Annotated in this window: 47 protein-coding genes and 2 pseudogenes (1 of these 49 running past the window's edge); 19 read left to right on the top strand and 30 right to left on the bottom strand. The window is 55.1% G+C overall.

The annotated features are described in order from the left end of the window. A protein-coding gene (locus AB1N67_RS00245) for a LysR family transcriptional regulator (RefSeq protein WP_070575617.1) crosses the window boundary here: on the top strand, window positions 1–409 show its end. It extends 479 nt beyond the left edge of the window; 409 of the gene's 888 nt are visible here — the last part of the coding sequence; the start codon falls outside the window, past its left edge; it ends in the stop codon at window positions 407–409. Here AB1N67_RS00245 and AB1N67_RS00240 read toward each other — a convergent pair. Genes AB1N67_RS00240 through AB1N67_RS00230 form a run of 3 tightly spaced genes read right to left on the bottom strand, consistent with a single transcriptional unit; the run spans window position 398 to window position 3,410 of the window. Beyond that, window positions 398–1,216 carry a sulfite exporter TauE/SafE family protein gene (locus AB1N67_RS00240; RefSeq protein WP_102082094.1) on the bottom strand — a complete coding sequence of 273 codons (819 nt, stop codon included), beginning with the start codon at window positions 1,214–1,216 and terminating at the stop codon, window positions 398–400. The two genes, AB1N67_RS00245 and AB1N67_RS00240, sit on opposite strands and share 12 nt — an antisense overlap. Next, window positions 1,213–2,493 carry an FAD/NAD(P)-binding oxidoreductase gene (locus tag AB1N67_RS00235; protein WP_102082093.1) on the bottom strand — a complete coding sequence of 427 codons (1,281 nt, stop codon included), beginning with the start codon at window positions 2,491–2,493 and terminating at the stop codon, window positions 1,213–1,215. The genes AB1N67_RS00240 and AB1N67_RS00235 overlap by 4 nt, the downstream gene beginning before the upstream one ends. A gap of 32 nt (window positions 2,494–2,525) precedes the next feature. After that, window positions 2,526–3,410 (bottom strand): MBL fold metallo-hydrolase, encoded by an 885-nt coding sequence (locus AB1N67_RS00230; RefSeq protein ID WP_043207565.1) that lies wholly within the window; start codon window positions 3,408–3,410, stop codon window positions 2,526–2,528. A gap of 332 nt (window positions 3,411–3,742) precedes the next feature. Here AB1N67_RS00230 and AB1N67_RS00225 point away from each other — a divergent pair, with 332 nt between their 5' ends. Continuing rightward, a complete protein-coding gene (locus AB1N67_RS00225; protein ID WP_367863885.1) occupies window positions 3,743–5,032 on the top strand; it encodes a sigma-54 interaction domain-containing protein in 1,290 nt (429 codons plus the stop codon). A gap of 663 nt (window positions 5,033–5,695) precedes the next feature. Here AB1N67_RS00225 and AB1N67_RS00220 read toward each other — a convergent pair. The 4 genes from AB1N67_RS00220 to AB1N67_RS00205 are packed head-to-tail and all read right to left on the bottom strand — an operon-like array spanning window position 5,696 to window position 10,074. Further along, a complete protein-coding gene (locus AB1N67_RS00220) occupies window positions 5,696–6,169 on the bottom strand; it encodes a Mov34/MPN/PAD-1 family protein (protein ID WP_104833677.1) in 474 nt (157 codons plus the stop codon). Further along, on the bottom strand, window positions 6,154–7,872 hold the full coding sequence (locus AB1N67_RS00215) for a ThiF family adenylyltransferase (RefSeq protein WP_104833678.1): 1,719 nt from the start codon (window positions 7,870–7,872) through the stop codon (window positions 6,154–6,156). Before AB1N67_RS00215 ends, AB1N67_RS00220 begins: the two co-directional genes overlap by 16 nt. Window position 7,873: 1 nt before the next feature. Continuing rightward, complete coding sequence (locus tag AB1N67_RS00210) at window positions 7,874–9,070, bottom strand: cyclic GMP-AMP synthase DncV-like nucleotidyltransferase (RefSeq protein ID WP_189121466.1); 1,197 nt, start codon at window positions 9,068–9,070, stop codon at window positions 7,874–7,876. Then, on the bottom strand, window positions 9,064–10,074 hold the full coding sequence (locus AB1N67_RS00205) for a CBASS cGAMP-activated phospholipase (RefSeq protein ID WP_104833680.1): 1,011 nt from the start codon (window positions 10,072–10,074) through the stop codon (window positions 9,064–9,066). Before AB1N67_RS00205 ends, AB1N67_RS00210 begins: the two co-directional genes overlap by 7 nt. A 249-nt stretch (window positions 10,075–10,323) precedes the next feature. Between AB1N67_RS00205 and AB1N67_RS00200 the strand changes: the two genes are divergently transcribed. From AB1N67_RS00200 to AB1N67_RS00190, 3 genes are all read left to right on the top strand, one after another. Further along, a complete protein-coding gene (locus tag AB1N67_RS00200; RefSeq protein ID WP_189121465.1) occupies window positions 10,324–11,025 on the top strand; it encodes a response regulator transcription factor in 702 nt (233 codons plus the stop codon). Further along, complete coding sequence (locus AB1N67_RS00195; protein WP_189121464.1) at window positions 11,013–13,127, top strand: HAMP domain-containing sensor histidine kinase; 2,115 nt, start codon at window positions 11,013–11,015, stop codon at window positions 13,125–13,127. Before AB1N67_RS00200 ends, AB1N67_RS00195 begins: the two co-directional genes overlap by 13 nt. 785 nt (window positions 13,128–13,912) lie before the next feature. Next, window positions 13,913–14,455 (top strand): hypothetical protein, encoded by a 543-nt coding sequence (locus AB1N67_RS00190; protein ID WP_104833685.1) that lies wholly within the window; start codon window positions 13,913–13,915, stop codon window positions 14,453–14,455. A 91-nt stretch (window positions 14,456–14,546) separates the two neighbouring features. Here AB1N67_RS00190 and AB1N67_RS00185 read toward each other — a convergent pair whose 3' ends face one another. The 3 genes from AB1N67_RS00185 to AB1N67_RS00175 all read right to left on the bottom strand — a co-directional run bounded on the left by AB1N67_RS00185 (window position 14,547) and on the right by AB1N67_RS00175 (window position 17,495). Continuing rightward, on the bottom strand, window positions 14,547–14,870 hold the full coding sequence (locus tag AB1N67_RS00185) for a hypothetical protein (protein WP_104833686.1): 324 nt from the start codon (window positions 14,868–14,870) through the stop codon (window positions 14,547–14,549). A 117-nt stretch (window positions 14,871–14,987) separates the two neighbouring features. Beyond that, window positions 14,988–15,662 (bottom strand): heavy metal response regulator transcription factor, encoded by a 675-nt coding sequence (locus AB1N67_RS00180; protein ID WP_003253420.1) that lies wholly within the window; start codon window positions 15,660–15,662, stop codon window positions 14,988–14,990. A 489-nt stretch (window positions 15,663–16,151) separates the two neighbouring features. Further along, window positions 16,152–17,495, bottom strand: a complete 1,344-nt coding sequence (locus AB1N67_RS00175) for an OprD family porin (RefSeq protein ID WP_003253422.1) — start codon at window positions 17,493–17,495, stop codon at window positions 16,152–16,154. Window positions 17,496–17,899: 404 nt separating this feature from the next. Between AB1N67_RS00175 and AB1N67_RS00170 the strand changes: the two genes are divergently transcribed. From AB1N67_RS00170 to AB1N67_RS00155, 4 genes are all read left to right on the top strand, one after another. Then, a complete protein-coding gene (locus AB1N67_RS00170) occupies window positions 17,900–19,171 on the top strand; it encodes a TolC family protein (RefSeq protein ID WP_133164861.1) in 1,272 nt (423 codons plus the stop codon). 68 nt (window positions 19,172–19,239) lie between these two features. Further along, complete coding sequence (locus tag AB1N67_RS00165; RefSeq protein WP_104833687.1) at window positions 19,240–20,490, top strand: efflux RND transporter periplasmic adaptor subunit; 1,251 nt, start codon at window positions 19,240–19,242, stop codon at window positions 20,488–20,490. 24 nt (window positions 20,491–20,514) lie between these two features. Then, window positions 20,515–23,676 carry a CusA/CzcA family heavy metal efflux RND transporter gene (locus AB1N67_RS00160; RefSeq protein WP_104833688.1) on the top strand — a complete coding sequence of 1,054 codons (3,162 nt, stop codon included), beginning with the start codon at window positions 20,515–20,517 and terminating at the stop codon, window positions 23,674–23,676. A 162-nt stretch (window positions 23,677–23,838) separates the two neighbouring features. Then, window positions 23,839–24,162, top strand: coding sequence for a DUF2790 domain-containing protein (locus AB1N67_RS00155; RefSeq protein WP_104833689.1), 324 nt, complete (start codon window positions 23,839–23,841; stop codon window positions 24,160–24,162). Between the two features lie 169 nt (window positions 24,163–24,331). Here AB1N67_RS00155 and AB1N67_RS00150 read toward each other — a convergent pair. Beyond that, window positions 24,332–25,480: pseudogene (locus AB1N67_RS00150) on the bottom strand (IS3 family transposase). Window positions 25,481–25,597: 117 nt separating this feature from the next. Here AB1N67_RS00150 and AB1N67_RS00145 point away from each other — a divergent pair. After that, on the top strand, window positions 25,598–27,595 hold the full coding sequence (locus AB1N67_RS00145) for a heavy metal translocating P-type ATPase (protein ID WP_104833690.1): 1,998 nt from the start codon (window positions 25,598–25,600) through the stop codon (window positions 27,593–27,595). 75 nt (window positions 27,596–27,670) lie between these two features. Here AB1N67_RS00145 and AB1N67_RS00140 read toward each other — a convergent pair whose 3' ends face one another. Together AB1N67_RS00140 and AB1N67_RS00135 are read right to left on the bottom strand one after the other, a co-directional pair. After that, on the bottom strand, window positions 27,671–28,978 hold the full coding sequence (locus AB1N67_RS00140; RefSeq protein ID WP_104833691.1) for an OprO/OprP family phosphate-selective porin: 1,308 nt from the start codon (window positions 28,976–28,978) through the stop codon (window positions 27,671–27,673). 210 nt (window positions 28,979–29,188) lie between these two features. Further along, complete coding sequence (locus AB1N67_RS00135; protein WP_104835401.1) at window positions 29,189–30,157, bottom strand: LysR family transcriptional regulator; 969 nt, start codon at window positions 30,155–30,157, stop codon at window positions 29,189–29,191. 257 nt (window positions 30,158–30,414) lie between these two features. Here AB1N67_RS00135 and AB1N67_RS00130 point away from each other — a divergent pair, with 257 nt between their 5' ends. The 3 genes from AB1N67_RS00130 to AB1N67_RS00120 are packed head-to-tail and all read left to right on the top strand — an operon-like array spanning window position 30,415 to window position 33,231. After that, entirely contained in the window at window positions 30,415–30,834 is a 420-nt protein-coding gene (locus AB1N67_RS00130) for a GtrA family protein (RefSeq protein ID WP_104833692.1), read from the top strand. Next, window positions 30,800–31,783 (top strand): glycosyltransferase family 2 protein, encoded by a 984-nt coding sequence (locus tag AB1N67_RS00125; RefSeq protein WP_104833693.1) that lies wholly within the window; start codon window positions 30,800–30,802, stop codon window positions 31,781–31,783. The genes AB1N67_RS00130 and AB1N67_RS00125 overlap by 35 nt, the downstream gene beginning before the upstream one ends. Further along, entirely contained in the window at window positions 31,777–33,231 is a 1,455-nt protein-coding gene (locus AB1N67_RS00120; protein WP_104833694.1) for a glycosyltransferase family 39 protein, read from the top strand. The genes AB1N67_RS00125 and AB1N67_RS00120 overlap by 7 nt, the downstream gene beginning before the upstream one ends. 82 nt (window positions 33,232–33,313) lie before the next feature. Here AB1N67_RS00120 and AB1N67_RS00115 read toward each other — a convergent pair whose 3' ends face one another. Continuing rightward, on the bottom strand, window positions 33,314–33,535 hold the full coding sequence (locus AB1N67_RS00115) for a hypothetical protein (protein ID WP_003253450.1): 222 nt from the start codon (window positions 33,533–33,535) through the stop codon (window positions 33,314–33,316). A 266-nt stretch (window positions 33,536–33,801) separates the two neighbouring features. Here AB1N67_RS00115 and AB1N67_RS00110 point away from each other — a divergent pair, with 266 nt between their 5' ends. Beyond that, on the top strand, window positions 33,802–34,389 hold the full coding sequence (locus AB1N67_RS00110; RefSeq protein ID WP_104833695.1) for a hypothetical protein: 588 nt from the start codon (window positions 33,802–33,804) through the stop codon (window positions 34,387–34,389). Window positions 34,390–34,446: 57 nt separating this feature from the next. Here AB1N67_RS00110 and AB1N67_RS00105 read toward each other — a convergent pair whose 3' ends face one another. Both AB1N67_RS00105 and AB1N67_RS00100 read right to left on the bottom strand, forming a co-directional pair. Next, window positions 34,447–35,865, bottom strand: a complete 1,419-nt coding sequence (locus tag AB1N67_RS00105) for a heavy metal sensor histidine kinase (protein ID WP_104833696.1) — start codon at window positions 35,863–35,865, stop codon at window positions 34,447–34,449. Further along, a complete protein-coding gene (locus AB1N67_RS00100) occupies window positions 35,862–36,536 on the bottom strand; it encodes a heavy metal response regulator transcription factor (protein WP_003253457.1) in 675 nt (224 codons plus the stop codon). Before AB1N67_RS00100 ends, AB1N67_RS00105 begins: the two co-directional genes overlap by 4 nt. Window positions 36,537–37,223: 687 nt before the next feature. Here AB1N67_RS00100 and AB1N67_RS00095 point away from each other — a divergent pair. Further along, entirely contained in the window at window positions 37,224–37,550 is a 327-nt protein-coding gene (locus tag AB1N67_RS00095; RefSeq protein WP_004577661.1) for a DUF2790 domain-containing protein, read from the top strand. Between the two features lie 32 nt (window positions 37,551–37,582). Here AB1N67_RS00095 and AB1N67_RS00090 read toward each other — a convergent pair whose 3' ends face one another. The 3 genes from AB1N67_RS00090 to AB1N67_RS00080 all read right to left on the bottom strand — a co-directional run bounded on the left by AB1N67_RS00090 (window position 37,583) and on the right by AB1N67_RS00080 (window position 39,390). Beyond that, entirely contained in the window at window positions 37,583–37,933 is a 351-nt protein-coding gene (locus tag AB1N67_RS00090) for a DUF3147 family protein (RefSeq protein WP_104833699.1), read from the bottom strand. Between the two features lie 158 nt (window positions 37,934–38,091). Next, entirely contained in the window at window positions 38,092–38,997 is a 906-nt protein-coding gene (locus tag AB1N67_RS00085; protein ID WP_104833700.1) for a cation diffusion facilitator family transporter, read from the bottom strand. Window positions 38,998–39,051: 54 nt separating this feature from the next. Beyond that, window positions 39,052–39,390 carry a zinc ribbon domain-containing protein gene (locus tag AB1N67_RS00080; RefSeq protein WP_104833701.1) on the bottom strand — a complete coding sequence of 113 codons (339 nt, stop codon included), beginning with the start codon at window positions 39,388–39,390 and terminating at the stop codon, window positions 39,052–39,054. A 490-nt stretch (window positions 39,391–39,880) separates the two neighbouring features. On the opposite strand from AB1N67_RS00080, the gene AB1N67_RS00075 reads away from it, so the two are divergent. From AB1N67_RS00075 to AB1N67_RS00065, 3 genes are all read left to right on the top strand, one after another. Further along, complete coding sequence (locus tag AB1N67_RS00075) at window positions 39,881–41,578, top strand: phosphoethanolamine transferase (RefSeq protein ID WP_104833702.1); 1,698 nt, start codon at window positions 39,881–39,883, stop codon at window positions 41,576–41,578. A gap of 122 nt (window positions 41,579–41,700) precedes the next feature. Further along, window positions 41,701–41,829, top strand: a complete 129-nt coding sequence (locus tag AB1N67_RS00070) for a hypothetical protein (protein ID WP_003253468.1) — start codon at window positions 41,701–41,703, stop codon at window positions 41,827–41,829. Between the two features lie 246 nt (window positions 41,830–42,075). Then, window positions 42,076–42,339, top strand: coding sequence for a hypothetical protein (locus tag AB1N67_RS00065; RefSeq protein ID WP_104833703.1), 264 nt, complete (start codon window positions 42,076–42,078; stop codon window positions 42,337–42,339). Window positions 42,340–42,405: 66 nt separating this feature from the next. Here AB1N67_RS00065 and AB1N67_RS00060 read toward each other — a convergent pair whose 3' ends face one another. Next, window positions 42,406–43,329, bottom strand: a complete 924-nt coding sequence (locus tag AB1N67_RS00060; protein ID WP_104833704.1) for a hypothetical protein — start codon at window positions 43,327–43,329, stop codon at window positions 42,406–42,408. Between the two features lie 324 nt (window positions 43,330–43,653). Between AB1N67_RS00060 and AB1N67_RS00055 the strand changes: the two genes are divergently transcribed. Continuing rightward, the gene (locus AB1N67_RS00055) at window positions 43,654–43,965 is read left to right on the top strand and encodes a hypothetical protein (RefSeq protein WP_104833705.1); all 312 of its coding nucleotides are present in this window, start codon (window positions 43,654–43,656) and stop codon (window positions 43,963–43,965) included. Window positions 43,966–44,390: 425 nt separating this feature from the next. Here the strand turns inward: AB1N67_RS00055 and AB1N67_RS00050 are convergent, their stop codons facing one another. From AB1N67_RS00050 to dnaA, 10 genes and pseudogenes are all read right to left on the bottom strand, one after another. Continuing rightward, window positions 44,391–44,750: a histone-like nucleoid-structuring protein, MvaT/MvaU family gene (locus AB1N67_RS00050; protein WP_104833706.1), complete on the bottom strand. Its 360-nt coding sequence runs from the start codon at window positions 44,748–44,750 to the stop codon at window positions 44,391–44,393. Between the two features lie 56 nt (window positions 44,751–44,806). Beyond that, window positions 44,807–46,039, bottom strand: coding sequence for a hypothetical protein (locus tag AB1N67_RS00045; RefSeq protein ID WP_230387554.1), 1,233 nt, complete (start codon window positions 46,037–46,039; stop codon window positions 44,807–44,809). Between the two features lie 354 nt (window positions 46,040–46,393). Next, window positions 46,394–46,723 (bottom strand): annotated as a pseudogene (locus tag AB1N67_RS00040) (TniQ family protein); the annotation flags it as partial. Between the two features lie 75 nt (window positions 46,724–46,798). Further along, entirely contained in the window at window positions 46,799–47,758 is a 960-nt protein-coding gene (locus tag AB1N67_RS00035) for a TniB family NTP-binding protein (RefSeq protein ID WP_189121461.1), read from the bottom strand. Further along, window positions 47,755–49,713 carry an integrase gene (locus AB1N67_RS00030; RefSeq protein WP_367863462.1) on the bottom strand — a complete coding sequence of 653 codons (1,959 nt, stop codon included), beginning with the start codon at window positions 49,711–49,713 and terminating at the stop codon, window positions 47,755–47,757. The genes AB1N67_RS00035 and AB1N67_RS00030 overlap by 4 nt, the downstream gene beginning before the upstream one ends. After that, window positions 49,694–50,332 carry a TnsA endonuclease N-terminal domain-containing protein gene (locus AB1N67_RS00025; protein WP_104833711.1) on the bottom strand — a complete coding sequence of 213 codons (639 nt, stop codon included), beginning with the start codon at window positions 50,330–50,332 and terminating at the stop codon, window positions 49,694–49,696. The genes AB1N67_RS00030 and AB1N67_RS00025 overlap by 20 nt, the downstream gene beginning before the upstream one ends. 823 nt (window positions 50,333–51,155) lie before the next feature. Beyond that, window positions 51,156–53,576, bottom strand: coding sequence for a DNA topoisomerase (ATP-hydrolyzing) subunit B (gyrB, locus tag AB1N67_RS00020; RefSeq protein ID WP_043214213.1), 2,421 nt, complete (start codon window positions 53,574–53,576; stop codon window positions 51,156–51,158). Window positions 53,577–53,580: 4 nt separating this feature from the next. Continuing rightward, complete coding sequence (gene recF / locus AB1N67_RS00015; RefSeq protein WP_043214211.1) at window positions 53,581–54,684, bottom strand: DNA replication/repair protein RecF; 1,104 nt, start codon at window positions 54,682–54,684, stop codon at window positions 53,581–53,583. Window positions 54,685–54,699: 15 nt separating this feature from the next. After that, the gene (gene dnaN, locus AB1N67_RS00010; RefSeq protein ID WP_043214209.1) at window positions 54,700–55,803 is read right to left on the bottom strand and encodes a DNA polymerase III subunit beta; all 1,104 of its coding nucleotides are present in this window, start codon (window positions 55,801–55,803) and stop codon (window positions 54,700–54,702) included. Window positions 55,804–55,843: 40 nt separating this feature from the next. Continuing rightward, window positions 55,844–57,379 carry a chromosomal replication initiator protein DnaA gene (gene dnaA, locus AB1N67_RS00005; RefSeq protein ID WP_043214207.1) on the bottom strand — a complete coding sequence of 512 codons (1,536 nt, stop codon included), beginning with the start codon at window positions 57,377–57,379 and terminating at the stop codon, window positions 55,844–55,846. Window positions 57,380–57,671: the final 292 nt, after the last annotated feature.

The following is a 57,671-nucleotide window of genomic DNA, read 5'->3' as shown; positions in this document are numbered from 1 at the left end:
CCGCCTGGCGCTGTACGCCAGCCAGGCGTACCTGGATCGGGCGCCGCCGCTGCGCAACCGTGAGGACCTGGCCCGGCATAGCTGGATCGGCTATGTCGACGATCTGCTGTTCAGCCAAGAGCTGCTGTTTCTCAACAGTTTCTGCCGGGCGCCCAACGTGGTGTTCCGAAGCACCAGCGTGATCGCCCAGCAGCATGCCGCACGCGCCGGGCTGGGCATTGCCGTGCTGCCCAATTACATGGCCCGCCATGACCCCTCGCTGGTGCGGGTGCTGCCCAGTGAAACCATCCAGCGCAGCTACTGGATCTGCACCCGACGGGAGCTACACAAGTCGGTGCGCCTGCGGGTGGTCTGGGACTACCTGCTGGCCTTGTGCAACGCGGAGCAGGACGAACTGCTAGCCGAGTAGCGCCTTGCCCGCCAACAGCAATGCAGCGCCGATCCCCGTCACGGCAAATAACTGCTGCAGGCGTGGCCCGGCCAGCTTACTCGCCAGGGGCCGGGCCAGCAGCAGACCCAACACAGCCCCGACAGCAAACGGCGCGCCCACTGCCCAGTGCATGACACCGGCCAGGCTGGCGCTGACCACGCTGCCTGTGGATACCAGGGCGATCACCGCCAGGGAAGTGGCTACGATGCTCTTCATGTCCAGGTTGGTGTAGCGGTTCAGGGCCGGAATGATGACGAAGCCGCCACCGACGCCCAGCAGGCCGGACAGCAGCCCAGACAGCACACCGGTAAACGCCAGCGCGCGAGCACAGGGCAGGGTCCAGCGTAAGCGCCCCTGCAACGGGTTGAGCACGCAGGGCATGATCTGGCGCTCACCGCAGGCCGGTTCGCCGCGCAGTTCACGGCCGGCTTTGCGCCAAATGCGCTGGCAGGCATAGACCAACACGCCAGCGAACACCAACGCCAATGGCGTATTGGGCAGACGGTGCGCCAGCATCAGGCCGAGCGGTGCCGCGATGACCCCGAGGGCCGCGATGAACAACGCCGCACGGTAGCGCACCACCCCCTTGCGCAAACCCAGCACGGCGCCGACCCCGGCTGCCAACCCCACGGCGAGCAAGCCGATGGGCGCCGCTTCGACCATCGACAAACCGAGACCGAACACCAACAGGGGTACGGCAAGGATGCCCCCACCGGCACCAGTGAGTGCCAGCACGGCCCCAATGATCGCGCCGAGCCCAGCTCCGATCAGTTGATGTTCGATCACTGCCCGACCTCGGCCACCAGCGGTTGAGGTCGCGCCAACCATTCACGACCTTTGAGCATGCCTTTCCAGTACAACGGCGGAAGTATCTGCGCCTTGAGCAGCCAGGCCAGGCGAGTGGGCTGGCGACCATCGAGCAACCAACGCGGAAAGCTCGGCGCCACCTTGCCGCCGTAGGTGAACTCGGCAAGCACGATCTTCCCGCGCTCGACGGTAAGCGGGCAAGAACCATACCCATCGTATTGGGCGAGGGTGGGCAGGCGCCCCAGCGCAACTAGCACATTGTTAGCCACCACCGGCGCTTGCTTGCGCGCCGCAGCGGCGGTCTTGGCATTGCTGGTGTTGGTGACATCTCCCAGCGCATGGATGTTGGCGAACTGGCGGTGACGCAGCGTGGCAGGGTCCACATCGACCCAGCCGGCAGCATCGACCAGCGGGCTCTGGCGAATGAAGTCCGGCGCAACTTGTGGAGGCACTACATGCAGCATCTCGAAGCCCTCGACGCGGGTCTCGCTGCTGCCATCGGGCAATGTGCGCACGAAAGTCGCACGCTTGTTCGGGCCATCCACCGCCACCAGGCGATGGCTGTAGTTGAGGTCCACAGCGTACTTTTCGATGTAAGCCATCAGGGCCGGAACATAGTCAGGCACGCCGAACAGCACCGCGCCGGCATTGAAGAAACGGGCCTTGATCGCGCCCAGGTGGCCTTGGCGCAACCAATGGTCACAGGACAGGTACAACGCTTTCTGGGGCGCACCGGCGCACTTGATTGGCATTGGCGGCTGGGTGAAGAGGGCACTGCCTTTTTTCAGGTTCTGCACCAACTGCCAGGTGTAGGGTGCCAGGTCATAGCGGTAGTTGGAGGTGACGCCGTTGCGGCCCAAGGTGTCGCTTAGACCTTCGATGGCGTTCCAGTCGAGCTTGAGGCCCGGGCAAACCACCAATTGCTCGTAGCTGACGGCGCGACCGTCCTCGAGCATGACCAGTTGCGCCTGGGGATCGAAGCGCTCGACCCGCGCCTTGATCCAGCGTACGCCACGCGGAATGGTCGAGGCCATGGTCCGGGCTGTGCTCGGGGCATCGAACACGCCCGCGCCGACCATGGTCCAGCCAGGCTGGTAGTAATGCACATCGGCCGGATCGATCACGGCGATGTCCAGGGATGGGTCGCGGCTGATCAGGCTGGAGGCGGTAGCGATACCGGCGGCGCCGGCTCCGACAATGACCACCTTGTGATGGTCAGCGCATGAAGAGTCGGCAGGGGACTGCAAGGCAGGCATGGCGGTGTTTCCTTGGAATAGTCGTTATGTGTTCAGAGTACGTTCAGCGGAATCTTCAGATAGCTCACGCCATTGCCCTCAGGCTCGGGGAACTGGCCGCTGCGCATGTTGACCTGCACCGAGGGCAGGATCAGCACGGGCATCTCGAGGGTGGCGTCACGGGCTTCGCGCATGGCCACGAAGTCGTCCTCGCTGATACCTTGGTGGATGTGGATGTTGCTGGCGCGCTGTTCGGCAACGGTCGTGACGAAGCGCATCTCCCGACCACCTGGCAGGTAGTCGTGGCACATGAACAGCTGAGTCGTGTCAGGGAAGGCCAGCAGGCGGCGGATCGAGCGATACAGCGTGCGCGCATCGGCGCCGGGGAAATCACAGCGCGCGGTGCCGTAGTCCGGCATGAACAGCGTGTCCCCTACAAACACCGCCATCTCGCCACTGTCCTCCACCACGTAGCTCATGCACGCCGGTGTATGCCCTGGCGTATGCAGGGCACGGGCACGCAGGTTGCCGATCAGGAAGATCTCCTCGTCTTCGAGCAGTACATCGAACTGGCTGCCATCCCGGGCAAAGCCTGGCGCTTCATTGAACAGTTCGCCGAAGGTCTTTTGCACTTGGGTGATGAGGGCGCCGATCGCTACATGTCCGCCCAGCTTTTCCTTCAGATAGGCCGCTGCGGAGAGGTGGTCGGCGTGGACATGGGTTTCCAAGATCCATTGGACCTGGGCACCCAACGCCTGTACCCGGGCGATCAAGGCATCGGCCGATTCGGTGCTGGTACGGCCCGATTTGGGATCGTAATCCAATACGCTGTCGATCAGCGCGCACTGGCCGGAGCTTCGGTCCAGAACGAGGTAACTGATGGTAGAGGTCACCTTGTCGTACAAGGCTTCCACATGAAGGTTGCTACCGATGATCATTGCACGTCTCCAGATTTATCTACCGCGCCTTCTAGAGGCGTAGGCAGTATTTGGAGGTTTATCAAGATGCATGCCAGTCAGGCGCAGTGGGCAGCGCTGGCTGTTACGCAGACGCGGTGGTGTCGGGAAGGCCAGTAAAAACAGGGAATTCACGGTGAACCCATTGCATCCGGAGCACGGATGACGCGAGCCAGGGTTCCCTCTGAACCACCAGGATCTGCCATGCCTGTCAGCCCCCTTGGCAGTCGACTGTCAGCCAATGGCAGTGTTTGGCAGTCCCTGTTAACCTCGCCGGGTACTTGCCACCGGTCACCGTCATGTCCGCGTTTAGTGTGTCAGCCCAGCATCCCGCCATCCTCGCCCTGGTGTCTTACCTGGAACACGATGTGCTGCCCAGCATCATTCTGGACACCGACTACAACATCCTCGCGGCCAATGCGGCCTATCGCCGTCAGTTCGGCAAGGATGATCACGCCCCCGTGGGAGAGAAATGCCACCGGGTTTCCCACCACTATGCGGTGCCATGTGACCAGGCGGGCGAGCATTGCCCCTTGCGCAAGGCGTGGGACAGCAAGGTGCCAGAGCGGGTTTTGCACATCCATCACACGCCTCGCGGGCCTGAGCATGTGGACGTAGAACTTCGACCGATCCTGGATGAACAGGGCGGGGTGATGGCCTTCGTCGAACGGCTCACCAGCGTGACGCTTGCCTCGGCGCAACCTCAGGAGCAAGGGCTGGTAGGTCGATCAGCAGCATTCAAGACAGCCCTGGCGAGCCTGCAGCGGGCAGCGCCAGCGCAGATCCCGGTGTTGCTGCAAGGCGAGTCCGGTACTGGCAAGGAGCTGTTCGCCCGTGCCTTGCATCTGGGCAGCCCTCGGGCCAATGGCCCCTTGGTAGTGGTCGATTGTACGGGCCTCACCGAATCGCTGTTCGAAAGCGAGTTGTTCGGGTACGAGAAGGGCGCCTTCACCGGTGCCACCCAACGCAAGATCGGCCTGGCCGAAGCAGCCCATGGTGGCACCCTGTTTCTCGATGAGATTGGCGAAGTCCCCCTGGCAATGCAGGTGAAGCTGCTGCGCCTGATCGAGTCCGGCAGCTTCCGGCCCGTGGGCAGCACCCGTACGGTCCACTCCGATTTTCGCCTGGTCTCGGCGACCCACAAGCCTCTAAAGGAAATGGCCGCCGCCGGTACCTTCCGCGAAGACCTTTACTATCGCATCAGCGGCTTCCCCATCCGTTTGCCCGCCCTGAGAGAGCGCGTGGAAGACCTGCCATTACTGGCCGAGAGCCTGCTGCAGCGCATGGGTAAGCAATCACCGAAGTTGCTACCCGAAGCCCTCCAACGGCTGAGCATGCACCCATTCCCGGGGAACATCCGCGAATTACGCAACATCCTCGAGCGGGCACGCCTGTTTGCCGATGAAGGCCTGATTCGACCTGAGCACCTACCGGAGGACATCGGCCCGACGGCAGCTCAGGGTTTACGTCGTCGCAGTCGCAATGAGCTGGGCGACTTGGCCCAGGCCTTGGAAAACTTTCGCGGGTCACGCAGTGAACTGGCCCGTCATTTGGGCATGAGTGAGCGGACGTTGTATCGACGCCTGCGTGAATTGGGGCTGTAGGTTCTACGAGCCCATAAACAAAAAGCCCCGGCAATGCCGGGGCTTTTTGTTTATGCGGTGGACCTGATGTAGGCTCACAAAAAAGCTGACATTTGCGGTCCAGTGTTTTCAGCTAAAGCTGCATCTTTTCTGTGACTCATCAGTAGAAATTTCACAAAAAAAATGAGAATTGCCTACCGCATTCACAAAATAAGCTGATGCATCCAAAACGGCGGATCGTCATCTGCAACCTCAGCGTCGACTCTACCTAGCTTGGTACTAACAGCCCCGCCAACAACGAGCGCAAAAAAAGGCACCCACGGGTGCCTTTTCAATATGTCCGAGGAGTAGTCGCAGCGATCCTTTAGCTCCCAGTCTAATGACCTTGGGTTCAGAATCCGACAGGCTAGGCCTGTCGTCACTACTTCAGAGAAACCAGCTTTCTCTGCTGCCAAAAATGCCGGGGGGCCTTTGCTGGTACCCAGTCACGACGAATGCGCGGTTGCAGTCCTCCGCTACGACATTAACCGAGGAGGTAAGCTCGTTCAATCACATGCGATGAAAGGCTCGGATTCCTCACAACAGCCGGGGCTTTGGGGTCGAAAGCGGTCGGTCGTGAATGACCTCTTTCGACCCATTATAGCGGACGTTCGAGGTCATACACGCCGAGTACTTTAAGATCTTTCATTTGCCGCCAGTCAGCGGTATGGCTTTCTGATCAACGTGATAGGCCGCAAAAATTTTCGAGCGCTCTCCCACAATCATGAAGAGCAGAGGTTTATCCAGGGTTGAGGCGAGCTTTGCCCATTCCGTGTAGTCAATTCCAGAAGGCAATGGATTCATCTGTGGATGGGTATGCCAGTCACCGAGGTAATCAATGCGGCCTTGGCTTTCCTCCCAAGCCTTCGTTACGGCAAGCTGATGACCAGGATCTAGGCGTTCAAAACTGATTCGTGAGCGTCTGTCCCGAGGCATAGGCACTGTCGCGCGCAAGACATGGAGGTGTTGGCCCGATCTGTACCCCATCAACGTTCCTCCGGCTTCGTGCTTCTTTTGACTGTCCTGGCGGTATGCGCAGATGACGTCCAGCACATTGCACTCGACGAGAACGTATAACCCTTGCAGTTCCGGAGCCGTGAAAATCATTTCGTTCCGCATGCAGGGCAACCACTCAACGGTGTGATGTCTTGATTTTTTATCTTGAAGGTATCTGCGTTTTCCACCGCTCTGGTTCGAAACCTCGGACTTGGGCTGCCGTTCTTTTTCCAGTCAATCAACATGTCAGCGACGAGTGCGGCAGCGGACAGCGATGCGGACACAGCGTATGGCGTAAAATGCTGGCAGGCACGGAAGCCCTTTTCCACTTCGTTCTTGAGTACTTTGAATCGTTCCGCCATTTCGCTTCCAGGCTCGTACCGCCGCAAGCAGCGGAAGCAACCGTATTTCAGGGAGTCAGTCCATAAGGCTTGAACGCATTCGCCATTGCCCTTTATCCATGCATGCAAGACAGGGGGGAAAGTCCCTTCATTGCGAATGCGTAGCGCATTCAACATTTCTGAAAGGGGCTCCTCGCCTGTTGCATTGATGATGAGATCAAAGCTGGAGTAATCGAGCTTTGGTGTTATGGCGATGGGTCGCGACTCGATGTTGCTGTAGGGGAACTGCAGATCAAGTTCATCCTTAAGCGCGTTAGATTTACGCTTGAGCAACGCATTAAACCCAAGGGCGTGGCGACCTATGTTCTCAGGCTGCAGAAACTGATTGTCGATCAGGGTGAGCAGGCCACCGTCTGTGCCTGCGCCCAGTCGAGTCAACGCTTGAGCAATATAACCACCAACCGACCCGCACCCAAGTAGAGCGATTTTAAGGCCGGACAACCCGTTTTTCAGTGAGCCGGATAGGTTTCGCGTGTGTACAAAGTCTGCACTGAGATCTGTCGTGAGGAGGCGAAATATTTTGTCTGATCCGCCGAATCGATGGAGATATTGAAAGTAAGCTTTTCCCGCAAATTTACGACTGCCGGCAGCCCCTTGGCTGGTAGCTTTGGTGAGGTAGCGCTTGTTGACAGAAAAGCCAAAACCGATCCAGCCCGCAGGCGAGTCAATCAGGATATAAATTCGGCTTAAGTCCAAGATCGACGTGTCGGCTTTGATCCTTTTTTGCAGCGCAGCATAGAGTGATCTGTCCCAGGTTTTCAGCCAAGCCAACGTTTCCTTTACCGTCCATGGAAGCGCGGATGACATATCCGGCGCTGCGGTTGTTCGCAGCAACCAGCAGGATTGTGCTTCAAGCGGTTGAACGCTTGCACCCCATGAACGGGCCACCCGATCCAGTGCTTCTTTACTGGTGGTGATGATGTCGCCAAATGGCCCTTTGGGTGACAGCTTGTACACCTTGGCTTCGTCAAGCTCGGATGACAATTCGGAAAGCCCAATTGGGAGCAATGTTCCCAAACTCGATCCAGCCCAATAGGACTGAAACTCTGCTTGCATGTCAGCTTGGCTTTGAGTGGGGTTGCTGATGAGTTGGTCGATCAGGCTCGTAGCCTGCTGCAAGCAGAAGGCAATGGCACCTGTCGGGTTGTATCGATCAAGCACGACAGAACCTTCAGCCAGGTAGCAAAAGTCGCCACCGACCACTCCGTGCGCCATTCGGATCGGTAGAAAAGGAGGCTTCTCTGTAATCCGGATTGTCGGGTAGACAAGGAAATCCCAATCGGCAATCGCCAGTTCTATTGGGACGGGCCCGGCAGTGGACTTCAATGTTCCCAGAAATCTGCGAATGCCATTTTTGGTTGGACGGGCTTTGAAGCCCAGTCCATGCATATAGCGAAGCACATCGCCAAGGCCTTCAAAGTCCATATCAACCTGCAGACGTGTTCGGAACGCGAGGGGCAGGCACTACGGCAGGTGCGGTTGAACGCACAATTTCCGTGGCGCTTTCAACATCGATCAGGCTGGTGGTCGCAGGGACTCGGCTTCCAAGCTGACCCGAGGTAATCTGCAACGCCTGATGCTTTTGATCCTCCTGGCAGCCCCTGGCTCTTTTGAGCGCCAAAGCCAGGTTTTCGGCTTTACTCGAAGCGTGTTCACGCTCGTCCTGTTTCAAGCGATTGAAGTCCTCTGCGCCGTCATCAATGCCTGGCTCGCGAATCTCGGTATTGAGAGCGGTGGACAGCGCGGTGGCAGCATTCTCGAATGCGATATCGTCACGGCCTCGCTTACCTTCGAAGTTTTGGGCAATCGCGATCATCAAGGAAATGGACGTCGGCCCACCAGATTTCCAGTGAAAGTCCCGCCACGCCTTGGCATACCGGCATACGCGAAGGAATTGATTGCCCAGATCGCCGAAACGCGCGACTTGGTCTCTGATCCACTTTGCGACATCCTCTGGGTCGGAAGCCCTCCACAGGCCAGACCGGGAAGCCAGCATAATGGTGTCAAGGTCGTCCCAAGTTTGAGCTTTGGCTTTCGCCACTTCCAGGAAGGCTTCATTCGAGCTGACACCGTCGAGAACCATCGCACGCCGCTCGGTGCTCAGTGCCACCGTGCGCTCGATAACCTTGTTGAACTCATCAATCGGAGCGGCGTACAGGGGGATGTCAATGTGTGCCCACGAACAGGCGTCGATCCGGATGCAGGTGTCCTTAGCGGCGGTACCGGTTACCAACTTCCAACCTTCCTGAGCGCAAAGCACCTGAAGGAGCGTTTCAACCAAGTCGAAGTACTTTTTGGCCATTGCAGCGGGCGGGCCATTGTCCTGCCAAACATCGACTGGAAGGTAAACGCCATAGTCCAGGTCGATTTCCTGCAGTTCCGGCTGTGCAGGCTGAATGCAGGTTTTGTATGACCAAGACCCTTGCGTCCTGAACCGAGGCTCCACGCGCTTTTCCATACCCAAAACAACGACGGTTGCGTTGGCAATCGCAGGCTTCAAATACTCCCGGATTTTCGTCCGGCATTGAGTCAGAAAGTCACGCTGCTCCTCCGTGGGCGCGATGTTGTCGCTGAAAACGGCGTCGTCAGCGGAAGAAAAAAAGAGCTTGGTGAGGTTCAGCATGTTTCAGACTCCTGACGTGTCGCGTTGTTGCCGTAGTAAAATTTTACGGGGCGAGCTTTGTGCGCAACGAACTCCATGAAGTCCGCTTTTCCGAGACAGGTCTTCGCTTTCTCAAGGCCAGAGCCTATAAGCACTTCCTGCGCATGAATGTCTGCTTTGTCCAGGGCGACAGCCTTGGAGCGATCGTCCGTCAGGTCTTCGTCAACATGCATGTAGCGTGAGCCGAGCTTGTGCTGCAGCATGAAGTCGCAGAGCGACTCTTGAACGGAAATTGACAAGCCGAACAGTCGTTGCGCCGCTTTCAGAGGGTTACCTCCACCCCAGTCCATCGCGCCGCCTTCACGGTTGTTTTTTGGGTTCACGGTGAACTTGGATGACATCGTCCCAATAGACAGCAGGTGAATCTCCGAGCTGGCCACGTCGAAAAACGTCTCCGCTTCGTGGAGCGCGAGTAGACCCGGGGCGTTGGCGAACAATCCGCCATCGACGTATTGGTTGTGTTGAAACTGGTGGCGTGGAAAGTAGGTTGGGGCAGCACTCGTGGCGAGTGCAATGTCCACCATCGCGTGTTGATGGTCACGGCGAAAGCTTTCATGGTGTGGGGTTTTGAACAGCACAGGTTTACCAGTCGAGTAGTTGATCGACGGGATGACGACCGGGTGAAGGCAGTCCCCCAGAAGCTTTTCGCCCAGCATTTCAGGGGCTGATATTTGCTTTTTAAGCTCATCACTGCTGAACGTGGATTTGAAAATGGGCATGCTCGTGCGGGGATTGAAAATAGCCTCTCCATGCTTTTTAAAGAGGTCTACGATTGCTTGAGCAGGAATTTCCGATGCGATGGCGAGCGCCAGGATGCCGCCTATGGACGTCCCGGCAATGAGGTCGAAATGGCGGGCGATGGGGCCACCAATTTCACGTTCTACTTCTGCCAATATGGTGGCAGTGTACAGCCCCCTGTACCCCCCGCCTGATAGTGCTAAAACCTGAAAACGATTTGCTGACATGGAAACTAACCTCCGGCGCTTCAAGGTGAGCGCGATTGACCGATAAGTTAGCGGCAGAGCCGTTAGTAAAAAAGGGGCGCTTGGGGTAGCTTTGTTACGTTACGCCTCCACCAGCACGCATTCGTTTACTTGCAGTATGAAACGTGAATATTCCTTACGCTTCGTGAGCGTTTGCTCACGTGCGTGCTATTGACCTTTATGAGATTATCGCGTCAATCGTTTTGCTTGGTTTTTCCCGAGGTTCACTACATGTACAAAATAGCCATTGTTGAAGACTCAGAGGCTGTAAATAATGCGCTTGCCGCGTTTTGTCGAGAGCTCAATCACGGAGTGGAGGTCACTCAGTTCTTTGACAGGGCTTCTGCTGAGGTGGCGATCAAACAAAATAACTATTCACTTATTGTTTTGGATATCGAGCTGCCTCCTGAAAAGAATGCAGGTATAGGCCTTATAAGTGTAAATTCGCAATGCCACAAAAGTCCGGTTATTGTTGTTTCCGGATTGGATCCTTCAGTGTATCGGTCGATAATGTATCAGTTGGACGTTTGGGACTTTCTTGAGAAACCTATTGCTGCCGATGGGCAAATGTTCTTAGCAGCGGCAATGAGGGTGTTGAGAGACACACAGAACTCACAAAGTAAGCAGAGCTCGCAGCAACAGCAGGAACAGGCTGCGGAAGATCTAGTCGTTGACCCTGATACGGGTAAGGCTAGGTTTAAAGGTAAGCCTTTGAATATCCCGCACACAGCGAAAACCATATTACAACGAATATATAAGGCGAAAGGTAATCTCGTCCCGTATGAAGATTTTTTTGATCTCGTGAAAAGTGGAAAAAATAACGACGCGATACGTCAGCATATAAAAACCATCCGAGATGTTCTAAAAGATGTGGGGGAGTCAGAGGGGCACGTCGAAGTAATTAGGATGAAGGGGGTTCGGTGGCTGGATTAGATTTCAATAGGCTTAAGGATAATATCAGCAAAGCCTCGATAAGAATTTATGTTGTCGGCGTGCTGGTTGTGATGTTTGTTGTTGTGTTGGTAGGCACAATTGTAGCGCTCAGATTAAGCTTCGGATCTGTGGTTGAACAATATGATTCAAGTGTGAAGCGTAATTTGCAGCGAGTCGCCTATGAGTTTGACTCGCTTGATGGGAGAGTCAACCTTAGTAATTTTGATGCCCCCAAACCTGATAACTCTGGAATCCCTCTTTATAAAATACCTCTAGAGTATATTAACGTTATGCCTGGGCATGTTGAGGACGTAAAGCCTCTGCTGGGATGCAGCTATGCAGGCATGGATGCACCGCAAAATAGAGTATGTGCCGGAGTGCTGACGAACAAGGCTCTGGGAGCAATAGCTTATGTGAGGGGGAGGTTCGAGAAAATTAACGACTTGGTATCGCCTCGTTACATCGATGACCCGAGAACGGGAGATTATTTCTTAGTTACGTTATCTGCGCGCGGTACAATTAGCCAGTTTATCGTCACCTTCGATTCCGTGAAGCGTGTCGGCGACACCCTGACCCCTTACTTATCCCCAGCTTGGAGCTTAACTGGATTCAGAATTGGATCGTCAACACGTAGAGCTTTTTCAAGAGAGCCACAGATCAAAGGGCGCGCTCTGAAATTAAGCGGCCAAGGTGCAGCCAATAGGTTTGAGTTCATATTCCAAATCCCGGCTTATGCATTTGCGGACGATGCTTTCCAGGCCAATCAGGCTCAAGGGAAAGCCACTATTTGGCCGCCCAAGGATCTCTCCGAAGCCCGCCTAGACATCAAATTAATCGGTAACAATGCGGTAGGTGAGAGCAGTATCATACTGGATTCGACATTGTCTGAGCCAGATACCGTTTTTTCGTTTGATAAAATGAGAAATTATCTAACGCCGGGTGAGGTTTTGGTGTTTTCTCCGCGCAACTCAAGTACAGAAATTAAAGTCAGGCACGCGACGGTCGAAAATTTAAGTACTAGACGGAATTTCCCTGTTAACTTGATTGATCATTTAACTGACTTTTTTATTAAGGTCATTGTTCCGGCAAAAAATATAGACGCACTGGCCCAGCTCCCCGATGGGAGTTCTGTTGCCATTCGTGGGGATGCCTCCAGCGTGTTGGGCGGATGGAGAATGGCCGCGCAGTCCATTGTATTGCTATCCTCGCTTATAAGTATCATGTTGTTGGTATCCTACGTGATCCTTCGTGTATTTGTGTTGGATCCACTTTATAAGGTTCGCCGCAATACACTGCATATGAAGGAGCGGTTTAGCGTAGTTGATGAGTACAGACTGCCCTTTCATATCAAGGAAAGTCAGAGTGAAGTAGGGGTTCTTTGGCGAAATATTTTGGAACTTCATGAGGCACTTATAGCTTATGGTCGTAGTGCGGTTGAACGTTCGAAAAGAGAACATCAATTTCTTCGTGCCATTGGTCATGAAATTAGGTCTCCATTGCAGGATCTGATGCTTCGGCACAACGATGAGAATGATCCAAGTACTCGCTATGTACGCAGGATCTCTTTCGCGGTGAAATATCTGTATGGTGCTTCGTTGGGTCAGGAAATTTCTGATAGTTTTACCTTTAGGACTCCCCAGGAAGCAATGAATTCGCTGTCTGGAGACATCACCAAGGAAAATATTACTGAATACCTAATCAACGCTGCTGAGTCTGCGATTGCAGGCATCAAATATGTTGGAAGTGATAAGGCTCTTTATGTGATGGCCGATGCGGATATGCTGGAGTCCGTACTGACAGCTATTATTAATAATGCCAATGATTTTCGAGTGCCTGATACAGAGATTATCGTTGATGGGTACCTGGAGCGTGGAAGTGCCGTTGTCACAATAAAAAATATAGGCCCTCATATCGCGATTGACCCTATAGAAGAGATATTTGAATATGGTGTGTCTGTGCGAGAAGGTGCTGGAGAAGATGAGCATCTCGGACAGGGGCTGTATATGGCGAAAACGTTTGTTTCACGGCTGAGCGGAAGCTTGACCGCGCGAAACTTAGGGGATGGGGTTTGTTTCGAAATTAGGCTTCCATACGTAAGCTAGTCTTGTTTGTTGTCATGCGATAAACCAATGCTAATCGTCACGACCGGCCCATTCGGGTCGGTCGGACTTTTGAAGGGTCAGTCGGCCAGGACGCAAATTTATGGATCCCAACCGTTTGTCGCATTGTCCTTATTTTTCGGGTTTGTGAATCCGTAGTGTCGGATGCTTCAACTTGTTTTCGGGAGTTGCGTGACGCCTTGACATCATCATTCGGGAAGAGCTTAAGTCGTTTATTTGATGTTTCTGTACGGAGCAGCGAGGGCTGACAATTCCAGGCCTGGCATTTTGCTGGCAAAAGTAGCCGGGAAGACGCCATAACGACAATACGTGCTCATTTAGTACTTGCCAGTTCGGCGGCAGAACATCTGCTATTGGCCGTTTGCTGCCCCTCGCCAATGGTCGCTTTGGGTCGATAATAGTCAGTCGCCAGTGGCAGCTAACGACCTAAAGCTGTCCTTCAAGAAAGGCAGCTAACGGCGAGAAGCGGTCATAATGTATATACAGTTTTCAGGGTGATTCACTCCGATCCAGGATACTCGTCCTCAGTGCTAACGCTAAGGTTCCGTCACTTGATGAGTCACTGACAGCAGCCAGTCCTCCAGAGATCTGACGGCGACGGTGTGGCCGCATCTTTGCTACGCAGGTAGATGAGGATTTCTCAGCAAGCTATCCCGCCAGAGACCCCCTGCGCAATTCATACCATTGAAGCGTCACCTCTCTTCGGGTAAAAGCGTGACCTCCTTACAACGTTACAACACCGTCATCCCGAGAGCATAGGAAGAGAAATGTCGACCCAAGGACTAAACCGATTCATCGGACGCAAGATTCACGCTGTGATAATGATGGCCCCACTAAGGCGGGAAATGATACGCCTCGGCATATGCACCGTCATGGCCCTTGTTCTGAATGTGATCTTGTATACCGGCGTTGAAATAGACGGTACCATCAAGCCGTGGGCAGAAACGCCGATAAAACTATTCGCATCATCGATGTTATTCGCCTTCATGATTAAGGCATTTTTACCACTTCTCGGGTGGACCATTTTAAAGGCAGTGCTACTCAGTGCAAACAATGCCTTCAGCGGCATACTGAGTTTTATGGGGAATCAGTTCACGGGTGTCATGTACTGCACCGGAATCATCCTGGGATCTATCACGATTAAGCAGTATATGATTTCTGGGGTCCTAGATTTAGAAATGGTTTCTCTGTCCGCAATCGTATTTACCTCTGGTATTATGTACTTCTTTATACTGCAATGCGCCATTCAAAAAACCATGAGTCCGGCTCTGCGTACACCAGCAGTACCGCGTTCAACCACAAAGCTGTGACTATTCCGCCTCTGGCACTCAGTAGACGCCAGCTCTGCTAAACCCTCACTCATGTATACCTAGCCATTAATGGCCAGGCCCGCCTTCGACTTTATGAAGAAGGCGAGCGTGCACGTGCCTGATTGCGCATGTATTCCGAGATGAGATTTCCGAAATTGATGTCTGCTTCTTCAACGAGAATGTTGACGTGGCAGTACAGCTCTTCTTGACCTCGTAGATAATTGAAAATCCTTGATCTAACAATGCCGCAAACCCCTTCTTTGACCGCCGTAGAGGGGAGGTTTATAACATCGCCGACGCACGGAATAAGTGCTAAGCCATGGTTGCTGTTGAAGATTATGTCAGCTGGACAGGTATCAGTTTTGGCATGCAATTGCCCTTGAGACACCTGCTGATAATCAATGCTATACCTCATGTACAGCCTACCTCATTTGTTGGGTGAGGAATCAGCGCCGCGGATAGTAAACAGAAACCTCAAGCTCGCAAGCGACGAGAGTATTTAGCCTATTTTCGGTATTAGAGAGCTTCGCAATTATCGCTTTTCAAGCACATACCCTACGCCCCGAAGCGTATGTATCAACTTGGTCTCGAAAGGGTCATCTATCTTGGCTCTGAGTCTTCGAATCGACACCTCAACAACGTTCGTGTCGCAGTCAAAATTCATATCCCAAACCTGAGAGATAATCTGCGTACGGCTCAGTACCACCCCGGTGTTACGCATCAAGTAGTGCAATAACGCGAATTCTTTGGTGGTCAAATCAATACGCTGACCGTCCCTGAACGCCCTGTGCCGGCTCTGATCAAGCTCCAAGTCAGCGACGCGAATGACCTCTACGGATGCGGGGTGATCCGACCTGCGCATCAAGGCGCGAACCCGAGCCAACAGCTCAGGGAACTCAAATGGCTTGATCAGGTAGTCATCTGCGCCGTTCTCCAGCCCCCGGACCTTATCCGCCAGCCGACTTCTCGCCGTCAGCATCATGATGCGCGAAGGGCAATTTTTACGGCGCAACAACTCAAGAACCTGCCAACCGTCCATCTCTGGGAGGTTTATATCGAGAATAATCAGCTCGTATTCGTGCTGCTTGGCCAAGAATAATCCATCTGAACCGGTGTGTACGCAATCTACGACATAGCCACACTCCGTCAGACCTTGACGCACATACTCCGCAGTTTTTACTTCATCCTCAATTACCAGAATTCGCATGGGATTTTGTCTCGATATCACTGAGCAATTAACCGCGCACGCGCGCCGGCATTATTGAAAGGGATGGTAAATCAAAATGAGCGTGCCGGGGCTCAAATGACGGATTTGTAATTTCTAGGTAATACAGTTGATAGTCTGGCGGTATATCTTGTCGCGGTTTGGGTTTGACAATTGCGGGCCCTCTCTCCAGCAGGTGATTTGACCTTATGAAGTATTGGGTTATTTTCTTCTTTGTGCTGGCTTCGTTCCGCTCAGATGACGGCGAGGTCGCTCACATTGAAGAGACTGGTCATTGGTGTAGTCATGAACTTCACCGGCATGCGATGCGTACAATCGAACGCCTACTTGAATTCTAGGCAAAAAAAAGGCGCCCAATGGGCGCCAAATATCCACCTTTTACCAAAGGAGCACTTAAGCCACTCAAGGTGAATGCGTAATGCTCGTTTTACTAACAGGACCAGTCAATGGATAACTGGCCCAGTTAGCGAATTACAGAATCGAAAGCGGGTACTCGATGATTACACGAGTTTCATCCAGATCCGATTCGAAAGCAGTGGCACGCGTGGTTGCCTGGCGCAACCGGAAGGACAGATCTTTTGCCGGACCGGTTTGGACAACGTATTTGACTTCGACGTCACGCTCCCAACGCTTCTGATTGTCGAGCGGGTTGCCGTTGTCGTCGGTGCGCATGTAGAACTGGTTAGCGTTCGAGTAATCCGCGCCCGAGCCTCTGGCGTAGCGGGTCATGAACGTCAGGCCTGGAATGCCGTAGCTGGTGAAGTTCAGGTCATAGCGCAGCATCCAGGAACGCTCTTTCGGCGAGTTGAAGTCGCTGTACTGGATGGAGTTGTCGACGAAAATCGAGTCCGACTGACGCAGGTAGTCGAAATCGTCGTCGCCGTTGTTGCGCTGATGCGACAGGGCCAGGGTGTGGGCACCGTAACGCACACCGACCTTGGCACTCCAGATGTTGTTGTCGAATTCACCCAGGCGCTTCTTACCTTCATCTACGGCTTTGTAGTAGTTGAAGCCACCGATCAGCGCCAGATCGTCGCTCAGCGGGTAAACCACGCTTGTGCCGGCGTAGTACTGATTCCAGACGTCTTTCAGCTGGCTGGCGTAGACGCTCACAGTCCAGTTGTCGTTGATCGAGTAGTCACCGCCACCGTAACCGATCCATGGCGAGTTGACCGGGCCGCCGTAGAACGTCACGAAGTTGTCGTTCAGGTTGCTTGAGACCGGCTGGCTCATCGCATGCAGACGACCACCCTGGAGGGTAAGGCCCTGGATGCTGGTGTTCTCAACGGTCACACCGCGGAAACTCTCTGGCAGCAAGCGAGAGTCACCCGATGCGACGACCGGGGTCGATGGGAAAACATCACCCACTTTCACGATGGTATCGAACAAGCGGACTTTGGCTGCGCCGCCGACCTTGGTGTATTCGTCGCGAGCTTCACCCTTGTTATCAACGGGCAGCACGTCGAAGGAGCTACGGCCGCCGTTGCGCCCATCACCGGTGTCGAGCTTGAGGCCGATCATGGCAAAGGCATCAACGCCAAAGCCAACGGTACCTTGGGTAAACCCGGAGTTGAATTTGCTGATGATCGCGTGCGCCCAGGCTTCGGAGTAGCCGTTCGTATTGCCCTTGCCACTGTTGTAAGTGGGGGCGGTGCTGTCGCGGTTATCACGGTTGAAGTAGAAGTTACGGTTCAACACTGTAAGGCTGCTGCCTTCAATGAAGCCTTCTGGCTTGTCTTCAGCTTGTGCCGAAATAGCATAGCTTCCAGACAGCGCAGAAACTGCCGCCAAATACAGTGGTACTTTGATTTTCATCCGATGCTCCTTTGATTCACGGCAGTTTTTATTATGTTTACCGGTGCGGGTGTCGTTAGTTGTTCTGACCCGGCGGCGCGCCTAGCGTAGCGCGAGCTCATATTTGCAGGCCGAAGATAACGGGAGGGTGATAGGACAATTACAATTTCGTCATCTACCTGTTATTCGGCACCTTCGCACCGCGTGTTTGCCATCTCCGTTGCTTGTATCGAAATCATCGTGTCGGGTTGGGTTTCCCAGTATTTACGGGCATTACAGAGCTTTCTTACGAAATTGTAATTTTCTAGCCACTCCTCTGATAGCTACCGCTCATTAGAGTGCCATCACCTAATCAAGTGGGGCTTGGCAGCTGTTTCGGCGTTCTCGCCAAGCTTTATCGAAGTTTGTGCACGAGGACCATCAAAGTGCCCCGGTATAACCGCAATGTCTTACCCAAGACCCCCGTCTCGCCCTGGAAGATCGCTGCACTCTGTGCAGTCATCTCTGGATTGATGGCACCTGCAGCTCTTGCCCAAAGCATCAGCTTGCCCCAGGCGCTTTCGACGGCCATGGATGCCAACCCAGACCTGGCCGCAGCCAGGCAAGAAATTGGGATCGCTGATGGTGCTCGCAAGCAGGCCGGGCTTATCCCCAACCCCACAATCTCGTATGACGTGGAAGACACCCGTCGTAATACCAGCCAGACGACTGTCTCTCTCAGCCAGACCCTTGAGCTGGGCGGTAAGCGGGGGGCTCGTGTTGACGTCGCCACATACGGGCAGACCGCCGCACAGCTTGAGTTAGACCGTCGCGTTAACGGCCTGCGTGCAGACGTCGTCCAAGCCTTTTATGCCGCGTTGCGAGCCCAGACAGGTCTCGACCTGGCCAAGCAATCTCTCGAATTGACTGAACGCGGTCTTCGCATCGTCGATGGCCGTGTTCGCGCAGGTAAATCGTCCCCAGTGGAGGCGACCCGCGCTCAAGTGCAACTGGCCGAAGCCCAGCTGCAAGTTCGACGTGCCGAAACGGAAAAAGCGACCGCTTACCAACAGCTCGCTCAAATTACCGGGAGCTCAGTCACCGTGTTTGATCGACTCGAATCGCCAACCCTCTCCCCGGGTTTGCCGCCTCGCACTGAAGATCTGCTGGCAAAGCTCGATCAGACCGCAGAAATGCGCCAAGCCGTGGTGCAGATTGATAAAAGCGACGCCTCGCTCGGCTCAGAGAAAGCCCAGCGCATTCCAAACCTTACTGTCAGCGTAGGTAGCCAGTACGACCGCTCTGTGCGCGAGCGGGTCAACACTGTGGGCCTGTCCATGCCGTTGCCGCTGTTCGATCGTAACCAAGGCAACATTCTTTCCGCTTCTCGTCGTGCAGATCAGGCCCGAGACCAGCGCAATGCTGTGGAGCTGCGTCTGCGCACCGAAACCCAAACCGCGTTGAACCAGTGGTCCACCGCCATGCAGGAGGTCGAGTCCTACGACAAGACCATTCTGCCATCAGCCCAACAAGCCGTAGAGACCGCAACCCGCGGCTTCGAGATGGGCAAATTTGGCTTCATCGAAGTGCTGGATGCCCAGCGCACCTTGATCGTCGCTCGTGGCCAATACCTCGAATCGTTGGCAGCGGCGACCAATGCGCGTGCGCAGGTGGAAAGGGTTTATGGCGAAGTCGGCTCAACTGCCGGCGCTCGCTGAACGGGCCAAACATTTTCTTCGGCACCCAGCCTTGAACAAGCCGGTGCCTACGATCAGCAGGAGTAGCAATGGATAACAAACGCAAGATCGCCCTCGCGGTAGCCGCTGTGGCAGCCCTCGGATTTGGCAGCCTTGCCTGGAACAACAGTTCCGGGCAACAGGCCGCCAGCACCGCCGAGCACGGCGCTAACGACGGTCATGGCGACGAAAAGAAAGCCGCATCTGCCGCTAAAGAGAAGGGGGATGAGGGTCATGGAGAAGAAGGTCATAGCGAAGAGGGCGGTGAAGAGGAGGGCAAGCTGACGCTCAGCGCTGAACAGATCAAGGCCGCCGGTGTTGCCCTGGAAGCTGCAGCGCCTCGTGACCTCGGTACCGTTGTGAGCTTCCCGGGCGAAATTCGCTTCGACGAAGATCGTACTGCCCATGTGGTTCCTCGTGTTCCTGGCGTTGTTGAGGCTGTCCAGGCCAACCTGGGCGAGACGGTCAAGAAAGGGCAAGTCCTCGCGGTAATCGCCAGCCAGCAGATCTCTGACCTGCGCAGCGAACAACAGGCCGCACAGCGTCGCGTCGAACTGGCGCGTGTGACCTTCGAGCGTGAGAAGCAACTGTGGCAGGACAAGATCTCTGCAGAGCAAGACTACCTCCAAGCACGCCAAGCTCTGCAAGAGGCGGATATCTCCTTGGCCAACGCCAAGCAGAAGGTCGGCGCAATCGGTGCCTCAGTTAACTCCGTTGGCGGTAATCGTTACGAGCTCCGCGCTCCCTTCGACGCCGTGGTAGTGGAGAAACACCTGACCGTTGGCGAAGTCGTCAGCGAGGCGACCAACGCCTTCATCCTTTCCGACCTGAATCAGGTCTGGGCAACCTTCGCAGTTCCGCCGACAGATCTGGGCAAGGTCACGACTGGCCGTGCAGTGAAAGTCTCTTCGCCTGACATGAACGTCCAGGTCGAAGGGAAGGTGGGTTATGTCGGCAGCCTGCTGGGCGAGCAAAACCGTGCAGCCACTGTGCGCGTCACCTTGACCAACCCTAACGGCGCCTGGCGTCCAGGCCTGTTCGTAAACATTGCGGTCACCTCCCAGACTGATCGAGTTGCCGTAGCGGTCCCTGAGCACGCCGTGCAGACCGTTGAAGACAAGCCCTCGGTATTCGTACGCACCCCAGAAGGTTTTGACACCCGCCCAGTAAAACTGGGTCGCCGCGACAATGGGTACGTGGAAATCATCGACGGTATTGAAGCCGGCGCCCAGGTAGCAACCAGTGGCAGCTTCACACTCAAGTCCGAGCTCGGCAAAGCTTCTGCCGAACACGGTCACTGATGCGAACTGACAGGATGATTTCTCATGTTTGAACGTATCATCAGATTCGCCATCGAGCAGCGCATCGTAGTAATGATCGCTGTTCTGATCATGGCGGGTATCGGTATCTACAGCTATCAAAAGCTGCCCATCGATGCGGTACCCGATATCACCAACGTCCAGGTACAGATCAACACTGCAGCGCCTGGTTATTCGCCCTTGGAAACCGAACAACGGATCACGTTTCCAGTTGAAACGGCCATGGCCGGTCTCCCGGGCCTTCAGCAGACCCGTTCCCTGTCTCGCTCTGGCCTGTCTCAGGTCACCGTGATCTTCAAGGATGGCACTGACATCTTCTTTGCCCGCCAGTTGATCAACGAGCGGCTACAGGTTGCGAAGGAACAGCTGCCAGAAGGTGTAGAGGCCGTCATGGGTCCGGTATCTACCGGCCTCGGCGAGATCTTCCTGTGGACTGTTGAAGCCGAAGATGGCGCGGTCAAAGAGGACGGTACGCCGTACACCCCGACCGACCTGCGCGTGATCCAGGACTGGATCATCAAGCCTCAGCTGCGCAATGTCCCGGGTGTGGCCGAGATCAATACCATCGGCGGTTATGCCAAGCAGTTCCTGGTTGCGCCGGATCCAAAGCGCCTGGCTACCTACAAGCTGACACTCAATGACCTGGTCGCAGCGTTGGAAAGTAACAACGCCAACGTCGGCGCCGGCTACATCGAGCGTAATGGTGAGCAGTTGCTCATCCGTGCGCCGGGCCAGGTAGGCAACATCGAAGACATCGCCAACATCGTGATCACCAGTGTGGACGGTGCACCGATTCGCATCAGCAGCGTTGCTGATGTCAGCATCGGTAAAGAGCTCCGTACAGGCGCTGCTACTGAGAACGGCCGCGAAGTCGTGCTCGGTACCGTGTTCATGCTGATTGGTGAAAACAGCCGTACCGTATCTCAAGCTGTCGCCGCCAAACTGGCGGACATCAACCGCACCCTGCCAAAGGGCGTGGTGGCCGTGACCGTTTATGACCGTACCAACCTGGTTGAAAAAGCCATCGCGACGGTGAAGAAGAACCTAGTAGAAGGCGCGGTTCTGGTAATCGCCATTCTGTTCCTGTTCCTCGGCAACATTCGTGCGGCTCTGATCACCGCGATGGTGATTCCGCTGTCCATGCTGTTCACCTTCACAGGCATGTTCAACAACAAGGTCAGTGCCAACTTAATGAGTTTGGGGGCACTCGACTTCGGCATCATCGTCGACGGTGCCGTGGTTATTGTAGAAAACGCGATCCGTCGACTGGCTCATGCGCAGCATAAGCATGGCCGCATGCTCACCAAAACCGAACGCTTCCACGAGGTCTTTGCTGCGGCGCGAGAAGCTCGCCGGCCGCTGATCTTCGGTCAGCTGATCATCATGGTGGTGTACCTGCCGATCTTCGCCCTCACCGGCGTCGAAGGCAAAATGTTCCACCCGATGGCCTTTACCGTTGTGATGGCGCTGCTGGGTGCAATGGTCCTGTCCGTTACCTTTGTTCCTGCAGCTATTGCCATGTTCGTCACTGGCAAGGTGAAGGAAGAGGAAGGCGTGGTCATGCGCACAGCTCGACTGCGCTATGAGCCGGTTCTTCAATGGGTGCTGGGACACCGGAACATCGCTTTCTCGGCCGCAATAGCCTTGGTCGTGCTGAGCGGTGTACTGGCAAGTCGTATGGGTAGCGAGTTCATCCCAAGCCTCAGTGAGGGCGACTTTGCGCTTCAGGCCATGCGTGTGCCTGGAACGAGCCTCACTCAGTCCGTCGAGATGCAGCAGCGTCTGGAGAAAACGGTAATAGCGCAGGTGCCTGAAGTTGAACGGATGTTCGCACGCTCGGGTACTGCTGAAATTGCATCTGACCCGATGCCGCCGAACGCCTCCGACGCCTACATCATGCTCAAGCCTCAGGATCAGTGGCCTAACCCCAAGAAGCCACGCGATGAGCTGATTGCTGAGGTGCAGAAGGCCGCTGCGGGAGTTCCAGGAAGCAACTATGAGCTTTCGCAGCCAATCCAGCTGCGTTTCAACGAGCTGATTTCGGGCGTACGTAGTGACGTTGCTGTGAAGGTCTTCGGCGATGACATGGACGTGCTTAACAACACGGCCAACAAGATCGCTGCAGCGCTCAAAGCGGTACCGGGCTCGTCGGAAGTGAAAGTTGAACAGACATCCGGCCTGCCGGTGCTGACTATCAACATCGACCGCGAAAAAGCAGCACGCTACGGCCTGAATATCGCGGATGTTCAGAACTCGATCGCTATCGCCGTGGGTGGCCGCCAAGCCGGCACGCTGTATGAGGGCGACCGCCGATTTGACATGGTTGTGCGCCTGCCAGAGACCGTCCGCACCGACGTAGCGGGTATGTCCAGCTTGCTCATCCCGGTACCTGCCAATGCGGCTCAGGGTGCCAATCAGATCGGCTTCATCCCGCTGTCCCAGGTCGCTAATCTGGACCTGCAACTGGGCCCGAACCAAATCAGCCGCGAAAACGGCAAACGTCTGGTCATCGTTAGTGCCAACGTTCGAGGCCGCGACCTGGGGTCCTTCGTCCAGGAGGCGACCGCTTCGCTGGATAAGAAGGTGCAAATCCCTGCGGGCTACTGGACGACCTGGGGTGGCCAGTTCGAGCAGCTGCAATCGGCAGCCAAACGCCTGCAGATCGTTGTTCCAGTCGCCTTGCTGCTGGTCATGACCTTGTTGTTCCTGATGTTCAACAACCTGAAGGACGGCATGCTGGTCTTCACCGGTATTCCATTCGCACTCACCGGTGGTGTCGTCGCGCTCTGGCTGCGGGATATCCCACTGTCGATCTCGGCAGGTGTTGGCTTCATCGCATTGTCCGGTGTTGCAGTACTGAACGGCCTGGTGATGATTGCCTTCATCCGCGGGCTAAGGGAGGAGGGACGAACGCTCAGGCAGGCAGTCGATGAAGGCGCATTGACCCGTCTGCGGCCTGTTCTGATGACAGCCTTGGTAGCGTCCCTGGGCTTCATCCCGATGGCTTTGGCTACCGGTACCGGTGCAGAAGTTCAGCGGCCACTGGCAACGGTGGTGATTGGCGGGATCCTGTCCTCCACCGCACTGACCTTGCTGGTATTGCCTGCCCTGTATCACTGGGCACACCGCAAGGATGAAGACGGCGACGAGGCCGAAGTGGTTAGCTAACAGCCTCCGCTAAAGAGAAGTCCACAACACGTGTTGTGGGCTTTTTTGTTTAAAGTGAAGTAGATGCACTTACCTTTCAAAATTGTAAGTTTCTCGTCATGCCGGTGATGCCTATGCATTGCTAAGGTTACGCCCGAGAAGTTTTGAATTTGAGAGGGTTTTATGAAAAAGCTAATTATCGCTGCTGCACTTGTTGTTTTTTCGGTGGCTTCACAGGCGAACACTTTTTCCGAAAGCAAGCAGCTGCAATACACCAAGGAACACCAGGCCGCAGTGGCCAAATACGCGGAGAAAAATGGCAAGCCAATGCCAGAGATTCAGGATTACAAATATGGCATGAAGATCGACGTTGCTAAGTTCGTACGTCAGTCGCAGGACCCCCGTACCTGCCAGGTCTACCCGCGGTTGATGACCTTTGAGGACTCCCAGGGCACGCTCAAGACTGTTCGTTACTCGATGTATTCGCAATGCATCAACAACAAGTAGTAAATGATTTGAACAGTACAATTAGAGATTTCGTAAATGCCAGGCAGTGCCTGGCATTTTTTATTACGCCCGTTGCCTCCATAGGTTCAAAATTTTAGCGCCTGGGCCGGGCAAACCGTGCAATAGATCTTAGCCAACCAACAGAGACGGCTGAATCGCCCCTGCTTTCCTAGACACTCTCCAAGCTCAGAAAATAGCGTTTCTCATACTCTACTGGCGACAGCTGCATAGCACTGCTGTGTCGACGTTTTGGGTTATAGAACATCTCGATGTAATCGAAAATATCACTTCGGGCTTCGTCACGCGTTGCGTAGATCTTTCGTCGGATTCGCTCCCGCTTCAAAAGCTGGAAAAAGCTCTCGGCTACGGCGTTATCATGGCAGTTTCCTCGCCGACTCATGCTGCTAATCACGTTGTTTGCCTTCAAGAAGCTTTGCCAATCTGAGCTACTGAATTGACTGCCCTGATCTGAATGAATCATCACTTGCTGCTGTGGCTTGCGGCGCCACACGGCCATCAACATCGCGTCGATCGCCAGGTCGCTGCCCATCCTGGGCTTCATTGACCAGCCAATCACTTGGCGAGAAAACAGATCCAGCACTACTGCCAGGTATAGCCATCCTTCATAGGTGCGGATGTAAGTGATGTCTGTCACCCAGACCTTGTTCGGCTCACTGACCTTGAACTGCCGCGCAAGGTGGTTAGGCGAGGCGACGGTTGGCTTTCCGCCATAAAACCCTGGGCGCCGTCGATAACCCGTTTGTGAACGCAGCCCCTCTGCCTGCATCAAACGTCCGACTCGATTTCGCCCACAGATCTCCCAGCTCTCGCAGGTCATCGTGAATCTTGCGATAGCCATACACTCCTCCGCTTTCTAACCAGGCATGCTTGATCAAGCCAAGCAGGCGTTGATCTTCCTTTGCTCGGGCAGATTGAGGCTCGGCCAACCAAGCGTAGTAGCCGCTGGGGTGCACCTTGAGGGTTTGGCAAAGGCGCCGCACCGGGTAATCCGTCGAGTGCTTCTTGATGAAGGCGTACTTCAGCCGCACTCCTTGGCAAAGTACGCGGCGGCCTTCTTTAAGATGTCTCGCTCTTCCGTCACGCGCTTGAGTTCAGCACGCAGCTTGCGCAGTTCGGCTTGCTGGTCATCGTCTTGCTGACGCTGATCTTGGGGTTTGCTGTAGAGCTTGATCCAAGCGTAGAGACTGTGAACGGACATGCCCAGACGCTGGGCAACATCGGCGACAGGCTTGCCTTTCTCGGTCACTTGTTTGACCGCTTCGATCTTGAATTCTTCAGGGTAACGCTGACGACTCATGGCACCTCCTATTTGGGCCTCATTATGAGGCTTGGAGGTGTCTACGAAACCAGAGGCGATTCAGGCTCCCCAACTGCAGAGGGCAATTGGAAGCCTTGACCCCAGAAGGGACGAGTTATGAAGAGTTTGCTTGAACGCCCTGATGACCAAGCTGGGCATGAAGGTCATAGCCATGAGCATGGCGGCATTTTTGGCATGAACACCGAGCTGATTTTCGCGCTGATCTGTGGTGCTCTCCTGGGTGCCGGAGCCCTCGCAGGAAAACTTGGGCTGACCGATCGACTGCCCCTAATTCTGTACGTGTCGGCCTACGTGTTCGGCGGATGGTTCACCACTAAGGAAGCGATCAGCAACATCCGCCAGAAACGCTTCGAGATCGACTCGCTGATGCTTCTCGCCGCAGCCGGTGCCGCAAGCATTGGCGCCTGGGCAGAGGGAGCTCTGCTGCTGTTCCTGTTCAGTCTGGGACATTCCCTTGAAAGCTACGCGATGGGGCGGGCCAAGAAAGCGATTGAGGCACTGTCCAAGCTCGCACCAGCCACCGCGATCGTACGCAGAGCAAATGGCACGGTGGAAATGCCCGTGGAGCTGCTGGTTCCCGGTGACGTTGTCATCGTGCGGCCCAATGATCGCCTGCCGGCCGATGGTTTTGTAGTCGTAGGCTCCTCAAGCATCAACCAGGCGCCAGTGACGGGTGAGAGCGTCCCCGTGGACAAGCAGCCTGTCGCTGATGCCGAACTCGCACGCAGCAAACCAGATGCCGTGGAGGCTACCTCGAAAGTCTTCGCCGGTACTATCAATGGCGAAACGCTCATCGAGGTTGAGGTAACACGGCGCTCCACGGAAAGTACCTTGGCGCGGGTCATCAAGATGGTCAGTGAAGCCGAAGTGAGGAAGTCACCGACCCAGCGATTCACGGACCGATTCCAACGCATATTCGTCCCGTTGGTTTTGCTGCTGGTAGTCGGGCTGCTATTTGCCGGCATTTTCCTTGACGAGCCGTTTCGTGACTCGTTCTACCGGGCGATGGCCGTACTGGTTGCAGCCAGCCCCTGCGCGCTCGCGATCGCTACACCAAGCGCCATTCTCTCTGGCATCGCCAGGGCAGCCCGAGGTGGCGTGCTGATCAAGGGCGGTGCGCCACTTGAAGAGCTTGGCTCCTTGAATGCCATGGCATTCGACAAGACCGGTACCCTGACCGAAGGGCGCCCACGTATTACCGATGTAATACCCATAGGCGGCACGCAGATCGAGGATCTGCTAAACGTCGCCATCGCTGTGGAGTCGATGAGCGACCACCCGCTGGCTGCGGCAATTGTGCGTGACGGTGAAGAGATGATTGGCACACGGCGCCGATTCCAAGCCATGAACATGAGCAACATGATTGGCCGCGGCGTGCGTGCTGAGCTTGATGGGCAGTTCGTATGGATTGGCAAGGTCGAGATGTTCGGTACCAATGGTATTCCCGCACTCAGCAAGGCAGCCCTGGAGGCTGCGGAGCGTCTACGTCAGTCGGGCCGCACAACCATGGTGGTACGTCGTGCTGACAAGGATCTGGGCGCTATCGGGCTGTTGGACACACCCCGTGAGGGGGCCAAACAGGCACTCCAGACGCTTAGAGAGATGGGCATCGACCGCATGGTCATGATTTCTGGAGACCACAACCGTGTTGCAGAGGCTGTAGCCAAACAAGTTGGCTTAGATGAGGCGTGGGGAGACCTGATGCCGGAGGACAAGGTCAAGGCCATCAAGAACCTGCGCCTTAGCGCCAAGGTGGCCATGGTGGGTGACGGCGTGAATGATGCCCCTGCGATGGCCAATTCGAGCGTTGGCATCGCAATGGGGGCTGCCGGATCTGATGTCGCCCTGGAAACGGCTGATATCGCGCTCATGGCTGACGACATCAGGCAACTCCCTTTTGCGGTGGGGCTGAGCCGTCACACGCGGTCGATCATCCGCCAGAACCTGTTCGTCAGCTTGGGGATTGTGGCCATCCTGGTTCCGTCAACCATCATGGGCTTGAGCATTGGTGCCGCTGTTGCGATCCATGAGGGCTCCACACTGTTGGTGGTCTTCAACGCCTTGCGCCTGTTGGCCTACCGCAAAGACGCGTGATCACTCATTTGATTGGGCCAAAAAAAATCGGGGGCGCAAAAGGCGCCCCCGATTTTTTCGTCCGCTAGTGAGTGATCAGAAGACGTATTGCAGGCGGGTCACGATGGCATTGCCGCTGTCGTCGCCCACAGTGTTCTCGTTATTGTCGGTGCGCACGTTGATGTAGTTGGCACTGAGTTTTACTGCCTCGTTGACGTACCAGTTCACACCAACAGTGTGGCTCTTAGCCTTGCGCTCGTTCGACTGGTCCGCCGCGGTGACCAGGTTGCCGTCTTCGACCTTAATGTCGTCAAAGCGGTAGAAGACTTCCCAGGCACCCAGTTCCTTGTTCTCTGGTTTGATAGTGTCGAACTTGGCACCATCGAGCTTGTAGATACGCGGCTCGCCGGTCAGGGTGTAAGCCATCTGGGCGTAGTAACCGGAGGCCTTCATGTCGTTGTTGGCCTGGTCAGCTTTCAGCTTGCGGCGAAGGTATTCCGCTTGCACCGAGAACGGGCCGGTGGCCCAGGCACCTTCGAGACCCCAGACCGAATCGTCCTTCCACAGGCCCTCTTGTGCGGCGGCACCGCCAAACAGCATGCGGTTGCCGTTGGTGCCGGCATCGCCGCCGCCATTGGTATCTACACCGCGAACGCCCAGACGCGAACGAATCCGGGTATCGACCGCACTGTTTTTGAGGTCGCGGTAGGCGTACTGAGCACCGACGTGCAGGACGTTGCCATCACTGTGCAGCGGTGCGAACACGCCACGTACGTTGTAGCGCTTGGTGCTGTCGCCATCCGAGTTGTTGTTGGTTTCGCTGAAAACGCTACCGGATACATAGGCCATGTCGGCGATGGTGCTGGTGGCCTGCACACCCATACCGGCGTTGTCGTTGATCCACTCTGCCAGATCATAGGAGAGATTTCGCTCCATCCCGGTGATCCACTTCGAGCTGGTAGCTTTCTCTAAACCGAAGTCGGTGTAGAAGCGGCCAAAGCGCAGTTGAACCGGCTTGAAACCGGTGTAGGTCAGGCTGGCTTCGTCGAAGTAGCCGTCGGAGTCGTTGCCCGTGTTGCGGGAAAGGTCGTAGTTGAGCTGATACTTCCAGTCGCGGTACAGCACGCCCCCGAGCTCAAGGTAGGCGCGACGGAAGTAGCCGGCGTCAGCGGTATCGCCATTCTTGGTGAAGACACCATCGAACCGGCCGTAATCGGCCTGAACTCGGCCGCCCAGTTTGAAACTGAATTCCTTGTCAGAAGTCGATACTTCAAGACCGCCCTTGGTCTTCAGAACGATGTCAGCTCCGTCAGTGGTTACTGTTCCGGAGAATGCTTGCGAGGAAAATGTGCCTATTATTGCGGCAGCCAACAGCTTTTCCCGCATGTTCGAAGAACGGATCATTGCTTGCCTCTCGTATGTTAAGTGCTTAGGTACCGACGTTGTGTTTCGCCCTGCGCCGGCCTAAATTGATCTTGCAGATGGGAGCAGGCCACGGTTGTCACCTGCTGTAACAAGATGCCTTTGTTCTAAGCACTCTGACTAGATTGCAAGCGAATATGACAGTTGTGTTTCTGAAGTGTTAACGGGAGAGTTTCAAACCTAACAAAACTGTCACCGAACAAGCCAGTCCTTCTTATCAAAGAAGCTCTTCTTGATCAATCTTCGAATTTCCAAAACCTGCGGATTACGTATCAGTTTCGATTTGATAACAAGATAGACATCTTTCTCCTCCAGGTCGTCCAAGAAACCCGGCACGGGTAGGATATTTCTCTCCAATTTTCGGCTGTAGTCGGGCAGCACTCCAATACACGCACCACCAACGACAAGGCCTCGTGATAGGTTGTAGCTCTTGACCCGAGTGGTACCGCCCTGATGCTCAGCCATTATCGATGCCCACTTTCGTGAGCCCGCCAAGATCTCTTCATCCCAAGGGACAACGAGCATAAAGTTGTGCAAGTCCAAGCTCTCTACTGGAAGGGTGACGCTCCTTGAGTAGCGGCTGGAAATGAACAGCGCGTGCCCAATCCGGCCGAGCCGTTCAAACCTATACGTAGGATGGCGATCAAACGCGCACTCATCATCTGGGCTCACGAAAGCGATACCCACATCGACTTCACACTCAGAAAGCATCTGCGCTGTGCACTCTGAATGGATTTCCAGCTGCATTTCGGCATGATCGCGCACGTAGGCGACTAGATCGCGGTTCACGATGTCGCTCAGTACTGGCTCTGTGATCGCGATGGTAAGCCTCGGGACCTCCTTTTCACCGGACTTTCCCAGGCCTTCAGGGCCGAAGAGTTGGCACAGGTACTGGCTGACCCTCTCGCCTGTCCGGGTCAGAGCAAGTTTGTTGTGCTTGTAGACAAACACGGGAGCACCAATGTGCTCTTCCAGTTTCTCCAAGCGTTTGCGAAGGCCTACCACTGGCACATTGAGCCCTCGGGCCGCCTGTTTGAAACTGGCACAACGTGCTGTTGCGAAAAACTCTACGGCCAGCTGATCATCAATTGGCAGATCATCCAATATGTCAGGACTGTAAGGAACAACGCTGCTTGTATATGTTTCATTTTGTGTAACCATTCGATCCCCCTTCATTCGGGGAATCTAGCTCAATGTCGTCTGACATTTCCTTATCTTGACAACATTGTAATGCACAGGTCATGCGTGCGTTATTGGCAGGCCTTTATTTCAAAAGCGTAATCCTCAGGCAATCCCTTTGATATTGTAGCGTGCTAGCCTAGCGCGCCAACTCATTACTTATCATATATAGATTCGGCTAATTACGCATTTACATTTAGTTCACTATTTTTTCACCTTTGCCTCCATAGGCTTTGGGCATGGAAAATCAAAACCCACCTCTTATTACCTTACTAATTCGTTATCTGGGGATCGGCTTCATAGCAACGGGAATCCATTACGTGGTGTTCCTAGTGCTGGTTACGACAGAATTCGCTACTCCGTTGCTGGCCAGTATCTGTGGCGGCATGGTTGGCGCAATCGCAAGCTTTATTGGAAATAGGGCGCTCTGTTTTGTGGCAGATGGCTCTCGTAAGTTTCAGCCTGTCAGGTTTGCACTGGTCGCGTTAGCCACAAACTTCGGCAATGGCGTGGGTATGTGGTTCCTCATCAAGTCGAATCTGTCACCGCTTATCTCCCAAGTCCTAGTGACCTTAAGCCTCAGTGCACTTGGATTCATTGCACATCGTTTTTGGACATTCAATCATGCAGACATTACATCGCTTTCCAGAGCGCCCTGATCCCTTGTTAACCATCGTGGTCCCTTGCTTCCAGGAAGAGGAAACCATCCCCGAGTTCCACCAGCGAATCACCCGCGTGGTTAAGCGCTTACCCGTCTCCTGCGAAATCCTCTATGTCGACGACGGCAGTAGTGACCGGACAGCCGACATTCTTCGCCACTATCAGGATGGGTCATCTGTACGTTGCCTGTCCCTGAGTCGCAACTTCGGCAAAGAGGCTGCACTGAGTGCCGGGATAGATCATGCCCGTGGCAGTGCGCTGATTTTCATTGATGTCGACCTGCAGGATCCACCAGAGCTCATCGCGGCCATGGTGGACTACTGGCAACGCGGCTACGACGTAGTGAACATGCAGCGCAACTTGAGAATCGGTGATTCGTGGTTCAAGCGCATGAGTGCCCGGGCTTACTACTGGGTCATGCAGCGCCTGGTGGAGAAGGTGGACATGCCGGCCGATGTCAGCGATTTCCGATTGATTGGGCCTGCGCCGCTGGCAGCACTGCGGGCGCTGGACGAACGCTCCAGGATTCTCAAAGGCATGATCGGCTGGGTAGGCTTTCGTACCATCGAACTGCCCTACAATCGCACTGTTCGCCATGCCGGGAGCACCAAGTGGAATGCATCTGGTCTGTTCAATCTGGCCATCGAGAGCATCGTCAGCTTCTCTCGCAAACCGCTGCGCATTTTCAGCCTCATCAGTTTCGGACTATTCGTCTCCAGCATCTGCTACATGCTTGCGTCGCTTGTGGCAGGCAGTTTCGACATCCATCACCTGATCGTCGGATTGGCTTCATTCATGTGCGTCGGTGTCGCCATGGTGGGGGAGTACCTGGGCGTGACACTCGCGGAAGTGAAGCGCCGGCCTCTCTATTTCCTGAAGCACAGCAACAAGGTGGATCCCGTGTCACTCCACCCCTCGATGGCTTCGATCGAGGGTAAGAAATGCTGAGCCTGAAGAACGAGAGGACGCTGTGGTGGATCCTGGGTTCGATTTTGCTATTGCGTTTGGTGGGGCTGGGCATCTACCCGCTGATGGACACATCCGAGGCCCGCTACGCTGAAATGGCTCGCAAGATGGTCGAGTTGAATGACTGGATCACGCCCATGTTCGACTACGGGGTACCGTTCTGGGGCAAGCCCCCGTTGTCCTTCTGGACCCAGGCCGCGAGCATGACGGTCTTCGGCGTTAACGAGTTCGCTGCGCGTTTCCCAGCGTGGCTACTACACCTGGCAAGCTGTTTCATCATCATCAAAGTCGGTACGCAGCAGATTTCTCGTAACGCCGGCATCTGGGCTGCCATTATTTTTTCCAGCACCACACTTGGCCTGGTCTCCAGCGGTGTTGTGCTGACTGACCCTGTTTTGTCGTTCTCGATTCTGCTGGCCAGCTACGGTTTCTGGCGTTGGATGAAGTGCGCCAGCAAGGCGGATGCCTACTTGATGTTCGCAGGTCTCGGGCTGGGCTTGCTTGCCAAAGGGCCGCTGACCCTTGTGCTTATGGGGGCGCCGGCATTCGCCTGGTTCGTTATCTACAAGGAATGGGGACGGGTACTGAGGCTTCCCTGGATTAGCGGCCTTGTACTCATGTTCGGTATATCCGTGCCGTGGTATGTCGCAGCCGAGATGAAAACGCCCGGCTTCATGGAGTACTTTTTCGTTGGTGAGCACTGGAGCCGCTACGTCGTCAGTAACTGGGCGGGCGACCTATACGGCAGTGCTCATGCCAAGCCATATGGCACCATTTGGATCCAGCTCGGACTGTCGCTACTGCCATGGGCCTTGTTCCTACCACTGTTGATCCGCAAGCGTGGATCGATGCAGCGCTTCGAAGCCTACCTCTGGCTGTGGGCATTGGCGACACCGGTCTTCTTCACATTTGCAGGCAACATTCTGTGGACCTACCTGCTACCCGCGCTGCCAGCGTGGGCATTGCTGCTGTCTGCACGGGTCAGCGAAGTTGGCCCGAAGACCACCTGGGCTGCCGCTGCGAGCGCATTGGTGTTGCCGATCATCGGTGCGGGCATCATCTACGCCGGGGTACTAGAGGAGCGACCTCAGAATCAGCGAGATGTGGTTCAAGCCTGGCTCAATGTGCAGTCTGCTCATTCCGCTCCCCTGATCTATCCTGGCCGCCGCTCATACTCGTCGGAGTTTTACAGCAGTGGGAAGTCCGAGAACATCAAGGATCCTGCCAAGTGGCCGCGGGATGGCTCGTTCTATCTGTCCAGGCGCTTGCGAGACAGCAAGGATAGTCTGCCCGCTGATCTAGCTTGCACATCGATCACCGAAGCGAACGCCAGCCAGCTCCTGCTGTGCCATTGGAAACGCACCGCACAAGGTGCCGAGGGTCTGGCCGGAGAAAGCAATGCGGAAACGCCTCGCAAGAACGAAGGCTAAATTCAAAGCACAAAAAAGCCAGGCTTTACCCTGGCTTTTTTGTCGATTTCTTTCGTCATTTGAAGTCCTATTTAACCGCCGATTAATTGTCGGCTTGTTCCTTACCATCCTTGCTTTCTTTCTTTTGCTCTTGAGCGACTTGTTGTTTGTTCTGGTCCGAAGAGTCATCGCTCCATAGGCGAGCCTGTTCGGTTCGGAAGTTCTCGTTGAACTGTTTCGCTCGCTCGAAGCCGCCTTCAGCGTAAGCGGTACCCATGAGACCCAGCAGCAGGCTGCCAATAGCGATAGATTTGACAAATTTCATTGTGAACCTCGGTTCATACTAGGCCAACCTGATTAGCGGCCTTTGTTGGTTTGTAGTTTAGGAACGCGAAGCTAACGACAAGGTGAGTCAATAATTACAATTCCGTAATTTTGGCTGCAGATAGGATGCGTTAAATCTTCAAATCTGGAAGGATCATGTCTATCTCGGCACTGTCGAGGGCGACTTCGATTTTTCTCTTAAATTACAATTTTGATATCTAGCGCGTTAATTCAGCGCGGCGTTGTTGGCCGCCCTAGGAGATAGCCATGAATGACATAGAGCCCTGGGCAGTTGCTATCGGTGACTTTCGCCGCTGCACTGAAAAACTCACTGTCCAGCTCGATGAGCTGACCTCGCAGACGCGCACCTCCAGCGCTGTTCTGGAGAGGTCGAACGAACTGGTGGATCAGTTGGACGCTGTCGGCCGGCAGATTCAGGAGGAGGTGCGAAAGGCGGAGAAGGCTTGGTCGAACGCGGAGGAGGTTGCCTTGCGCGCCGCTGCATCAGCGTATTCAGCTGCATGCCGCGGAGTCGACACCGCCATCCAGCCACTGATCTCGGAGCTTACAGCAGCGACAAAGGCGGCGGACGCCTCTATCCAGGAGCTCAAGCGGGCACCGGTGCTGGCCAAGCGTTATGTGATGGTGGTCGCCACGGCGTTCTTCATTCTGGCGCTGATCTGTGTCTACTCGACCATGCGCCTAATCGATGCCGCCGGCAGCGTAAGTGCTCAAGAGAAAGTGAATGCTCAGTACTTCTCACACCTGTGGAAGAACGCCAATCCTGACGAGCAGAAGATTATTAAGTCGGTGATTCTGCGGTCGCCCATGGACCCTGTGGTCCTTCGGCACTGATGCATTGAGGCAAACAAAAGGCCCGTCGATTGACGGGCCTAATCGTGCCTGCGCAATTTAAGCGGCGCTCATTGCCGGCTGCATTTGCTGGGCTGCGGGAAAGTGAAGGTGGAACCAGGTGAAGTTTTCTTCGGTCACCTCCACGCTCGCCGATCCTTGGTGCAGACTCATGATCGACTGCACAATGGCCAAGCCAAGACCGGTACCGCCTTCGCTCCGTGCTCGGCTCTTGTCCACACGGTAGAACCGCTCAAACAAGTGCGCGTGGTGTTCCTTGGCAATACCGCGGCCGGGGTTGCCGACACTCAACGTCGTACCGCTCGCACTATGCTGCACCTTAACGTAGACCGTGCGGCCGCGAGGGCAGTAACGGATCGCGTTCGAGACCAGATTCGAGACGGCACGTTGAACCATCAGGCGATTCCCGCGCACCACGTCATCACTGCCAGAGATCTGCAGCTGAATCTCGCCTTCTTCTGCTGAAATGCTGAAGAGATCGCACACTCGCTGAACCTCGTCGACCAAGGAGACGGGTTCGAACTCCACCATGGATGCTGGATGACTGACCTGGGCCAAGAACAGCATGTCGGAAACCATGCGGCTCATGCGGTCCAGCTCTTCTGTGCACGACTCCAGAACCTCCCGGTACTCGGAAAGCGATCGTTCTCTGGTCAAGGCAACCTGGGCCTTGCCCATCAGGTTGGAAAGCGGTGCTCGAAGTTCGTGAGCAAGGTCGTCAGAAAACTGCGAGAGCTGCTGAACCCCATCATCCAGGCGAGCCAGCATGATGTTGATGCCGTCGGCGAGCTTCTTGAGTTCTGCCGGCATCCCATCAGTCGGAAGACGATGGTCGAGGCTCTCGGTTGAGATCTTTGACGCTACCTTGAGGAATTTGGTCAGAGGCAGCAGGCCTCTGCGCACAGTCCACCAGCCAATGGCCAGGATCAGCGCGAGGATGACAGGGGACATCATCAAGGCCCAGGTCAGCAACGCATCGAGTAACGCCTCACTGGATGACTGGTCCATGGTCATATAGACGCTGACCTCTGTTCCATCGCCCAAGCGCATTATCCGAGAAGCACTCAGCAGAGGACGGTCCTGCGTATCACGCCATTCGTGCTCTTTGGGCTGGGCCGCCGGCTGAAACTTGTGCACCTCCAGATTGACCTGTTTTGAGCCAATCGAGAGCAGGGGAGTCTGGTTCTGTGAGGTATCGAATATGCTCACATACAGGTTGTTGTGGCCCATGACCAAATCGACAAGCTGATGCGCATCCGCGTTGACGCCGGAGATGTCCGGGATGGTGGACAGGTTGTGAGCCATCCCCGCCATCTTTACTTCCAGGTCCGCTCTGGCATTTCTTTCCAGAGCCTTGCCTACCATCATATAGCCGAAGGTGGCGAACAGAAGCAGCAACGCTGCGCTCATCAACCCAACTTTAAACCCCAGCTTTGCAGCCAGGCTGAATGGCCTCATGCGCGTTCCTCAAAAACGTACCCAACGCCACGAAGCGTGTGAATGAGCTTGGTTTCAAACGGGTCATCGATCTTCGAGCGCAAGCGCCGGATGGCTACATCGATGACATTGGTGTCGCAATCGAAATTCATATCCCAAACCAACGAGATGATCTGAGAGCGAGTCAGTGCTTCGCCCGTTCGGCTCATGAGCAGGTGCAAAAGCGCAAATTCCTTGGTGGTGAGATCGATGCGTGTTCCACCGCGGAAAACGCGATGGCGGACGGAGTCGAGTTCTAGGTCGGCAATTTTCAACGAGCTCTTCTCGACTAGCTCATCACCACGGCGTTGCAGCGAACGGATGCGTGCAAGCAGCTCAGGGAATTCGAATGGCTTCACAAGGTAGTCATCCGCGCCGCCGTCCAAGCCCTTGAGCTTGTCATTGATGCGTCCGCGGGCGGTCAGCATGATGATGCGGACCCGGCTGGTCTTGCGGATGGTTTCCAGCAGGTCCCAGCCGTCGATACCCGGGAGGTTCACGTCCAGAAGGACCAACGAATAGACATTAGTGTTGAACAAGTGCAGGGCATCGACACCGTTGTGCACGATATCTACGACATACCCGCTTTCGGATAGGCCCTGCTGAAGATATTCGGCAGTTTTAATTTCGTCTTCCACAACTAGAACGCGCATAACTTATCTCAAGGTGTGAGGAAGGAGTTGGCCTAATCCGCCAAGATTATGGTTGCAGGCTTTTCGAAAGTTTGGCTGAGGGTATGGCATGTGGTAGTCGCTACCTCTGTCCATACGCCGGGTCACCTGAGGACGCTTGAATCTTAACGCGAAGAAGCTGGCCGCGGCGAAATCCTACAAATTTGTAATGTAGCCGCAAGATTTCTGACAGTCATGCAGGCTCCACCCTTGAGCTTAGCGGATTCTGGGGCCTGCAACGGTGTACGACAGCTTCGCCTGACGGGTGGAATCGGCCAGGACAGGCAGTATTTCTGCCGCTAGCTTGCAGGGCTGGTATCGTCCTCGGATCGAGTCGCCAACCAGGCAGTACCCATGAACGCTTGCAAACTGGTGCTCCTTTCCGTGGAATAGCTCACGTGGCGGCTCAGTATTCTCTCGAATAATTATCTTACAATCTATTACATGTCCAAATTGTAATTGCGCGATCATCTTGGTGTTAGCCTCCTTTGCTAGTTTAACGGCAGCGTAAGAGGCATCGCTGCTTTGGAAATTGTCTCATTTCAAAGCAGCTTGGCAAGAGCGACGGGCAGTTGTTCACGCCAGTGCATTCACCTGTAAACCATACGCTCCTTTGGTAGGTGAATTTTAGCGCCCCCCTACGGGCGCTTTTTTATTAAGGGACTTCTTATGAACACTACTGTATCAGCGATCGCCGTGTTTATGCTCTTTACATCACTAACAGCTAATGCCCAAAGCGGTATGGAGATCAATCAGCGCATTGAGCGCTCTGCTAGAGAGGCTACTGCGGATTATGCTCAGCGCGTAAAAAAGCCCATGCCTCAGCTTGAAGACTACGCCTATGGCATGGACCTTGACGTTAGTAAGTTGGTGTATGTATCGCCCAGCGTGCGGTACTGCGGTAACGTGAGAAGCATGATGACCTACGAAGACTCAAAGGGCGAACTACATATGGTTCGCTACTTGGTCAAAGGTGAGTGCATCAATAGTCGTTGAACGGCCCCTGAATTGCAGTCCTGGCTCGTGACTTATAGCAGCTCAATGCCAAATCGACGGAGCAGCAGGGCAAAGCCCCCAAAGCTCACCATGGTGATGACGATACTGCTGATAAGCGTTGGCCAGAATCCCAGTTTGGGCAGCAGCACTGGAAAAGCGATGAACATCGGAAGGGTCGGCAGCACGTACCAGACGGTGTACCAAGCATGATTGGAGATCTTCTCCATGCTCTGGTTCTCCAGGTAAAGCCAGACCAGCGTCAAGACCGTGACCAGCGGCAGGGCGGCGACCAGCCCGCCCAGCTTGTCACTGCGCTTTGCCAGCTCTGATACGAGAATCACTAATCCGGCAGTGAGTAGATACTTCGTGATGATCCAAGCCATCGCTGAACCTTCTGGAGGTTATGGTCGGGGGCAGGCGAAGCCATTCACCAACCCCTCTCGGAGTGCTCCTGCCGTTTACGCCATCCTTCACCGCATGTCTTCTACGACATCACCCTCAGCCAGGAGGGTGATGTGTTCGTTTGGTTTTTACCGATCGATCAGTGTGAAGGCGACGGAACGCTTTCGTGGAAAGCTGCCCGCTCGATCTGGATGGTGCAGTGATGGATTTCGAATGCATCGCTGACAGCATCCACGACGGCCGCCAGCACAGCATCCCCATCTGCAGAATCCCGTATCACTACGTGCGACGTCATCACGTTGCTGCCACTGCTGACGGCCCAGACGTGCAAGTCATGAACGTCCGTAACGCCATCTACGCCGAGGATGGTAGCCTCGATTGCCGTCACGTCGAGCTCCCTCGGCACACCCTCCATGAGGATTCCCAGGCTTTCGCGAAGCAACTGCCACGTCCGCGGCAGAACCCAGAGGCCGATTGCCACAGCGACAATCGTGTCGACCCAAGTCCAGCCGGTGAAGCGGATGATGAGTGCCGCGATGATTACGCCTAGCGAGCCGAGCATGTCGCTCCAAACTTCGAGGTAGGCTCCTTTGACGTTGAGGCTCTCGTTGCTCGCAGATGCCAGAAGGCGCATCGAAATTAGGTTGATGATCAGGCCGGCGATTGCGATCCACATCATCGCTCCGGTAGCGATCTCCGCCGGCATGAAGAAGCGCTGGTAGGCCTCATACAAGATGTACATCGCCACCAGGAAGAGCAGCACGGCGTTGAACGTCGAAGCCAGAATTTCCAGGCGCGCATAGCCGAAGGTTCTTTTCTGATCTGCCGGCCGCTTGGCTATCTGAAGTGCAATCAGTGAGATCGCCAAGGCGGCAGTATCTGTGAACATGTGAGATGCATCCGACAGCAGCGCCAGGCTGCCGGTAATCCACGCACCGATCACTTCTGCAATCATGAAGCTGCCAGTCAAGGCGAGCGCCATGATTAGCTTCTTCTGATGCCCCTCGCGTACTGCAGCGCTGCCATGGTCATGATTTGAACCCACGTATTTCTCCTTGCGCAGGGTTGTGGTCTCGTTGGCCTTCCTGTCTACCTAGCCTTAGAGCGTCGCTTGGCCACACTGACTGCAAAATCTTGCCCCTGCACTCAGCAGCGAGCCGCAGGCGGTGCAACCACTCGATAGCGGTGTTCCGCAGTTTAGACAAAAGCGTGCTGACGGATCGTTGGCCGTCCGGCACTGCCTGCAGCCCTGCAGATCTTTGATGGGGGCAGGAGTGGCAGGGCGCCCGCCGTCATACACCTGATTACCGCCGTCGCAGCCCTGCTGCCGGCCATGGCGATCATACTGCTCGGCCCCATGTCCCCCGCTGTGGTGCTTGCCTCCACCGTGGTTTCCACGGCCATGGTGCCCGCCCAGGATGTTTTTGAAAAAGCTCATGGTATTCGCCCCTCATTGATGGGTGACATATTAACGAGCAAAAGTTGAAAATAATGTTCTGCTCGCGAGAAAGACTTGTAAGTTGAATTGAAAGTTCAAAATTAGCCTACGACAAAACGAAACCGTTTTGTTTGTGAAATTAAATTTATCTAGCTGAGCGGCGCATTGTTTTTGGTGGGTGGCATTCCCCTAATTTTGATCATAGCGTGATCAATGACAATCAAAACAGCAGTTATTGGATTTCTGTCAGCATTGTAATCCCGAGGTCATCGTGTCGTTATCAGGTCCCGGAAATAATGCGCTCAGCGAGATTCATTTCTCTTTTTATCCCTATGCCTCACACATACTAAGCGTCCCCAACGCCGAGGGGCCTAAGGCCTCTGGCGCTCCGCACATTGCGCAATCGCTCAGCATCTGTCGACGGCTTGCCTTGTAGCTCCCGCTAACTCCATAGCTACCGCCATGGATAAGCAGCTTCCAGAGTTTGATAATGACACCTTCCAAATCCATTGTTCACACCCTGTTAAGCAAATGGATCTTTGCTATTCGCAATGCGCGGCAGAAAGGCATCAGTACTAATTTGCTAATCGGCCTGGTGACTTTTTGGTTGCTGCTATTCGCGAACGCTGAGCTCTGGAACGTGCTCTGGAAGCTGGTATTCAAAACCGATGAAGTGAACTGGCTGCTAGCGGCCAGCCTCCCAGTCATAGTATTCGCATGGGTGTTTACCGTTCTGAGCTTGCTGTCATGGGGGCGGCTGGCCAAACCCTTGCTGTGTCTGGTACTGATCAGCGCGTCTTTCGCGAGTTACTTCATGAATGCCTACGGCATCGTGGTCGATTACACAATGTTCACCAACGTTGTGGAGACCGACGTCGCTGAGGCAACCGAGCTGCTGAATTGGAAGCTGGGTCTTTGGGTCGCAATGGTTGGGGTGTTGCCCGTCTACCTGATCGCCCGGGTTCCCCTCCGGCGCAAGCCTTGGGCCAAAGCTTTGGTCAGCAGGTTCATTGCTCTGTCGCTCGCTCTGTTGACCTTATCTGGCATCGCGTTGAGTCAGTACCAGTCGTATGCCTCCTTGCTGCGCAACAATCGGGAGATCCGGCTGATCCTGGTACCTACCAACTTGTTTGCGGCTGGCCATGGGTACCTGAAGCGTCAACTGGCCTCACCTCAAACGCTGACGGCCATTGGTACTGATGCGGTAGTTAATCGACAGGGTGCGGCTCGTAAACCGAGGCTGCTGGTACTGGCAGTAGGAGAGACCGCTCGCTCCGCCAACTTCTCCCTCAACGGCTACTCCCGTGAAACGAATCCGGAACTAGAAAAGCGAAATGTCATTAGCTTCACGAACGTGAGCTCCTGCGGTACCGCTACCGCGGTCTCGCTGCCATGCATGTTCCTGGACGTGGGTAAGGCCCAGTACAAAGATGGCTTGGCCAAGAGCCGAGAAGGGCTGCTCGACGTGCTTCAACGCGCTGGCATCAGTGTCATGTGGACTGACAACAACTCGGGGTGCAAAGGGGTCTGCGACAGGGTTCCCAACCACAAGGCTGCCTCTCACGCGGATTCCCAACTGTGCACCAGCGAGGAGTGTAAGGACGGGGTGCTGCTCACGGAGATGCAAGACTTCATCAAGCGCCAGGAAGGCGATGCTGTCCTGGTGCTCCACTACAAAGGCAGTCACGGCCCGGCCTACTACAAGCGCTACCCCTCGCAATTCAAGAAATTCGCACCGGTGTGCGAGACCAACGAGCTCGACAAATGTAAGCAGGAGGAGGTGGTCAATGCCTACGACAACTCAATCCTCTACACCGATTATGTGACTGCAAATCTCATCGATATCCTGGCGGCCAACACCAAGTTCGACACTGCGCTGATGTACGTTTCGGACCACGGCGAATCGCTGGGGGAGGGTGGGCTCTATCTGCATGGGCTGCCTTACGCGATGGCTCCTGACGAGCAAACTAAGGTGCCGTTGGTACTTTGGATGTCTGACTCGCTCGCGAAGAGTGAAAAGGTCAACGTGGGTTGTTTGAAAGCTCAAACCACGTCACCGCTGAGCCACGACAACCTGTTCCACACCGTGCTCGGCATGATGAACGTCCAGACGTCTTCGTATCGCTCAGCGCTGGATTTTACAGCCCCTTGCAAGCCCTTGGCCGGAGGCTCTTATTCTGGCCTCTGAATGTTCGATGTGGACCGGATCATCGGCCAGGCGGTTCTGCACCAGCCTGCTTTGACAGCTGAGAGAAGCTGGACTAATTACATAGCTGCATTCAACAACCCAAGCGGAAAAGGAAGTTTTGCATGAGCATCAAGCCAGGCCCAAAGCGCACCAATGAAGATGGCACTCCGGACAAAAGGCAGCGAGTCACCCCTGAAAAGCAGAAGGACCATCCGGACCTGAAACCCCACAAGCACAAAAAGGGGGAGTAAGAAAAAAGCAGCTCTCGGGAGCTGCTTTTTTGTTTGGGCTGTGTGCAAACCTTCCCGACTGTCTCGCTGATCAATCGGACCCAGTCGTGAGTCTTCAGCTTTGCGTGATCGGTTAGGGCTGTTCGAATTCACTCCAAGGTGGGTCACTTGTCGGGCGTGACTCACAAACAGCTTAGATCGGCTTGATTGCCGCCTCGCTTTGGCTAGCTTGGAATCCATCGCTATCCATCGGTTGCAGGGGGCTGCATGCGTTTGCGCGGAGATGTTTATTGGAGCTGGGCAGATCCTACGCTTCATCACCGGACTCACGAAGAGATCCTGAATGACGGATCTTATCTCGACGTGCAGGTAAGGCTTTCGCGGATAGGCGCAACGCAGCTGTTTATCGGTGTGTACGCGCCGTCGGGAACCGCTCTGTACGAGGAAGCGTTCGACACCAGGCCGAACGAATCAATGACGAGCGCGTTGGCCTGGGGAGTCGCCAGGGCGCGTGCCGTAGCTGAGTTGTAAACCACTTTTTTCAACTGTAAACCACTGTGGTTTACAGTTGAAAAAAGTGGTTTACAGCAGGGCCCCTCAGGCTTGAGGCAGCTCCAGCAGATCGCCCAGTTCCTCCCGGGCCATCTTCACTCTATCCATTCTGCGATAAGGATGATCAACCGGCATCCGGATAAGGGATTCGAACCAAGCCGAATCGAATTTGATGACTTCCTTGTGAATGTGCTCAAGCTCACCTCTGCGAGGCTGTGACACCACAAACTCCATGCTTTCAACCAAGCCGGACGCTTCACTGTCTTTGACGATTCGATGGCGGATGAAACTCATTTTGAGATCAAAATATGCCGCCTTCGAACCGGGCACCTTCTTCGATTCCAGCCGACCGGTGCTGCTAATTTCCGCCCCCGGTACCTCAGAGGCAATAGCTTTTACCAGTTCAGCATTTCCACTGACCTTCTGGCCAAACAGGCGGGTGGCGTCCGACATGTAAGCAAAGATCCATGGCACATTGCGAAGCGTCGCGCCGGTATAGAGGTAGCCACGCTCTCCCTTGTAACGCTGCAGCATGCCTCTCAACGCATTCTCGGAAAGGACCAGTTGGGTCTCTTTCTCCAGGATGTAAACCACGCGATCGAACTGTTCTATCAACAGCTTGAGAATCTTCCGCGGAACACCGTCAAACCTGGTTTTTCGTTCTGTTTTCTTGTGCTGGCGAGGCTGGAAGTACGGGCAATCGTTACGGGCCTCACTATCAAATGGAGCGATGCCGCGAATGCTCTTAGTAGCATGTTTCCCGAATGGGTTCTTCACGTTAGGCGGTAGCTCATACAGCCCAACCAGCTGGACAGGGTTGTCGCATGCCGGGCATACAGCAAACTGAGCTAGCTTGCCCGCACTTCCAGGCTGGTACCACGGATCTCTGCGGAAGGTCTCGGCCTCGAAACCTTCCTTGTCGATGATCTTGCTTTCTGTGTCTTCGATGCGGAGCTTATAGATATCCATCTTTGCTGAAACCGTATCAATAGAGGGTCTCTGGATGGTAACGAGCGAGGATAGGCAGCAGTAGGCCTAACTGACCCTTTTGGTGGTCACCCACTGGTTTGAAGCCCGCCCAAAGCATGCCTGACCGACCTGCGCGGGCCCTAAAGGCCAGATCACTTTGATCTGAGTAGCCATTGGCATGGAAGTGACCACTACATTCCATGATCATGACCGTTAAAGAACGGCTATGGATTCACACAATGGAGACTACAATGGCAAGCCTACGCTCCGTCCTGGAGGTAGCATGCTGAACGCGAAAGTCAGAGGCGCTTGTAGCAGTCAGCGATGAAAATAACCGGAAGAGTCGAAGTCGAGACCGTTATAGACGTCGTGTGCGATGTGTGCCGTTGCTCCACCCGCTTGGATACTGGCGGGAATCAGTTCGGCGCCCTACAAGCACACTGGGGCTATGGTACTGCCCATGATGGGGAGCGCTATGAACTGCACCTGTGTGAGGATTGCTTCTTCCAAACATTGGCTTACCTCAAGCAGGAGCGGCGGACTCAAAATCTGTTCAGCGAGGATGGCCAGGATTTCACCGATGATCTTGGTCTGGTCGCAAAGGATGATTATTTCGGTGACGCCGGGAGCCGATAGCTTCGTTGACGCATGGAAATCCTGACGACAAAGGTGATCGCGCCCGCTTGAAGATACGCAGACACCATCTCCCTTAATGCTGGAGTTCGGAAGGTGACTTGACCGGACGCTTACAGATCACTCAGCTACGCAGCGCTTTGGGATGCGCAGCTTGACACAGTGATTAGTCGAATCGACGGGTCAGTAGGAGGGGGAGTGATCCAGTGAAGCACGAGCGCAGTCAGGAGGCTCGCGATGGTGTTCACTGAGATTGAAACGAGAGCGTTACGCATTTTGGAGTCCATTTTTTGAAGTGGACCTCTATTTAATGCGCATAAACTGTGTGTCACCACCACCCGCAGAAAATTTCGTCACGCCCCAGAATGGGAATTCGCATTCGGGGCGCACCACGATTTATCTCGTGCCAGAAGCCGCCTGCAGTGCAATCAGTTGGCGAGCCAAGACTCTACTACCTCAGCGCCATACTCGTCTTTCCAGGCCTTGAGTGTGCGCTGATTACCACCCTTGGTTTCAACGATCTCACCGCTGTGCGGATTCTTGTAGACCTTCACCACGCGTGCTTTCCGAAGTGCCTTTGGGGCATTCGAAGCTGGAGGCACCGCTTGCGGATCGAGGATCATCACCACTTGGCGCAGACCGTAGCCGTACTCGTTGAGCAAACTGCGCAGCTTCGTTTCAAATTCCATTTCCTGCTTCAGGGCAGAGTCATTTTTCAGCGCTTCCAGCTCTGCCAGTTGGGCTGCGAGCTGTTGTTCGAGCAGGCGGAATTCAGCGAGACGGGACATAAGATTCTCCAAAATGGGTTCGATGATTTTAGCAATCAAGAAAGGAAGCGTGCTAACTATCTTGATCCCACATGCCTGAATCGGCAATCACGAGGCTGAGCGATCGGTGTGGATAAAAACGTGATGGCTTCAGGATCGTCGATCTGGGCGGCTTCACTTGCGAGGTAATCGATCAGCTTTTTGCTTCTCACCCAAACATACTGCCGGCAAGCCGCGTTTGGAATGGATGGCCCCGCAACAGGGCGAAACCTGGCCTCCCAAAGGAGTTTGAACGCTTCCTTGGTCGACGTTCCCAGGTACACAGCGATCTCCGGTCCCAAAATGTAGCCTCGCCTGAATCTATCGATGGCTTGGGGCTTAACCACCAGTTGCGTACGCCTGCCGTGTTCGACGTTGGTGCTCCAAAGCAGGCCAAGCCGAACAAACGCGTAAGCGCATTCTTCTTTGACACCCAATAGCGCAGCTGCTTTGACCACTGATAAACCGGGTAGGGTTAAGCCCTTGCCCCCTGTTCGGGCTTGTTGCCACGATGCAAACTCTTGCGCCTTGAGTAACCACGCCCCCACGCCAACCGGGCCAGTCTCGGCCTGTCGGTAGGCACGAAGTTCACCTGCACGGATTGCCTGAATTAACTCGATCAGCCCACCGCCCTTGGGCAGAGAATGTTTGGCCAAGTAGTTGATCGTCACCAGACTCTGGTCAGTGCTGGTGGGCAGCTTCTCATCAATCATTTCGTTGATCGAGCGGCGGTCAATGAGCCACCTTTCGCCTGGGCGCGGTTCTCCACCAAAGAACTGGAGGGTGCCAGCAGCCAGCAGCTGCCTAACCCGCGTGTGACAGAGGCTTAGCAAATTCACGGTTTGTTTCATATCAACCGCGCCCTGGATTTGCTGCGAGATTACCTTCAACTGATCCAGGTCCACGACCGTAAAAATACGATCTTCATGGGGCTTCTCCCGATAGGCGATTTGCCCCTGCTGATGAAGGCGTTTTACGACTGATACCCCGAGACCACAAGCTTCAGCAGCCGAAGCGAAGGACACCCAACGATGTCTCTCAATCGTCTCCACACTCAAATTGCGATTTCGCTTCGCTAACGGTGCTTCCCACGCATGCTGCAGAAATGATTCGAACTCTCGACGAAGAAAGTCAAAACAAGGGTCATCCAGATCACGGTGGATGTCTTGGTATATCGGGCCGAACGATCTGCTGAGCGTCCAATGTTCGTTATCGGAATGGACTGCCTTGAGGCCACTCAGCAGTTCTCTGAATGCGAGAGGCCAGTTCATGAGAACCACGCCCGCCGCGTTTGCCATAAGCCGCGATATCTCTAGCGAACCCGAATCAGCAACCTTCAGCGGCTGGGTTCTTTCCGTAGGCAAACTTCTGACAGCGAGACGCGATGACAACTCGTGAAACTGTCCGTAGGTGAGGGCAGCCAATCCCGCGTCAGCAGGCAACGAGTCGGCGTAAAACCTATCTTCAAAGCCAGAGGTGAGCCAGGCGGCTGTATCACTCGCAGGCGCGATCTCAAAATTGGTCCCGCACAAAGAGGTGCCACACGCTTGGCAACAATTCGCACTCATCGCGCTTGGATCGGTTTCCTTCAAACAGTTGGGGCACCGTCCATGGAGTTCAGTGCCGTGGACAGAACACGTCGTAACCAGCGTCAAGCCCCAGCTTTCTCTCCAATAACCGGCCTCACCCAAACAGATCGGACAGTACCGCGCGTGATGAGTCGTCCATAACTTGACCCCCTTGGGCCTAGGATCACGAAACTCAGCAGCGACCGTAGGCCAGCTCAGTGGTCCTTCCATCATCTGCAGCCAGTCCGCAACATCAGTCTCGTCGGCTCGTGCAAAGGCTGTGAGCAGTTCCTTTCTGGGTAATCCGTTGGCTTTCGCCAAGCGCTGTAGGTACCCCAAAAGACTTTCGTCGTGGTGTGGTCGTGGGTTGATTAAAAGACCAAACATTCCTACACATCCATAAAATCGAAGACATAAAAATCAGGGGAGTAGAGCCGGGCTGATAAGCCCGGCCCTTGGCCGTCAGGTATTGCTCTCTTCGAACGTCTCAAACGGCTCCCGCTTGCCGAACAGAGGCTGGAAATTGAAGCTCGCACTGAAGGGGTTTCGCTCCTCGGTGGCGTAGCTCCAAACCTCGTCCTCAAAAGCCTGGGCAAGCACCGGAAGTTCAATCCCGGCAAGGTCCTGGACTTGAACCAGCCAAACAGCCCTGTCCACAATCTTTATGAGGTAGTCGATCAATCCATAGGAAGCCAGGTAAAAGCGTCTAATCATCGCTGGCTCAACAAAACTGATGGTTTGAATAGGCAGTTCGCCCTCGATTGCCTGCAACAACATCACGAAATGAAGAGACGCATTAGCGGAGAAGGTGAAGCGATCGAATGCCACCGTGGCCGAAAACCTGCGTCGCAGTTGCTCGTTTGCTAGCAGGAGATTTTCGGTGCGCTTCAGCCCAATCAGAACAAAAGCGATACTGGTTTCATTCATCAGACTCTTGATCCAGTCTGCTGCCTCATACGCACCGTTACGACGATAATCGACCAGATGCTGCGCCTCATCGAGGACCAACATCTCCACGCCAAGGTTCTTCAGCAGCAGGACTACACGTGCAAATTTAACCTCAGCCGAATGTCCTCGTGCCTCAGCGAAGGGGTCCTTCAACTCCGCCAAAATGGCTGCTGCCAGGTTCTTCTTCGTAGGTGACGAAGGCATCTCAACGAACAGAACTGCCCGCTTCTGTGGGTCATGGCTCTCCGATTCCTCCAGTGACCGAATGTACTCCTTGACCAATGTGCTCTTGCCCACACCGCTTGGACCTTGGATCAGCAACCCTTTACTTGCTCTGGTACGCCGACTATCGCCGTGGATATCGCCTAGTCGCGTCAACGCTCGCTCGACTTGAGGGCTGTGAATAAAACGATCGCGGAGCGTAAAGCTGTATTCACCATGCTCATAGCACTCATAAAGATCGATGGCGTTCATGGCTTAGAACTCCCAGCAGGGCGACGAACCGAAACCTTGAAGGCTGCTGGCGGAATGTTAGGAATAGAGTCACCAGTCCATTCCACTTCAGCGAGTACCTTGGGTGGAGGCGTGTTTTCGGTCACTCGACCCTCCTTGTCAATTTTCGCTATGGCAGCTGCGCGCCGTTTTCTGAGCGTCTGCGAACGGCGGGCCTCGTCTGCATCCTCCATAATTTCCTGGTAGCACCTGTGCGTAGCCTCGAAGCTAGGCTGCTCATTGTATTTTTCTCGAAGCGCTTTCTCGGCAGCCTTCCACACCTCCCTGCTCTTACCGGCCATTCGCTCATCTTTGGCGGGCACTTTGAAGAACAAGTTTCTGAAGCGGTCGTGAACCCAAACGTGCCCGGCTTCGTCTCGATAGCGGACGTTTACCTTTTCTCCGTCTGCCAAACGCATACGGAGCTCAGCAAGTTCCGTAGAGTGGTAGCCCACTTTGGCAACCTCGATGCCGTAATGGTGAACCTTCACCGAGGCCCGCTTGGCCAGAATGCACTCCAACGAATCCAGGTCGACGGGAAGGCTGATGACATGGTTCGCTTCGCTAGTCCCCCAGACTTGAGCCGGTGTCCTCTTGGACAGCCCCCGATGAGGAGTCTGGTGGTAACCATCGACGATCCATTTCACTACCACCGCTTCCAATTGAGCGAGCGTGAAGCATGCATTCTTTTCCGAGTCGTAATCGCCACGCTGCTGGATATTCGAGAAGGTGGTACCCGGGAGGTTGTGGATAAGCCCCAGGTTCTGTGTGCTGAAAAAGCGTTCGACGGCACCTTTCCTTTGAGGGGCCCTGGACGCGGGATACATGATCTCGATACCCAACTCGTTGAACCCCATGATGAGATCACCCGCGTGAAATTCCGCCGCGTTGTCTGGGACGATGCGAGCCGGCAGCCCACGTGCCCACCATTCATTTCTCACTTTAGGAAAACGCTTCAGCAGTTCAGCCTTTGGACGGATTGAGCGTTCGATCACACGAAGCACGGTTTCCGTATTTGGCGCCGACAGGTGAAGCAGATATCCCATCACCATACGAGAGAAGCGGTCCAGGACGATCGTCAGATAGGGGCGCCCAATACACAACCCCGAGGTTTCATCCACAAGCTGTACGTCCAATAGCGTGTGATCAATCTCCCACCGTTCCAGAATCTCATGGACACGTAGGACACCCGCCGCAACGCGGTGCTTTTTGTCTGCTGCGTATTTTCCAAGCCTCTCCTTATCCACAAGGTACGGATCCAGCTTGGCGATGTACCTTCGGACAGTCATTCCGCTTGGGATCTTGAGCTGATCCGAGGGCAAACGACTTTTGTTCCTCTGTTTAATCTGATCCTCGAACTCTGAAACGACCACGCTGACCGCAGGAATCGTGTCTTGCAGGTAGGTCTCATTGATCACCCCTTCAAGAATTGCTTCAAGCTCACCCTTGATCGCGGGAGCCCGGCCCTTTTTGGCATGCTGAGGGATGAGCTTTACTACGTTCTGGCCAATGTATTTAGAGGCCCAGCGTCGAATGGTGGAAACCGAGGGTGCGCATGCATCCCCAATCTTTTTGGCGATATCTCTAAGTGTCTTGATCATGTCTTCGTCACTCGGCAGCTTGTATTTACCGCGCTTAGTTAAGTCGTCCAGATACTTGCGTCGGCGCAATGCTTCATCCCCATGTTTTTTGGGGAAGCATGAGATGTCTGGAGGGATGTTCCGTACATACGGAACCTTCCCGAGATAAGGCTGATCAGCGGAGATCTCGATCTCGCGCTTCTCGTAGGCCTCATAGAATTCCTTCTCGGATAGCTTCGTGGGCTCACCAAGCTCATCGAAGAAGAGCAGCTTCCGGTCGATAAGCCTCTTCTCAAGCACCATCAGTACGCCACGAACGATGACGACCAATTTCACCCTAAGGGAAAAGGTTTGCATGACGGTGCCCCCCCTGCAGGAAGACCGGGGAGTCAGTGTCAATTGACCTATCAAGGTCAATGCCCACCACCCCAAGGCCTAACAAGCGCCAGGCTTTCCTCTCACCAACCACGCAGAGCAAATCTGCAACGGTCATAGGCGGCCATTTGTTGAAGACCACCATTACCTCCTCCAACGCCTGATGCGAAAGCTCTGGACCGCGCCGGTGATACATCAGCCTTCGAAGATTGGTAGCCAGGGGCTCAGCTTCAATTAACCTTTCAGTGACCACCGAAAAGTTACGAGCGGTGGCGTTGAAGTAGCGCTCAGCGGCATCCAGTCGCTGCCTGACACTGGCTATCTTCAGTCGTTCGTGAGGTTTCACTTCAAACCACCACTCGCGCCCATCCGCGAGGAAAACCTGTACGTCCGGGTAGTATTTGAAATAGCCCTGGAGCGATGGAATACGCTCCTCACTGGGCTGCGGGACGTAGCCGATGACCGCAGGAGACAGCTCAAGAAGCCGATAAAACGCGCCTTCGAGCTGGGACTCCCAGGGCACAGGCAGTTTATTTTTGAGCGATGGGAAGTAGCCGCGGTAGTGGTTAGACCGACGCGTGACCACCTTTCGTACTGTCATGAAACACCTCCGAAAATCTCGAAACGAGCGCCGTCGCTGCGCCAAAAAATCAAGGCGGAGGGCAGGCGAAGTGAGGCCTTTCGACAGGCAACACTGTGCCGTCGAGTAGCCTCGCTAAGGTCGAAAAGATGGGAGAGGATTGACAGGGGCTTCGAAAAAGCAGACATTGCGGTTTCTCACATCGCAAGTCCGCTTCGCTAAGCGCGGTCAGAACCTCTCGGTTTTGGTCGCGTTTTTCTACATTTGGGCCTCCACTTTCTGCTGGAATGGTCTGAATTTAATGACTAATCAGAATTTCCGGAGATCGCCTTGATCTCTTTCTTTCTAAGCAAGATGCTTGTCAGCGCACCAGCAGTTTCTATTTGATCTTAGGTTTTTTCTTCAACTGTCTGATTCGCGTATATATCCGATCTGGAAGCTACAAAATGTGGTCATAGATCTTATTCCAACACTCCGTTGAAATCTACATTTAATCCAACTAGCCAATTTGGTGTTTCTTACAGTTTCTTGTTATGTATTAAATTAATACAGGCAGATTTAATTAATCTGCTTGTATCCCGGTGCACTATTAAAGACTTGCTCGATTCGCTACTCCCTTACAGATTCATCCACCGAGCCCTTCGGCCTGATCTTCCTTCCCACCATCCATACGCAGGCGGCCAGCCTCAGACCAGCCGTTGGGGGGGCAGGGTGCCCACAGGAATTGGAAGCAAAAAAAAGCCCGCTAATGCGGGCTTGATGGTGACCGACGGAGACCAAGATTTGGGCCCGGCCGGTCATCTATTTGTGAAAACGTGCAGCTTTTCTGTGAACCTACACCTGATCAGAAGTCCAGGTTCGATACCGACAAGGCGTTGCTTTCGATGAAGTCACGGCGCGGCTCGACTGCATCACCCATCAAGGTGTTGAACAGCTGGTCGGCAGCGATCGCGTCTTCGATGGTTACCTTCAGCATCCGGCGTACGGTTGGGTCCATAGTGGTCTCCCACAGCTGATCCGGGTTCATCTCACCCAGACCTTTGTATCGCTGGATGGTGTGACGCTTGGCGGTTTCGTTCATCAGCCAATCCAGGGCTTCCTTGAACTCAGTGACCGCCTTGCGACGCTCGCCCCGCTGCACGTAGGCACCTTCGCCGAGGAGGGTGCTGAGCTTGGCGCCAATGGCGACTACAGTCCGGTAGTCGTTGCTGCCGAAGAAGTCACGATTGAAGGTGACGTAGCTGGCCAACCCGTGGGAGGTGATTTCCACTTCCGGCAGCCAGAGGTTGCGTTCCTTGTCTTCGCGCAGGCTGGCCTGGTAGGTGAGGCCGGACTTCTGGCTGTTGCTCAGACGCTCCTGGAACTGCGCCAGCCAGGTCTGCATAACAGCTTGGTTGGCCAGTTGCTCCAGGGTGACTTCCGGCAGGTAGATGAAGTGCTCGGTAAGCTCTTCAGGATACAGACGCGAAAGACGCTTGAGCGTTTTCATCACGGAACGGAATTCGTTCACCAGGCTTTCAAGCTGAACGCCGGAAACCGCTGGCGCCGATTCGTCCAGGTGCAGGCTGGCATCTTCCAGGGCCGACTGCGTCATGTACTCCTCCATGGCGTCGTCGTCCTTGATGTATTGCTCTTGCTTGCCTTTCTTCACCTTGTACAGCGGTGGCTGGGCGATATAGATGTAGCCGCGCTCGACCAGCTCTGGCAGTTGGCGGAAGAAGAAGGTCAGCAGCAGGGTACGGATGTGCGAACCGTCAACGTCAGCATCGGTCATGATGATGATGTTGTGATAACGCAGCTTGTCGATGTTGTACTCTTCACGGCCAATACCGCAGCCCAGGGCAGTGATCAAGGTGCCCACTTCCTGTGAGGAGATCATCTTGTCGAAACGCGCTTTCTCGACGTTGAGGATCTTACCCTTGAGCGGCAGGATCGCCTGGGTGCGACGGTTACGACCTTGCTTGGCCGAGCCACCCGCGGAGTCACCCTCCACCAGGTACAGTTCGGAAAGGGCAGGGTCCTTTTCCTGGCAATCAGCGAGTTTGCCTGGCAGGCCTGCGATGTCCAATGCACCTTTGCGGCGGGTCATCTCACGTGCCTTGCGCGCTGCTTCACGGGCGCGGGCAGCATCGATCATCTTGCCGACCACCGCCTTGGCTTCGTTGGGGTTTTCCAACAGGAAGTCGGCAAAGTACTTGTTCATCTCCTGTTCCACGGCGGTCTTCACCTCCGAGGAAACCAGCTTGTCCTTGGTCTGCGAGCTGAACTTCGGATCCGGCACCTTGACCGAGATGATCGCGGTCAGACCTTCACGGGCATCGTCGCCAGTGGTCGCGACCTTGTTCTTCTTGGCCAGACCTTCCTGTTCGATGTAGTTGTTCAAGCTACGGGTGAGCGAGGAGCGGAAACCGACCAGGTGGGTACCACCGTCACGCTGCGGAATGTTGTTGGTGAAGCACAGCAGGTTTTCGTTGAAGCTGTCGTTCCACTGAAGGGCGACTTCGACACCCACACCGTCGTCACGTTGAACATTGAAGTGGAACACCTGGGAGTTGACCGGGGTCTTGTTGGTGTTCAGGTATTCGACGAACGCGCGCAGGCCACCTTCATACTTGAAGAACTCTTCCTTGCCGGTACGTTCATCCTTGAGCAGGATGCCGACGCCCGAGTTCAGGAACGACAGTTCGCGAATACGCTTGGCAAGGATGTCCCAGCTGAAGTGGATGTTCTTGAAGGTTTCGGCCGAAGGCTTGAAGTGAATATGTGTACCGGTAGTTTCACTCTCACCGACCACTGCCATCGGGGCCTGTGGAACACCGTGAACGTACGTCTGTTCCCAGATCTTGCCACTACGGCGAACGGTCAGTACCAGCTTCTCGGACAGGGCGTTCACAACGGAAACACCTACACCGTGCAGGCCGCCCGAAACCTTATAGGAGTTGTCGTCGAACTTACCGCCCGCATGGAGGACGGTCATGATGACCTCAGCTGCCGAGACACCTTCTTCTTTGTGCACGTCGACAGGAATGCCGCGACCGTTGTCGCGAACACTAATGGATTCGTCCGGGTGAATGATGACAGTGATGTCGTCGCAATGACCCGCGAGGGCTTCGTCGATCGAGTTGTCGACCACCTCGAAGACCATGTGGTGCAGGCCGCTGCCATCATCGGTGTCGCCAATGTACATGCCGGGGCGTTTGCGCACGGCATCCAGTCCTTTCAGCACCTTGATGCTGGAGGAGTCGTACGTTTGATTTTCGCTCATGCCTTCACTCCCGATGGTCGTGGGTCTGGGTGATACGGCCTTGTTCCACGTGGAACAAAGCAACTGGCGTTTCCGTCTGCCAGCCTTCCCTCAGTAATTCGTGATCTACACAGGTGATAAAAACCTGGCAGTGTAATTCTTCAAGCAAGCGACATAGCGCGAGACGATGCTGCTCATCCAGTTCGGACGGCAAGTCATCCACGAGATAAATACAATGACCGCGGCGTGCTTGGCTGACGAGGTGGCCCTGGGCAATCCGCAAGGCGCAGACCACCAGTTTCTGCTGACCTCGGGACAAAATGTCGGCGGCATTGTTTGCGCCCAATCGCAGACGCAAATCAGCACGCTGCGGCCCCGCCTGGGTGTGCCCGATTTGCTGATCGCGAAGAAGAGAGGAGGCGAGTACTTCGTTGAGTTCCCGGTCCTTGTCCCAGCCTCGGTAGTAGCTCAGGGTTAACCCGTCCAGCTCAACCAGTTCACTCAGGGTTCGCTCGAAGACAGGCTTCAAGGCCTTGATGTAATTGCGACGGTATTCATCTATCTCCGCACTGGCCAGGCATAACTCCCGGTCCCAGGCGGCTTGCGAAGCAGCGTCAAGTGTACCATGACGCAACCATGAGTTCCGCTGCCGCAGCGCCTTCTGCAGGCGCTGCCAGGCAGTCATGAATCGAGGTTCCACGTGGAACACTCCCCAATCCAGAAACTGCCGACGCACTTTCGGGGCACCCTCAAGCAGGCGGAAGCTGTCCGGGTTGATGAGTTGCAGCGGCAGTAGTTCAGCGAGTTGAGCTGTACTGCGCGCATTCTGCCCATCGATACGGATAGTGAAATCGCCCTGACGATCCCGCGATATTCCTAGATTGCTCGTTCCGCCTTCGACAAGCTGAACCTCTCCAAATACGGTGCAGGTAGGCTGCTCGTATTGAATGACCGGGTTCAGACGTGTACTGCGAAAGGAACGGGCGAGCCCCAACAGATGCACAGCTTCGAGCACGCTGGTCTTGCCGCTGCCGTTGGCGCCGTAAAGGATGTTGATGCGGGGGGAGGGAGAGAGGGTCACCGGGTGCAGGTTGCGCACCGCGGTGACCATGATACGTCGAAGTGACATTTGGCCTGCGACAGGTTACAGACGCATCGGCATGACGACGTAAGAAGAGTCATCGTTGCCGGCTTCCTGAAGCAGGGCGCTGCTATTGGAGTCGGACAGAATCAGGCGAACCTGCTCCGTGGTCATCACGCCCAACACGTCGAGCAGATAGCTGACGTTGAACCCGATCTCAAGCGAGCTGCCGTTGTAATCGACGCTGATTTCTTCCTCAGCCTCTTCCTGCTCCGGGTTATTCGCCTGGATCTTCAATTGGCCCGAAGCCAGTTGCAGACGAATGCCACGGTATTTCTCGTTGGAAAGGATGGCAGTACGGCTGAAGGCTTCTCGCAGGGCCTGGCGATCGCCGATCACCAGCTTGTCACCACCTTTTGGCAGCACACGCTCATAGTCCGGGAACTTGCCGTCTACCAGCTTGGAAGTAAAGGTGAACTCACCGGTGGTCGCACGAATATGGTGCTGACCTAGAACGATGCTGACCATGCCTTCCGGATCGGTGAGCAGACGCGCCAGCTCGAGAATACCCTTGCGTGGCACGATGACTTGGTGGCGTTCGGCCTGGCCAATGGCGGCTTGCATGGAGCACAGCGCCAGACGGTGACCGTCAGTGGCAACCGCTCGGAGGGTATCGGTCGACACTTCCAACAGCATGCCGTTGAGGTAGTAACGCACGTCCTGCTGAGCCATGGCGAAGCTGGTGCGCTCGATCAAGCGACGCAGCTTGCTCTGTTCCAGGTTGCAAGTCAGCGAGCCAGGACCTTCCTCGACGGTCGGGAAGTCATTGGCCGGCAGCGTCGAGAGGGTAAAACGGCTGCGCCCGGCCTTGACCAGCAACTTCTGCTCGTCGACCTTGATATCGATCAGAGCGTCGCTCGGCAAGCTCTTGCAGATATCCATCAGCTTGCGCGCTGGGACAGTGATCTCGCCCGGCTCGGCCGGCTCTTCCAGTTGCACACGGCCAACCAGCTCGACTTCCAGGTCGGTACCGGTCAACGACAGTTGCTGGCCTTGCACGACCAACAGCACATTGGACAGGACCGGCAAGGTCTGGCGGCGCTCGACGACGCCTGCGACCAGTTGCAGGGGTTTCAACAGGGCTTCGCGTTGAATGGTGAAATGCATGGTCTAGTCCCTTGCCTTCAATTAGCTGCACCGACGTTCATCAGGTCGTCAGCGTACGCAGCAGGTTCTTGTAGTCCTCGCGGATATCCGCATCGGATTCTTTCAGTTCGTTGATCTTGCGGCAGGCGTGCAGCACGGTGGTGTGGTCCCGACCGCCAAACATGTCGCCGATCTCCGGCAAACTGTGGTTGGTCAGTTCTTTGGACAACGCCATGGCAACCTGACGCGGGCGTGCAACCGAACGCGAACGTCGTTTGGACAACAGATCGGCGATCTTGATCTTGTAGTACTCGGCCACGGTGCGCTGGATGTTATCCACACTCACAAGCTTGTCTTGCAGAGCCAGCAGATCCTTGAGCGACTCGCGAATCAGCTCGATGGTGATATCCCGGCCCATGAAGTGGGAGTGGGCGATCACCCGTTTCAAAGCACCTTCCAGCTCACGCACGTTGGAGCGTATGCGCTGGGCGATGAAGAACGCTGCATCGTGGGGCAGCTCGACCTTCGCCTGGTCGGCCTTCTTCATAAGAATCGCCACGCGGGTTTCGAGCTCCGGCGGCTCCACGGCGACCGTCAGGCCCCAACCGAACCGCGATTTGAGGCGCTCCTCCAGGCCTTCGATTTCCTTCGGGTAACGGTCACTGGTGAGAATCACCTGCTGACCGCCCTCGAGCAAGGCGTTGAAGGTGTGGAAAAACTCTTCCTGGGAACGCTCCTTACGGGCGAAGAACTGGATATCGTCGATCAGCAATGCGTCGACTGAGCGATAGAAGCGCTTGAACTCGTTGATCGCATTGAGCTGCAGCGCCTTGACCATGTCGGCGACGAAACGCTCGGAATGCAGGTACACCACCTTGGCATTCGGGTTCTTTTTCAGCAGATGGTTACCCACAGCGTGCATGAGGTGGGTTTTACCCAGGCCCACACCACCATAAAGGAACAGCGGGTTGTAACCATGCTTAGGGTTGTCGGCCACCTGCCAGGCCGCAGCGCGAGCCAATTGGTTGGACTTACCCTCGACGAAGGTTTCGAAGGTGAAGGTACGGTTGAGGTAGCTGGTGTGCTTGAGCGCGCCTTCGACCTGGACCGTGCGTTGCTCGGTGCGTGTGCTGGTGGCCGGCGCAGAAGCAGGCTCGCCCATCACGTCGAAACTGTCGCGCGAAGACGGCTCTTCGATCTCGAGCGCAGGTGCCAGCTCAAGTGCAGGTTCAACGACCGGCTCGCTCGGCTGCACGACCTGTGCGGCTTGCTGGACTTGGGTCTGCTGGGCCATTGACGCAGCGACCGCGGCACTGACAGGCGCATTGGGTGCAGCACGCGGAGCGGAACTGCGACGGCTACCTATTAATAAGGAAAGGGCAGGCGCAATGCCATTGCCACGCTCGCCCAACAGCTCGAGCAGACGGCCCAGGTACTTTTCGTTGACCCAATCGAGAACGAAACGGTTGGGCGCATAGACGCGCAACTCGTCGCCTTCGGCTTCGACCTGTAGCGGACGGATCCAGGTGTTGAATTGCTGGGCAGGCAGTTCATCGCGCAGAAGCTCCACGCACTGCTGCCAAAGTTCCACTGACACGGATATCCCCTGAGTTGAAAGCCGGATGAGGCAAAAACAAACCGCCATTGTACCGGGAGGTAGACCAGTTATCCACATGTGACACCGACTTGCACAGGGACAAATCGGCCAAAAAACTTCCTAAACGCCTTACCTGCGCTGTGAATAAGCTCTGTGGATAACCAGCCCTGAGCACTATGCACAACCCCACCCTCAGACCTGTTGATAACTCAGCTGTGGATAACAAGCTGTTCGCTCCACAGGTTGTGCGTGTCATCAGCACAGCGAAGGCACCGCTTACCGACAAGGTTAT

Origin of the sequence: Pseudomonas guariconensis (genome assembly GCF_040822035.1) — a bacterium.
Lineage (GTDB): Bacteria > Pseudomonadota > Gammaproteobacteria > Pseudomonadales > Pseudomonadaceae > Aquipseudomonas > Aquipseudomonas guariconensis.
This window is presented reverse-complemented; position numbering and strand designations above follow the sequence as displayed.

What these genes read in the sequence shown, in the direction of transcription:
- AB1N67_RS00110 (WP_104833695.1), top strand. Translation starts at nt 33,802, where the DNA reads ATGAATGACATAGAGCCCTGGGCAGTTGCTATCGGTGACTTTCGCCGC.
- AB1N67_RS00050 (WP_104833706.1), bottom strand. Translation starts at nt 44,750, where the DNA reads ATGTCCCGTCTCGCTGAATTCCGCCTGCTCGAACAACAGCTCGCAGCC.
- recF (WP_043214211.1), bottom strand. Translation starts at nt 54,684, where the DNA reads ATGTCACTTCGACGTATCATGGTCACCGCGGTGCGCAACCTGCACCCG.
- AB1N67_RS00155 (WP_104833689.1), top strand. Translation starts at nt 23,839, where the DNA reads ATGAAAAAGCTAATTATCGCTGCTGCACTTGTTGTTTTTTCGGTGGCT.
- AB1N67_RS00120 (WP_104833694.1), top strand. Translation starts at nt 31,777, where the DNA reads ATGCTGAGCCTGAAGAACGAGAGGACGCTGTGGTGGATCCTGGGTTCG.
- AB1N67_RS00045 (WP_230387554.1), bottom strand. Translation starts at nt 46,039, where the DNA reads ATGAACTGGCCTCTCGCATTCAGAGAACTGCTGAGTGGCCTCAAGGCA.
- AB1N67_RS00055 (WP_104833705.1), top strand. Translation starts at nt 43,654, where the DNA reads ATGAAAATAACCGGAAGAGTCGAAGTCGAGACCGTTATAGACGTCGTG.
- AB1N67_RS00025 (WP_104833711.1), bottom strand. Translation starts at nt 50,332, where the DNA reads ATGACAGTACGAAAGGTGGTCACGCGTCGGTCTAACCACTACCGCGGC.
- AB1N67_RS00125 (WP_104833693.1), top strand. Translation starts at nt 30,800, where the DNA reads ATGCAGACATTACATCGCTTTCCAGAGCGCCCTGATCCCTTGTTAACC.
- AB1N67_RS00075 (WP_104833702.1), top strand. Translation starts at nt 39,881, where the DNA reads ATGACACCTTCCAAATCCATTGTTCACACCCTGTTAAGCAAATGGATC.
- AB1N67_RS00090 (WP_104833699.1), bottom strand. Translation starts at nt 37,933, where the DNA reads ATGGCTTGGATCATCACGAAGTATCTACTCACTGCCGGATTAGTGATT.
- AB1N67_RS00165 (WP_104833687.1), top strand. Translation starts at nt 19,240, where the DNA reads ATGGATAACAAACGCAAGATCGCCCTCGCGGTAGCCGCTGTGGCAGCC.
- AB1N67_RS00115 (WP_003253450.1), bottom strand. Translation starts at nt 33,535, where the DNA reads ATGAAATTTGTCAAATCTATCGCTATTGGCAGCCTGCTGCTGGGTCTC.
- AB1N67_RS00180 (WP_003253420.1), bottom strand. Translation starts at nt 15,662, where the DNA reads ATGCGAATTCTGGTAATTGAGGATGAAGTAAAAACTGCGGAGTATGTG.
- AB1N67_RS00160 (WP_104833688.1), top strand. Translation starts at nt 20,515, where the DNA reads ATGTTTGAACGTATCATCAGATTCGCCATCGAGCAGCGCATCGTAGTA.
- dnaN (WP_043214209.1), bottom strand. Translation starts at nt 55,803, where the DNA reads ATGCATTTCACCATTCAACGCGAAGCCCTGTTGAAACCCCTGCAACTG.
- AB1N67_RS00080 (WP_104833701.1), bottom strand. Translation starts at nt 39,390, where the DNA reads ATGAGCTTTTTCAAAAACATCCTGGGCGGGCACCATGGCCGTGGAAAC.
- AB1N67_RS00105 (WP_104833696.1), bottom strand. Translation starts at nt 35,865, where the DNA reads ATGAGGCCATTCAGCCTGGCTGCAAAGCTGGGGTTTAAAGTTGGGTTG.
- AB1N67_RS00185 (WP_104833686.1), bottom strand. Translation starts at nt 14,870, where the DNA reads ATGAGGTATAGCATTGATTATCAGCAGGTGTCTCAAGGGCAATTGCAT.
- AB1N67_RS00220 (WP_104833677.1), bottom strand. Translation starts at nt 6,169, where the DNA reads ATGCGGAACGAAATGATTTTCACGGCTCCGGAACTGCAAGGGTTATAC.
- AB1N67_RS00130 (WP_104833692.1), top strand. Translation starts at nt 30,415, where the DNA reads ATGGAAAATCAAAACCCACCTCTTATTACCTTACTAATTCGTTATCTG.
- AB1N67_RS00145 (WP_104833690.1), top strand. Translation starts at nt 25,598, where the DNA reads ATGAAGAGTTTGCTTGAACGCCCTGATGACCAAGCTGGGCATGAAGGT.
- AB1N67_RS00200 (WP_189121465.1), top strand. Translation starts at nt 10,324, where the DNA reads ATGTACAAAATAGCCATTGTTGAAGACTCAGAGGCTGTAAATAATGCG.
- AB1N67_RS00070 (WP_003253468.1), top strand. Translation starts at nt 41,701, where the DNA reads ATGAGCATCAAGCCAGGCCCAAAGCGCACCAATGAAGATGGCACTCCG.
- AB1N67_RS00065 (WP_104833703.1), top strand. Translation starts at nt 42,076, where the DNA reads ATGCGTTTGCGCGGAGATGTTTATTGGAGCTGGGCAGATCCTACGCTT.
- AB1N67_RS00030 (WP_367863462.1), bottom strand. Translation starts at nt 49,713, where the DNA reads ATGCAAACCTTTTCCCTTAGGGTGAAATTGGTCGTCATCGTTCGTGGC.
- AB1N67_RS00135 (WP_104835401.1), bottom strand. Translation starts at nt 30,157, where the DNA reads ATGGTTACACAAAATGAAACATATACAAGCAGCGTTGTTCCTTACAGT.
- AB1N67_RS00230 (WP_043207565.1), bottom strand. Translation starts at nt 3,410, where the DNA reads ATGATCATCGGTAGCAACCTTCATGTGGAAGCCTTGTACGACAAGGTG.
- AB1N67_RS00100 (WP_003253457.1), bottom strand. Translation starts at nt 36,536, where the DNA reads ATGCGCGTTCTAGTTGTGGAAGACGAAATTAAAACTGCCGAATATCTT.
- AB1N67_RS00035 (WP_189121461.1), bottom strand. Translation starts at nt 47,758, where the DNA reads ATGAACGCCATCGATCTTTATGAGTGCTATGAGCATGGTGAATACAGC.
- AB1N67_RS00095 (WP_004577661.1), top strand. Translation starts at nt 37,224, where the DNA reads ATGAACACTACTGTATCAGCGATCGCCGTGTTTATGCTCTTTACATCA.
- AB1N67_RS00215 (WP_104833678.1), bottom strand. Translation starts at nt 7,872, where the DNA reads ATGGACTTTGAAGGCCTTGGCGATGTGCTTCGCTATATGCATGGACTG.
- AB1N67_RS00205 (WP_104833680.1), bottom strand. Translation starts at nt 10,074, where the DNA reads ATGTCAGCAAATCGTTTTCAGGTTTTAGCACTATCAGGCGGGGGGTAC.
- AB1N67_RS00175 (WP_003253422.1), bottom strand. Translation starts at nt 17,495, where the DNA reads ATGAAAATCAAAGTACCACTGTATTTGGCGGCAGTTTCTGCGCTGTCT.
- AB1N67_RS00210 (WP_189121466.1), bottom strand. Translation starts at nt 9,070, where the DNA reads ATGCTGAACCTCACCAAGCTCTTTTTTTCTTCCGCTGACGACGCCGTT.
- AB1N67_RS00190 (WP_104833685.1), top strand. Translation starts at nt 13,913, where the DNA reads ATGTCGACCCAAGGACTAAACCGATTCATCGGACGCAAGATTCACGCT.
- AB1N67_RS00060 (WP_104833704.1), bottom strand. Translation starts at nt 43,329, where the DNA reads ATGGATATCTATAAGCTCCGCATCGAAGACACAGAAAGCAAGATCATC.
- AB1N67_RS00140 (WP_104833691.1), bottom strand. Translation starts at nt 28,978, where the DNA reads ATGATCCGTTCTTCGAACATGCGGGAAAAGCTGTTGGCTGCCGCAATA.
- AB1N67_RS00235 (WP_102082093.1), bottom strand. Translation starts at nt 2,493, where the DNA reads ATGCCTGCCTTGCAGTCCCCTGCCGACTCTTCATGCGCTGACCATCAC.
- gyrB (WP_043214213.1), bottom strand. Translation starts at nt 53,576, where the DNA reads ATGAGCGAAAATCAAACGTACGACTCCTCCAGCATCAAGGTGCTGAAA.